Origin of the sequence: Ensifer sp. ENS07, from assembly GCF_014852185.1 — a bacterium.
Taxonomy (GTDB): domain Bacteria; phylum Pseudomonadota; class Alphaproteobacteria; order Rhizobiales; family Rhizobiaceae; genus Ensifer; species Ensifer adhaerens.
Genome location: NZ_JACVBE010000001.1, coordinates 731,883 through 785,035 on the forward strand (window position 1 = coordinate 731,883; position 53,153 = coordinate 785,035).

General features: G+C 62.4%; 59 protein-coding genes, 1 tRNA gene and 2 pseudogenes (2 of these 62 cut by a window edge). 25 read left to right on the forward strand and 37 right to left on the reverse strand.

The window, feature by feature from the left end; translation table 11 throughout:
• Together IB277_RS03540 and ppx are read left to right on the forward strand one after the other, a co-directional pair.
• Positions 1–244: the 3' end of an RNA degradosome polyphosphate kinase gene (locus IB277_RS03540; protein ID WP_034803821.1), read on the forward strand. The gene continues 1,943 nt to the left of window position 1, outside the view; 244 of the gene's 2,187 nt are visible here — the last part of the coding sequence; its start codon lies off the left edge, out of view; the stop codon is at positions 242–244.
• A gap of 11 nt (positions 245–255) precedes the next feature.
• Positions 256–1,779: an exopolyphosphatase gene (gene ppx, locus IB277_RS03545; RefSeq protein ID WP_090294575.1), complete on the forward strand. Its 1,524-nt coding sequence runs from the start codon at positions 256–258 to the stop codon at positions 1,777–1,779.
• Between the two features lie 63 nt (positions 1,780–1,842).
• On the opposite strand, the gene IB277_RS03550 is transcribed toward ppx, so the two are convergent.
• On the reverse strand, positions 1,843–3,201 hold the full coding sequence (locus IB277_RS03550) for an esterase-like activity of phytase family protein (RefSeq protein ID WP_090294574.1): 1,359 nt from the start codon (positions 3,199–3,201) through the stop codon (positions 1,843–1,845).
• Positions 3,202–3,406: 205 nt separating this feature from the next.
• Complete coding sequence (locus IB277_RS03555) at positions 3,407–4,303, reverse strand: AraC family transcriptional regulator (protein WP_090294572.1); 897 nt, start codon at positions 4,301–4,303, stop codon at positions 3,407–3,409.
• Between IB277_RS03555 and IB277_RS03560 the strand changes: the two genes are divergently transcribed.
• Positions 4,302–4,709, forward strand: coding sequence for a DUF2000 family protein (locus tag IB277_RS03560; protein WP_192370712.1), 408 nt, complete (start codon positions 4,302–4,304; stop codon positions 4,707–4,709). The two genes, IB277_RS03555 and IB277_RS03560, sit on opposite strands and share 2 nt — an antisense overlap.
• 46 nt (positions 4,710–4,755) lie before the next feature.
• On the opposite strand, the gene IB277_RS03565 is transcribed toward IB277_RS03560, so the two are convergent.
• From IB277_RS03565 to IB277_RS03580, 4 genes are all read right to left on the reverse strand, one after another.
• Positions 4,756–5,805: an adenylate/guanylate cyclase domain-containing protein gene (locus IB277_RS03565; protein ID WP_034803810.1), complete on the reverse strand. Its 1,050-nt coding sequence runs from the start codon at positions 5,803–5,805 to the stop codon at positions 4,756–4,758.
• A 160-nt stretch (positions 5,806–5,965) separates the two neighbouring features.
• Complete coding sequence (gene rnd / locus IB277_RS03570) at positions 5,966–7,138, reverse strand: ribonuclease D (RefSeq protein WP_060522151.1); 1,173 nt, start codon at positions 7,136–7,138, stop codon at positions 5,966–5,968.
• A gap of 77 nt (positions 7,139–7,215) precedes the next feature.
• Positions 7,216–8,616, reverse strand: coding sequence for a multicopper oxidase family protein (locus tag IB277_RS03575; protein WP_090294571.1), 1,401 nt, complete (start codon positions 8,614–8,616; stop codon positions 7,216–7,218).
• Between the two features lie 93 nt (positions 8,617–8,709).
• Complete coding sequence (locus IB277_RS03580; RefSeq protein ID WP_089043952.1) at positions 8,710–9,951, reverse strand: MFS transporter; 1,242 nt, start codon at positions 9,949–9,951, stop codon at positions 8,710–8,712.
• A gap of 327 nt (positions 9,952–10,278) precedes the next feature.
• Here IB277_RS03580 and aspS point away from each other — a divergent pair, with 327 nt between their 5' ends.
• Entirely contained in the window at positions 10,279–12,066 is a 1,788-nt protein-coding gene (gene aspS / locus IB277_RS03585) for an aspartate--tRNA ligase (RefSeq protein WP_060580900.1), read from the forward strand.
• A gap of 427 nt (positions 12,067–12,493) precedes the next feature.
• On the opposite strand, the gene groL is transcribed toward aspS, so the two are convergent.
• The 5 genes from groL to IB277_RS03610 form a co-directional block, all read right to left on the reverse strand.
• Positions 12,494–14,119, reverse strand: a complete 1,626-nt coding sequence (gene groL, locus IB277_RS03590; RefSeq protein ID WP_090294569.1) for a chaperonin GroEL — start codon at positions 14,117–14,119, stop codon at positions 12,494–12,496.
• Positions 14,120–14,214: 95 nt separating this feature from the next.
• Complete coding sequence (locus IB277_RS03595) at positions 14,215–14,448, reverse strand: hypothetical protein (protein ID WP_034803790.1); 234 nt, start codon at positions 14,446–14,448, stop codon at positions 14,215–14,217.
• A 134-nt stretch (positions 14,449–14,582) separates the two neighbouring features.
• Complete coding sequence (locus IB277_RS03600) at positions 14,583–15,590, reverse strand: lysophospholipid acyltransferase family protein (RefSeq protein ID WP_162731779.1); 1,008 nt, start codon at positions 15,588–15,590, stop codon at positions 14,583–14,585.
• Positions 15,577–16,905: a cytochrome P450 gene (locus IB277_RS03605; protein ID WP_226020675.1), complete on the reverse strand. Its 1,329-nt coding sequence runs from the start codon at positions 16,903–16,905 to the stop codon at positions 15,577–15,579. Before IB277_RS03605 ends, IB277_RS03600 begins: the two co-directional genes overlap by 14 nt.
• Before the next feature lie 583 nt (positions 16,906–17,488).
• Positions 17,489–18,688 carry a hypothetical protein gene (locus tag IB277_RS03610; RefSeq protein ID WP_034803785.1) on the reverse strand — a complete coding sequence of 400 codons (1,200 nt, stop codon included), beginning with the start codon at positions 18,686–18,688 and terminating at the stop codon, positions 17,489–17,491.
• Between the two features lie 446 nt (positions 18,689–19,134).
• Between IB277_RS03610 and parC the strand changes: the two genes are divergently transcribed.
• Positions 19,135–21,411 carry a DNA topoisomerase IV subunit A gene (gene parC / locus IB277_RS03615; RefSeq protein ID WP_034803783.1) on the forward strand — a complete coding sequence of 759 codons (2,277 nt, stop codon included), beginning with the start codon at positions 19,135–19,137 and terminating at the stop codon, positions 21,409–21,411.
• Positions 21,412–21,584: 173 nt separating this feature from the next.
• Positions 21,585–21,878 (forward strand): annotated as a pseudogene (locus tag IB277_RS03620) (transcriptional regulator); the annotation flags it as partial.
• A 126-nt stretch (positions 21,879–22,004) separates the two neighbouring features.
• Here IB277_RS03620 and IB277_RS03625 read toward each other — a convergent pair.
• The 5 genes from IB277_RS03625 to IB277_RS03645 all read right to left on the reverse strand — a co-directional run bounded on the left by IB277_RS03625 (position 22,005) and on the right by IB277_RS03645 (position 25,635).
• Positions 22,005–22,901 (reverse strand): DMT family transporter, encoded by an 897-nt coding sequence (locus IB277_RS03625; RefSeq protein ID WP_060522160.1) that lies wholly within the window; start codon positions 22,899–22,901, stop codon positions 22,005–22,007.
• A gap of 3 nt (positions 22,902–22,904) precedes the next feature.
• A complete protein-coding gene (locus IB277_RS03630; protein ID WP_034803779.1) occupies positions 22,905–23,693 on the reverse strand; it encodes an arginyltransferase in 789 nt (262 codons plus the stop codon).
• A 187-nt stretch (positions 23,694–23,880) separates the two neighbouring features.
• On the reverse strand, positions 23,881–24,345 hold the full coding sequence (locus IB277_RS03635) for an RDD family protein (protein WP_034803777.1): 465 nt from the start codon (positions 24,343–24,345) through the stop codon (positions 23,881–23,883).
• An 88-nt stretch (positions 24,346–24,433) separates the two neighbouring features.
• Positions 24,434–25,450: a porphobilinogen synthase gene (gene hemB, locus IB277_RS03640; RefSeq protein WP_090294563.1), complete on the reverse strand. Its 1,017-nt coding sequence runs from the start codon at positions 25,448–25,450 to the stop codon at positions 24,434–24,436.
• Entirely contained in the window at positions 25,447–25,635 is a 189-nt protein-coding gene (locus IB277_RS03645) for a hypothetical protein (protein WP_060522162.1), read from the reverse strand. Before IB277_RS03645 ends, hemB begins: the two co-directional genes overlap by 4 nt.
• Here IB277_RS03645 and IB277_RS03650 point away from each other — a divergent pair.
• The 7 genes from IB277_RS03650 (at position 25,634) to IB277_RS03680 (ending at position 32,248) form a co-directional block, all read left to right on the forward strand.
• On the forward strand, positions 25,634–26,071 hold the full coding sequence (locus tag IB277_RS03650) for a DUF6163 family protein (RefSeq protein WP_090294561.1): 438 nt from the start codon (positions 25,634–25,636) through the stop codon (positions 26,069–26,071). The two genes, IB277_RS03645 and IB277_RS03650, sit on opposite strands and share 2 nt — an antisense overlap.
• Positions 26,072–26,201: 130 nt before the next feature.
• On the forward strand, positions 26,202–26,714 hold the full coding sequence (ldtR, locus tag IB277_RS03655) for a transcriptional regulator LdtR (RefSeq protein WP_034803764.1): 513 nt from the start codon (positions 26,202–26,204) through the stop codon (positions 26,712–26,714).
• A 493-nt stretch (positions 26,715–27,207) separates the two neighbouring features.
• Positions 27,208–28,536: a murein L,D-transpeptidase gene (locus IB277_RS03660; RefSeq protein ID WP_034803761.1), complete on the forward strand. Its 1,329-nt coding sequence runs from the start codon at positions 27,208–27,210 to the stop codon at positions 28,534–28,536.
• 184 nt (positions 28,537–28,720) lie between these two features.
• Complete coding sequence (gene glyA, locus IB277_RS03665; protein ID WP_034803759.1) at positions 28,721–30,016, forward strand: serine hydroxymethyltransferase; 1,296 nt, start codon at positions 28,721–28,723, stop codon at positions 30,014–30,016.
• A 10-nt stretch (positions 30,017–30,026) separates the two neighbouring features.
• Positions 30,027–30,500 (forward strand): transcriptional regulator NrdR, encoded by a 474-nt coding sequence (gene nrdR / locus IB277_RS03670; RefSeq protein ID WP_034803756.1) that lies wholly within the window; start codon positions 30,027–30,029, stop codon positions 30,498–30,500.
• Between the two features lie 18 nt (positions 30,501–30,518).
• Positions 30,519–31,628 carry a bifunctional diaminohydroxyphosphoribosylaminopyrimidine deaminase/5-amino-6-(5-phosphoribosylamino)uracil reductase RibD gene (gene ribD, locus IB277_RS03675; RefSeq protein ID WP_090294560.1) on the forward strand — a complete coding sequence of 370 codons (1,110 nt, stop codon included), beginning with the start codon at positions 30,519–30,521 and terminating at the stop codon, positions 31,626–31,628.
• Positions 31,628–32,248 carry a riboflavin synthase gene (locus tag IB277_RS03680; RefSeq protein WP_192370713.1) on the forward strand — a complete coding sequence of 207 codons (621 nt, stop codon included), beginning with the start codon at positions 31,628–31,630 and terminating at the stop codon, positions 32,246–32,248. Before ribD ends, IB277_RS03680 begins: the two co-directional genes overlap by 1 nt.
• A gap of 74 nt (positions 32,249–32,322) precedes the next feature.
• Here IB277_RS03680 and IB277_RS03685 read toward each other — a convergent pair whose 3' ends face one another.
• The 5 genes from IB277_RS03685 to IB277_RS03700 all read right to left on the reverse strand — a co-directional run bounded on the left by IB277_RS03685 (position 32,323) and on the right by IB277_RS03700 (position 34,939).
• On the reverse strand, positions 32,323–32,673 hold the full coding sequence (locus IB277_RS03685) for a hypothetical protein (protein ID WP_060522165.1): 351 nt from the start codon (positions 32,671–32,673) through the stop codon (positions 32,323–32,325).
• 282 nt (positions 32,674–32,955) lie between these two features.
• Positions 32,956–33,531, reverse strand: a complete 576-nt coding sequence (locus tag IB277_RS03690; protein ID WP_089043957.1) for a GNAT family N-acetyltransferase — start codon at positions 33,529–33,531, stop codon at positions 32,956–32,958.
• A 24-nt stretch (positions 33,532–33,555) separates the two neighbouring features.
• Entirely contained in the window at positions 33,556–34,056 is a 501-nt protein-coding gene (locus IB277_RS03695) for a cupin domain-containing protein (protein ID WP_090294558.1), read from the reverse strand.
• A 191-nt stretch (positions 34,057–34,247) separates the two neighbouring features.
• On the reverse strand, positions 34,248–34,532 hold the full coding sequence (locus tag IB277_RS37955; protein WP_338082096.1) for an HAD family hydrolase: 285 nt from the start codon (positions 34,530–34,532) through the stop codon (positions 34,248–34,250).
• Positions 34,457–34,939 carry an HAD family phosphatase gene (locus IB277_RS03700; RefSeq protein WP_246807057.1) on the reverse strand — a complete coding sequence of 161 codons (483 nt, stop codon included), beginning with the start codon at positions 34,937–34,939 and terminating at the stop codon, positions 34,457–34,459. The genes IB277_RS37955 and IB277_RS03700 overlap by 76 nt, the downstream gene beginning before the upstream one ends.
• Before the next feature lie 230 nt (positions 34,940–35,169).
• Between IB277_RS03700 and ribH the strand changes: the two genes are divergently transcribed.
• The 4 genes from ribH to IB277_RS03720 all read left to right on the forward strand — a co-directional run bounded on the left by ribH (position 35,170) and on the right by IB277_RS03720 (position 39,676).
• Positions 35,170–35,631, forward strand: a complete 462-nt coding sequence (ribH, locus tag IB277_RS03705) for a 6,7-dimethyl-8-ribityllumazine synthase (RefSeq protein ID WP_034803742.1) — start codon at positions 35,170–35,172, stop codon at positions 35,629–35,631.
• Positions 35,628–36,110, forward strand: coding sequence for a transcription antitermination factor NusB (nusB, locus tag IB277_RS03710; protein WP_034803740.1), 483 nt, complete (start codon positions 35,628–35,630; stop codon positions 36,108–36,110). The genes ribH and nusB overlap by 4 nt, the downstream gene beginning before the upstream one ends.
• Positions 36,111–36,115: 5 nt before the next feature.
• A complete protein-coding gene (locus IB277_RS03715) occupies positions 36,116–37,345 on the forward strand; it encodes an MFS transporter (RefSeq protein WP_060529814.1) in 1,230 nt (409 codons plus the stop codon).
• A gap of 195 nt (positions 37,346–37,540) precedes the next feature.
• Positions 37,541–39,676 (forward strand): sodium-translocating pyrophosphatase, encoded by a 2,136-nt coding sequence (locus IB277_RS03720; RefSeq protein ID WP_090294555.1) that lies wholly within the window; start codon positions 37,541–37,543, stop codon positions 39,674–39,676.
• Positions 39,677–39,746: 70 nt separating this feature from the next.
• On the opposite strand, the gene IB277_RS03725 is transcribed toward IB277_RS03720, so the two are convergent.
• On the reverse strand, positions 39,747–40,253 hold the full coding sequence (locus IB277_RS03725) for an outer membrane protein assembly factor BamE (RefSeq protein ID WP_034804258.1): 507 nt from the start codon (positions 40,251–40,253) through the stop codon (positions 39,747–39,749).
• A gap of 138 nt (positions 40,254–40,391) precedes the next feature.
• Between IB277_RS03725 and IB277_RS03730 the strand changes: the two genes are divergently transcribed.
• The 6 genes from IB277_RS03730 to IB277_RS03755 all read left to right on the forward strand — a co-directional run bounded on the left by IB277_RS03730 (position 40,392) and on the right by IB277_RS03755 (position 44,915).
• On the forward strand, positions 40,392–40,931 hold the full coding sequence (locus IB277_RS03730; protein WP_034803730.1) for a ubiquinol-cytochrome C chaperone family protein: 540 nt from the start codon (positions 40,392–40,394) through the stop codon (positions 40,929–40,931).
• Between the two features lie 88 nt (positions 40,932–41,019).
• On the forward strand, positions 41,020–41,571 hold the full coding sequence (locus tag IB277_RS03735) for a DUF177 domain-containing protein (protein WP_034803727.1): 552 nt from the start codon (positions 41,020–41,022) through the stop codon (positions 41,569–41,571).
• Positions 41,572–41,773: 202 nt separating this feature from the next.
• Positions 41,774–42,832, forward strand: a complete 1,059-nt coding sequence (plsX, locus tag IB277_RS03740) for a phosphate acyltransferase PlsX (RefSeq protein ID WP_192370714.1) — start codon at positions 41,774–41,776, stop codon at positions 42,830–42,832.
• Positions 42,833–42,836: 4 nt separating this feature from the next.
• Positions 42,837–43,808 (forward strand): beta-ketoacyl-ACP synthase III, encoded by a 972-nt coding sequence (locus IB277_RS03745; RefSeq protein ID WP_090294554.1) that lies wholly within the window; start codon positions 42,837–42,839, stop codon positions 43,806–43,808.
• A gap of 92 nt (positions 43,809–43,900) precedes the next feature.
• Positions 43,901–44,239: an integration host factor subunit alpha gene (locus IB277_RS03750; protein WP_034803721.1), complete on the forward strand. Its 339-nt coding sequence runs from the start codon at positions 43,901–43,903 to the stop codon at positions 44,237–44,239.
• A 139-nt stretch (positions 44,240–44,378) separates the two neighbouring features.
• A complete protein-coding gene (locus IB277_RS03755) occupies positions 44,379–44,915 on the forward strand; it encodes a MerR family transcriptional regulator (RefSeq protein WP_060580887.1) in 537 nt (178 codons plus the stop codon).
• A gap of 191 nt (positions 44,916–45,106) precedes the next feature.
• On the opposite strand, the gene IB277_RS03760 is transcribed toward IB277_RS03755, so the two are convergent.
• Positions 45,107–45,271 (reverse strand): hypothetical protein, encoded by a 165-nt coding sequence (locus IB277_RS03760; RefSeq protein WP_089043959.1) that lies wholly within the window; start codon positions 45,269–45,271, stop codon positions 45,107–45,109.
• Between the two features lie 374 nt (positions 45,272–45,645).
• On the opposite strand from IB277_RS03760, the gene IB277_RS03765 reads away from it, so the two are divergent.
• Positions 45,646–45,722: transfer RNA gene (locus IB277_RS03765), tRNA-Pro, on the forward strand.
• Positions 45,723–45,851: 129 nt separating this feature from the next.
• Here the strand turns inward: IB277_RS03765 and IB277_RS03770 are convergent.
• The 4 genes and pseudogenes from IB277_RS03770 to IB277_RS03780 form a co-directional block, all read right to left on the reverse strand.
• Positions 45,852–46,997 carry a site-specific integrase gene (locus tag IB277_RS03770; RefSeq protein ID WP_192370715.1) on the reverse strand — a complete coding sequence of 382 codons (1,146 nt, stop codon included), beginning with the start codon at positions 46,995–46,997 and terminating at the stop codon, positions 45,852–45,854.
• Between the two features lie 20 nt (positions 46,998–47,017).
• Positions 47,018–47,188 (reverse strand): annotated as a pseudogene (locus IB277_RS38850) (helix-turn-helix domain-containing protein); the annotation flags it as partial.
• Positions 47,185–47,595 carry a hypothetical protein gene (locus IB277_RS03775; RefSeq protein ID WP_210339587.1) on the reverse strand — a complete coding sequence of 137 codons (411 nt, stop codon included), beginning with the start codon at positions 47,593–47,595 and terminating at the stop codon, positions 47,185–47,187. The gene IB277_RS03775 and the pseudogene IB277_RS38850, both read right to left, overlap by 4 nt.
• 38 nt (positions 47,596–47,633) lie before the next feature.
• Positions 47,634–48,017 (reverse strand): HNH endonuclease, encoded by a 384-nt coding sequence (locus tag IB277_RS03780; protein ID WP_192370717.1) that lies wholly within the window; start codon positions 48,015–48,017, stop codon positions 47,634–47,636.
• 71 nt (positions 48,018–48,088) lie between these two features.
• On the opposite strand from IB277_RS03780, the gene IB277_RS03785 reads away from it, so the two are divergent.
• Entirely contained in the window at positions 48,089–48,382 is a 294-nt protein-coding gene (locus IB277_RS03785) for a hypothetical protein (RefSeq protein WP_192370718.1), read from the forward strand.
• A 23-nt stretch (positions 48,383–48,405) separates the two neighbouring features.
• On the opposite strand, the gene IB277_RS03790 is transcribed toward IB277_RS03785, so the two are convergent.
• The 10 genes in view from IB277_RS03790 to IB277_RS03835 are tightly spaced (at most 11 nt apart) and all read right to left on the reverse strand, a layout consistent with a single transcriptional unit that may run on beyond the window.
• Positions 48,406–49,083, reverse strand: coding sequence for a hypothetical protein (locus IB277_RS03790; protein ID WP_210339571.1), 678 nt, complete (start codon positions 49,081–49,083; stop codon positions 48,406–48,408).
• Entirely contained in the window at positions 49,083–49,277 is a 195-nt protein-coding gene (locus IB277_RS03795; RefSeq protein WP_192370720.1) for a hypothetical protein, read from the reverse strand. Before IB277_RS03795 ends, IB277_RS03790 begins: the two co-directional genes overlap by 1 nt.
• Positions 49,274–49,648, reverse strand: a complete 375-nt coding sequence (locus IB277_RS03800) for a hypothetical protein (protein WP_192370721.1) — start codon at positions 49,646–49,648, stop codon at positions 49,274–49,276. Before IB277_RS03800 ends, IB277_RS03795 begins: the two co-directional genes overlap by 4 nt.
• On the reverse strand, positions 49,645–49,980 hold the full coding sequence (locus tag IB277_RS03805; protein ID WP_192370722.1) for a hypothetical protein: 336 nt from the start codon (positions 49,978–49,980) through the stop codon (positions 49,645–49,647). Before IB277_RS03805 ends, IB277_RS03800 begins: the two co-directional genes overlap by 4 nt.
• On the reverse strand, positions 49,977–50,420 hold the full coding sequence (locus IB277_RS03810; RefSeq protein WP_192370723.1) for a hypothetical protein: 444 nt from the start codon (positions 50,418–50,420) through the stop codon (positions 49,977–49,979). The genes IB277_RS03805 and IB277_RS03810 overlap by 4 nt, the downstream gene beginning before the upstream one ends.
• Before the next feature lie 4 nt (positions 50,421–50,424).
• Positions 50,425–51,450, reverse strand: a complete 1,026-nt coding sequence (bet, locus tag IB277_RS03815) for a phage recombination protein Bet (RefSeq protein ID WP_192370724.1) — start codon at positions 51,448–51,450, stop codon at positions 50,425–50,427.
• Positions 51,451–51,461: 11 nt separating this feature from the next.
• On the reverse strand, positions 51,462–52,439 hold the full coding sequence (locus tag IB277_RS03820; RefSeq protein ID WP_192370725.1) for a hypothetical protein: 978 nt from the start codon (positions 52,437–52,439) through the stop codon (positions 51,462–51,464).
• 1 nt (position 52,440) lies between these two features.
• Positions 52,441–52,677 (reverse strand): hypothetical protein, encoded by a 237-nt coding sequence (locus IB277_RS03825; protein WP_192370726.1) that lies wholly within the window; start codon positions 52,675–52,677, stop codon positions 52,441–52,443.
• Positions 52,674–52,955, reverse strand: coding sequence for a hypothetical protein (locus IB277_RS03830; protein WP_192370727.1), 282 nt, complete (start codon positions 52,953–52,955; stop codon positions 52,674–52,676). The genes IB277_RS03825 and IB277_RS03830 overlap by 4 nt, the downstream gene beginning before the upstream one ends.
• Positions 52,952–53,153, reverse strand: the 3' portion of a protein-coding gene (locus IB277_RS03835) for a hypothetical protein (protein ID WP_192370728.1). 35 nt of this gene lie beyond the right edge of the window; the window shows 202 of its 237 coding nt (coding positions 36–237); its start codon lies beyond the right edge, outside the window; the stop codon is at positions 52,952–52,954. Before IB277_RS03835 ends, IB277_RS03830 begins: the two co-directional genes overlap by 4 nt.

The following is a 53,153-nucleotide window of genomic DNA, read 5'->3' on the forward strand; positions in this document are numbered from 1 at the left end:
CAACCGGACTGTGCACGAACAGGTTCTGTCGCAGATCATGCTGGGTAATCTCATCGACAACCAGCAGAGCTACGAAATTCTTCCCGATGGCACCTCTCGCCGGATGGAAGTCGGCAAGGATGCCGAGCCTTTCAACGCACAGCACTATTTCATGACCAATCCCAGCCTCTCCGGCCGGGGCGAGGCCCTGAAGTCCAGCGCACCGAAGCTCATAGCCGGCTGGAAGAGCGGCTGGCACAAATAAACTGGAATTGCATGGTCGAATCTGAAGCGCAGGGGCGTCTGCCCGGCATCCGCCCGGTTTCCGTTATCGATATCGGTTCGAACTCCATCCGCCTTGTCGTCTATGAAGGCCTGAGCCGCTCGCCGGCCATGCTGTTCAACGAAAAGGTGATGTGCGGTCTCGGCAAGGGCATCGATGCGACCGGACGCATGGATGAAGACAGCGTCGAGCGCGCGCTGAAAGCGCTGCACCGCTTTCACGCGCTCTCCAAGCAGGCGCGTGCGACCTCGATGTATGTGCTGGCGACGGCCGCCGCACGCGAAGCGAGCAACGGCCCCGCCTTCATCGAGAAGGCGGAGGCGATCCTCGGTCACAAGGTCCGCATCCTTACCGGCGAGGAAGAGGCCTATTATTCCGCGATGGGCATCGTCAGCGGCTATCACGATCCCGACGGTGTCGTCGGCGACCTTGGCGGTGGCTCGCTGGAACTCGTCGAGGTCTCCGGCACGAAGATCGGCAAGGGCATCACCCTCCCGCTCGGCGGTATCCGTTTGTTCGAACACAGCAACGGCTCGCTCACCAAGGCGCGCACCTGGGTGCGCAAGTTCATGAAGAACTCGGCGGTGCTGAAGACCGGCACGGGACGGACGTTCTATGCGGTCGGTGGCACTTGGCGCTCGATCGCCAAGCTGCACATGGAGATCCGCGACTATCCGCTGCACATGATGCAGGGCTACGAGATTTCCTTTGACGAGGCGATGGCGCTTTTGCCGGAAGTGATCGAGCCGAAGAACATCAAGCCGTCTGCCTATTCGACGATTTCGAAGAGCCGCCGCAGCCTTCTGCCCTTCGGCGCGATCGCCATGCAGGAAGCGCTTTCGATCATGAGGCCGGAGCGGATTTCCTTCTCGGCGCTCGGCGTTCGCGAAGGTTATCTTTTCTCGCTCTTGAGGGACGAGGAACGTGCTCAGGATCCGCTGCTGACGGCGGCCAACGAGATCGCCATCCTGCGTGCCCGCTCGCCCGAGCACGCCCGCGAACTGGCTGACTGGACCGGTCGCATGGTGCCGTTCTTCGGGATCGAGGAGACGGAAGAGGAAGGCCGGTATCGCCAGGCGGCCTGCCTGCTTGCGGATATCAGCTGGCGGGCGCACCCCGACTATCGCGGTCTCCAGGCGCTGAACATCATCGCCCACTCGACCTTCTCCGGCATTACCCATGCCGGCCGCGCCTATATTGCGCTTTCCAATTATTACCGCTTCGAGGGGCTCAACGACGACGGCGCCACGAACGCACTTGCCGGCATCACCACGCCGCGCCTGCTGGAACTGGCAAAGCTGCTCGGCGGCCTCTTGCGTGTCGCCTATCTTTTCTCCGCATCGATGCCGGGGATTGCCCGTAACCTGACGTTCCGCAAGTCGTCTCTGCCGGACGTGGACCTCGAAATCGTCGTGCCTGCGGACTATTCGGAATTCCAGGGCGAGCGCCTGGACGGACGCCTGCAGCAGCTTGGAAAGCTCACTGGCAAGCGTCTCGCTTTCCACTTCGAAAGCTGACGCCGAAAAGTCAACCGGTCAAACGGGAAGGGCGCGCGAACAGATGTTCGCGCGCCCTTTTGATTAATCGGCCTTGAGGAAGTCGCCAACTTCGAGCAGCACGAACTCGTTGTCGTCGGCCTTGTCGAGCGCGCGGCCGGCCGAGAACGGTAGGTTGTTGTCGTTGCCGACGATGATGTGGGTCTCATCGACGCGGTCGACGTTCTCGATGGTGACGAAGGGCATATCGTAAAAGCCTTCGCCGCCGCCCTGGCGCTTCCTGTTGTCCGGATCGGCGATCTTCAAGAGGTCGATGTAGCCGATCTTGCGCACGGCCTTGCCGGCATTGTTGTCGTCAAAGGCGATCTTGTAGATGCGCTTGACCTTGGAGCCCGTTGCGAAGCAGTCCGGCTTCGGGTCCTTCGGATCGGCGCAGGCCTTGTCCACCGTGCCGGCGCCATTGTCGCGCTCGATCACCAGTGCGGTCTTGTCGTCGAGCATGTTGAAGTCGCCGATCGCCTCGCCGCCTTCGGCCAGCGGATAGAGCCAGCTGCGGCCGGTCCAGGCTTTGCTCGCAACATCGAGTTCGATGATGCGCAGCGCCGGGCGGCCATCGGCCTGCTCGACCGTTTCGCTGTCGGTCCAGAGCGGGCCTTCGAGCAGGCCGTAAAGCTTGCTGCCGTCCTTGGAAAGCGCCATGCCTTCATAGCCGCCGGAGCGCTTCAGGTTGAAGGCGGGCGTCTTCTTCGAGGGATCGCCCTGCAGCGTCAGCGTCGGATTGTCGGGCGAAAGCACCGGCTTGCCGTCGACCGTGGTCGCGATCACATCGGTCAGCTTGCCGTCGAGATCGAACTTGAGGATGTAGGGGCCGAACTCTTCACCGACCCAGAAGCCGTCCGCAACCGGCTGGATCGATTCGACGTCGAAGTCGGCGCCGGTGAGATAACGCTTGTCCGAGCCTTCCATGACGATCGGAAAGGGGGCCTTCTTGTCCGGGTCGGTCAGGAACAACGTCTTCAGTGCTTCGACCTTGCCGGCGTCCCAGTCCATCTTCACGTGGTGCAGCATCAGCATGGCGTCGCTGGAGTTCATCTTGCTGCCGAAACCGTTGTCGGAGAGGCTCCAGAAGGTGCCGTCTTCCATCGCCTTGATGCCGGAAAAGCCCTGCATCGGCTGGCCGTCGAAGGGCAGCGACAGGCCGGTCAGGCGAACGCCGTCCTTGCCCGGAACGGTGCCGAGCGCTTCGGCACGCTTGCGGTCCGCGGTGGTGAACTTGCCGGAGGTCTTGAGGTATTCCGGTGCGTCCGAGGGGGCGACGATGATCGTGTTGGCCGGCAGGATCGCGTGGCCCTTCAGCGTCGCGGTAAAGGACTTTTCCTCGGCCGAGGCGGCCATCGTCATCAAAAGAGAAAGAGCCGCGGTGGCGAGAAGCGTTTTCGTCATGAGGTTCACCTTGGGTTGGAGCCTTCTGCATGTCTCCTTGGGTCGCCCTAGATCCAAGGAGGCAGACGTGCAGCAAATTCGATGTGCTGCAGCGACCCTTGCGCGTCCCAGGACGCGCGGCGCTGCAGTCCGCAACCCGATAGGCGGCTATGATGACGGTTGGGTGATGCTTGCTTTACAACCCGATGAAGCTTTGGTGACAGGATTAGCCGGCGACGGCGAGGCTTGCCCAGCGGCCGGGCGTCAGGCCGTAGGCGCGCTTGAAATGACGGGTGAAATGCGCCTGGTCGGCAAAGCCGGTTTCGAGCGCAGCACCGGCAAGGCTTTCGCCCCGGGCGATCATCTGCCGTGCCCGCTCCAGCCGGCGCATCAGCAGGTAGCGATGGGGGCTGGTGCCGAGAACCCGGCGGAATTGCCGGGCGAGCGTGAAGCGATCGAGCCCGCTCACCGCCTCAAGTTCCTGCGAGCCGACGGGCCGTTCGAGATTGGCGCGAAGGAATTCGCTCGCCTGTAGAACGGCACGCTTGTCGGCCTTTGCGGGCTTGGCGTCCTTGGTGCCGGCGTGACGGTAGAGCCCCTCGGCGATCCGCACGAGAATGTCGTCGAGCGCCAGTTCGTCGATGCCATTGTCGAGATCCATCACGGCTTCGCCGACCGCCTGCCGCAGCGCCTCGTCGCCCACGACAGGGGCTGAGACGAAGGGCAGGGAGCGGTCGGTTTCATCAAGGGCTGCGAGTAGCCGTTCCGGCTGCAGATACATCATCCGGTAGCGCAGCCCGATCTCCGTTCCCGCGCCGCCATCATGGATCTCGTCCGGGTGGAGGATGATGATGCTTCCAGGATTGCTGAAGCGGCTTTCGCCGCGATACTGAAACGTCTGGACGCCGCCGAGCGTTACGCCGATGGCATAGGTGTCGTGGCGGTGCGGCTCGAAAAATTTTCCATGCAGGCGCGCCTCGATGCGCTCGATGCCATCGACCGCAGGCGCAACCCGAATGCCGTCGCCGGGCGCGCCGCACAATCGTTCAAGATCGATCGCAGCGCCGTCCGATAATGCGTCTTCCGGCACGCCCTGTCGGGCTGAAATGGAGATGGCCGTCATGTTCGATACCAAATTTGCAATCGTCTTGCGCGAGGACTGGGCAACCTGGCAGAAGCTCAACGTCACCGCCTTCCTCGCCACCGGGATCGCCGGACAGAAGCCCGGGATCATCGGCGAAGATTATCGCGATGGCGCCGGCAACGTCTACAACGCCTTGAGCATCCAGCCGATCATCGTCCTTGCCGCAGATGGGAAGACGCTCGGCAACATTCAACGGCGCGCGATCGAAAGAGAGGTCAAAGCTTCGATCTATGTCGACGGCATGTTTGCCACCGGTCACGACCACGCCAACCGTGCGGTTTTCGCCGAGACCAGGCCGGACGACGCGGCAGTCGCCGGCATTGCCATTCATGCGGACAAGAAGCTGGTCGACAAGATCACCAAGGGTGCCAAGCTGCACGGCTGACGGCGATCGCGATCCGGCCGATCGATGCCCTGCGCGCCGGCCGGGATCACTCGGCCGCGGTCGATGCCAGCTGAGGAGCCGCGCTGCCTGCGCGCAACGACAGAACGCCAAGCTTCTGCCCGCGTCCTCTGACGGCGTGCTCGCCGAGATCCTCGACCCGCACATAATGCGGCAGACGCATCTTGCGGGCGAGATCGGTGGAGATCAGTACCTGGTGGCCGAGCGTCTTGCAGAAACCTTCGAGCCGGGCGGTGGTGTTCACCGTATCGCCGAAATAGGTGATCTTGTGCCGGTCGAGCCCGATTTCCGCCGCAACGATGGTGCCGCCATGAAGCGCCGCGCGCAGCCGCGGAACCTCGCCGAACTCCTTTTGCCAACGGCGCGCATCCGCATCGATCATTTCCAGAATGTCGAAGACGCAATGAATGCAGGCCGCATTGTTGGTGGCGCGATCGAAAGGCCAGGTAATGACGGCGGCGTCACCGATATAGTCGTCGATCGAGCCGCGGTAGCGCATGACCGGGTCGGCGATCGTCGCAAACAGCCTGCCGAGATACTCCTGCATCCGCAGGTCGCCGTGTTTCTCGGCATAGGCGGTCGAGCCGGCCAGGTCGATGAAGAGGAAGACGCGTTCTTCCTCGACCGGTCTGCGATAGCGGCCGGTGAGCAGGCTCAAAAAGACGTCGCGCCCGAGGAGTTCGCGAACCCTGAGGATGAAGACGAGCGAACCTGATACGCCGAGCGCGAAGATTAGGACCGTCTTGGACGGCATCATCGCGTCCATCCAATGGTCCTCCATGACGCCGCCCGACTGCATGAGCAGGCCAGCGGCGGCATATCCGATGTCGAGAAGCACGAAGTAGATCACCAGCGACGCGACGAAAAAGACCGGCGTGGAAAAGGCGTGGATCCGTCGATGCAGGCGCCGGAAAATGATGCGTCGCTCGAAGGCGATGATCGGCAGGCACATGAAGAGCGCATAGGTCGCGCCGATCAGGGCGCCCTTGCCGTAGAAAACCCATGCGTAGACCGCGCCGGCGCCTGCGACGACCAGCAGCAAGAGAAGTCCTTCGAAAGTCGAAAAGCGCCAACGCATGCAGAAAGCTCCGGTACCGGAAAGGCGGCATCCGTGTCGGTCGGCGTTGCCCAAGGCGCCGGCTCACGTCACATCGTTTGATACGATGGTGATTCTGTTCCGCCCGGCCCTTCGCTAGAGCTGGATTCAGGCGGAAACTTGTCTCCGCCCAATCCCTTTTTCAAGCTGACGCGGACGTGATCTCGGCGCTGATTTCCACTGCTTCGATCTTCTTGTCGACGAAGCGCAGGGCAACGTCGCCGTTGATCAGCTTCAGTGCCGTTTCGCCGAAGAGTTCGCGCCGCCAGCCCTTGAGCGCGGCGACATCCGCCTTCTCGCCCTCGGCAGCTATTTTGTCGAGATCTTCGCTGTTGGCGATGATCTTCGCGGCGACACCCTGCTTCTCGGCGATCAGCTTCAAAAGCACCTTCAGCATCTCGCCAGCGGCCGCAGCACCTTCCGGCGCATGGCTTTGGCGCGGAAGCTTCGGCAGATCGGTCTTCGGGATCGCCAGCGCCTCGTTGACGGCCTCGACGACCGCCGTTCCAGCGGTGGAGCGTTCCCAGCCCTTGGGGATGGTCCGGAGCCGTGCCAGTGCTTCCGCATCCTTCGGCTGCTGCTGGGCGATCTCGTAAATGGCGTCATCCTTGAGGATGCGGCCGCGCGGCACGTTGCGGGCGCGTGCCTCGCGCTCGCGCCAGGCGGCGACCGTCTTCAGCACGGCGAGCTCGATCGGCTTCTTTACCCGCATCTTCAGCCGCTGCCAGGCGTCGTCAGGGTGCAGGTCGTAGGTGTCGCGGGCTTCGAGAATGGCCATCTCTTCGGTCAGCCAGAGCGAACGGCCTTCGCGTTCGAGTTCTGCCGCCAGGTATTTGTAGATGTCGCGCAGATGCGTGACGTCGGCCAGCGCATAGTCGAGCTGCTTTTCGGTCAGCGGACGGCGGCTCCAGTCGGTAAAGCGCGAGGACTTGTCGATCTGCGTGCCGGTGACGCGGTTGACCAGCTGGTCATAGGAGACGCTGTCGCCAAAGCCACAAACCATCGCTGCGACCTGCGTATCGAAGATCGGATGCGGAATAAGGTTTCCGAGATGGAAGATGATCTCGATGTCCTGACGCGCGGCATGGAACACCTTGATGACCTCAGGGTTTGCCATCAACGCGAAGAAGGGCGCAAGATCGATGCCCTTCGCCATCGGGTCGACGATGACGGCAAGGTCCGGGCTCGCCATCTGGATCAGGCAAAGCTCCGGCCAGAAAGTCGTCTCGCGAAGAAATTCGGTATCGATCGTAATATAATTTGATAGGGCCAGCTGCTGGCAGGCGGCCTCAAGGTCTGCTGTTGTTTCAATCATCAGATTTAAATCACTGTGGCGAAAATGCGGCTTGGAATTTCGTGTAACTCTTCGCGGCATCTGTCACAATCGAAATCTCAGACGACTTTGAAATAACCCGTCATGCCGGTCTTCTGGTGCTCGATGATATGGCAATGCACGACCCAATCGCCCGGATTGTCCGCCACAAGCGCCACTTCCGCCTGTTCATCGGGCAAAAGCAGGATCGTATCGGTCGGCGGCGGCAGGAAAGTCCGCTTGTTGGAATTGAGAATGCGGAAGCTCAGGCCGTGCAGATGGATCGGGTGCGCATGCGGCGTCCGGTTGGCGACCTCCAGCACATAGCTCTTGCCGAGCTTCATCTCCTCGATCGGCGCGATCGGATCGGGCGTGTCGCCCGGCCACGGAACCTTGTTGATCGCCCAGAAGGTGTAGCCAAGCGAACCGCAGATCGAAGGCGTCGCCTTGTGCTCCGCCGTCGCCGTCAGTTCGAGCGGCACGCGGGTGGCGGTGGAGAGGTCGGCTTCCGCGATCGGGTTGGCGGGCAGGGGGCTGACATCCCGAAGATCGCGCTCGAGCGACGCTCCGGCTGACCGGAAGCGCGCGATCGTCCAGGGATGCGATCCACGCAGGTTGCCGAGCGCAACCGTCTGACCCTCGCTGTCGGGCATGCGCACGACAAGATCGACGCGCTGGCCGGGCCCAAAATCGTAGCGATCAAGTGCAAAGGGCTTGTCGACCGGATTGCCGTCGAGCGCGATGACCATCGCCTCAGCGCCCTCAAGGCCGATCGTATAGATGCGGGTGACGTCGGTTGCGGCGATGCGCACGCGCACCAGGCCGCCGGCCGGTGCGTCGTAAGTTGGCTCCTGCTGCCAGTTGGCGGTGCGCACCGTGCCGTAAGTGCCGCCGCGGGCCGCATCCCGCGGCTTGAATGCGTCGATGAACGCGCCGCCGGTGCCGAGCCGCCAATCGCGCAGGTTGAGCACGATCTCGGCATCGAACGTCGGATCGTCCGGGTTCTCGACGACGATCATGCCGGTCAGGCCGGCGCCCATCTGGGTCAGCGTGTTGCAATGTGGATGATACCAGAAGGTGCCGGCATCCGGCGGGGTGAACACATAGTCGAAACGGTCGCCCGGATAGACATAGGGCTGCGTCAGTTCCGGCACGCCATCCATGGCGTTGGCAATGCGCAGTCCGTGCCAATGTACCGTCGTCGGCTCGTCCAGCCGGTTGAAGAGGCGGGCCGCATAGGGCTCGCCCTTGCGCATGCGCAGGACGGGCGGCATGCCGGTACTTGGAGCCTCACCCAAGCCGTAGGTCATGACCTTGGGCGTAAGCCCATCCTTGGCGATCTGGGCTTCGGCAAGCTGTGCCATCAGGATCTGCGGATCGGGTGCGGTGCCGGCGCGCGCCGCCATGCCGGCGCCGAGCGCGAAGGCGCCTCCGAGAGCAGCGGAGCCTTGGAGGAAGGTGCGACGGCTGATGACGGGCATTTCGGCAATCTCGGCTGCTGTTTGAGGTGCCCCGGTTCTAAACCTGATTATTGCGTTCAGCAATTATCCGGATCGCGCGCATCTTGCCGCAGGTCAGCGATCCTTGCGCTTGTGGTTGTTGCCGGCGGCGAGCTTGTTGAAAAAGGACGAGGTGCGCAGGAGATTGCGGAACGGCAAGGCGCGCTCCCCGGCGGGCACCGGCCCGCGCGCCGTCATGCGCTGCAGGGTGTAGAGCATGAACAGGAAGAGGATCGCTGCCGTGTAGATGAACAGCGCCTGCGGCCCGAAGATCTCGAGCAGGAAGGAGGCAAACAGCGGCCCGATGATCGCGCCGAGCGACCAGAAGAACAGCATGCCGGCGGAGACGAGCGCATGCTGCCCCTCGGCCGCGTGGTCGTTCGCATGGGCCGAACAGAGCGAATAGAGCGGCATGGCAAAGGCGCCGAACAGGAAGATGCCGGCAAAGTTCAGCCATTCGTCGTTGCCGGCGCCGAAGGCGAGAAACAAGCCTGCGAGCAGCGACCCGAAGGTGGCGATCAGGATGATCAGGCGGCGGTCGAACCGATCGGAATAGTGGCCGAGCGGATACTGCAGCACGACGCCGCCGATGATGCCGGCGCTCATGAAGGTGGCGATTGCCGTCACCGACAGGCCGATGCCCTGCGCATAGATCGGCCCGAGCGAGCGGAAGGCGGCGTTGGTCAGACCGACGACGATGCAGCCGACGGTCGCAAGCGGCGAGATGTTCCAGAGCGCTTTGACGTCGAAGCGGATCGCCTCCGGGGCCACAGGGCTCGAGCGGTCGGCAAAGGAGATCGGCACCAGCGACAGCGTCAGCGCCATGGAGATGATGGCAAAAAGCTCGAAGCCGCCAAGCCCGATGCCAGGAATGACATATTGTGCGGCCGTGACCGAGCCGAGGTCGACGAGGCGATAGACCGAAAGCGTGCGGGCCCGGTTTTTATTGGTGACGCTGGCATTGAGCCAGCTCTCGACTGTCGCAAACAGGCAGGCGAAACAGATGCCGGCAAGAAGCCGCATCAGGAACCACATCAGCGGATTGATGACGAGCACCATCGAGATGGCTGCGGCCGAAGCGATCGCCGCCATCGCCGAGAAGGTGCGGATGTGACCTATCGAGCGCAGGATGCGGGTGACGTAGACGCAGCCAAGCGCGAAGCCGATATTGTAGCCGGCGCCGATAACGCCGATCAGCGATGTCGAGAAACCTTCTTCGAGTGCACGCAGCGAGATGAAAGTGCCCTGCAGGCCGTTGCCGCCGATGAGGATGCCTGCGGTGACGAGGAGGGGGATAAGCGGGCGAATCTGGGACATGGGGCAGGCGACATCCGGGCAGGCGGCCACGACTCGGGTGGGATCACTATCGGGCCTTGCTCATGTGTAGCCCCGCATTCTGCCGCCGGACAGTCCCGAATTGTGACGATTGCCGTTCTTTTCGCGGCATTTCGGCCGCCTTCTGTCACAAGCGGTCTTGGACTGGCTCTTGCCTTCGTTTACAACGCACCTCCATCGGGGGCGGCAGCGGGCGCTGCAGCTTGACAAAGGCTGCGCATCATGCGCTTTTCCGCCCGATTTTGACCATGTTGCCGCGCGCTGTGTCCCACGAGCTTGCGCGGCTCTTTGCAATTCCGGGATAAGACGATGCACCGTTACCGCAGCCACACCTGTGCCGCCCTCCGCAAGTCGGACGTCGGTTCCACCGTTCGCCTTTCGGGCTGGGTCCACCGCGTCCGCGACCATGGCGGCCTGCTCTTCATCGACCTGCGCGACCACTACGGCATCACCCAGGTCGTTGCCGATCCCGACAGCCCCGCCTTCAAGGCGGCCGAGACCGTTCGCGGCGAATGGGTCGTGCGCATTGACGGCCTCGTCAAGGCGCGCATGGATGACACCGTCAACAAGGGCATGCCAACCGGCGAAATCGAACTCTATGCGCAGGAGATCGAGGTTCTCTCGGCCGCCAAGGAACTGCCGTTGCCGGTCTTTGGCGAGCCGGACTATCCGGAAGACGTGCGCCTCAAGTACCGCTTCCTCGACCTGCGTCGCGACACGCTGCACAAGAACATCGTCAAGCGCACCCAGATCATCTCGTCGATGCGCCGCCACATGGGCGACGTCGGTTTCACCGAATACACGACCCCGATCCTGACGGCCTCGTCGCCGGAAGGCGCGCGCGACTTCCTCGTGCCTTCGCGCATTCATCCCGGCAGCTTCTATGCCCTGCCGCAGGCGCCGCAGCAGTACAAGCAGTTGCTGATGGTCGCCGGCTTCGACCGCTACTTCCAGATCGCCCCGTGCTTCCGCGACGAAGACCCGCGCGCCGACCGCCTGCCGGGCGAGTTCTACCAGCTCGACCTGGAAATGAGCTTCGTCGAGCAGGAAGACGTCTGGTCGACGATGGAACCGGTGATCCGCGACATCTTCGTGGAGTTTGCCGACGGCAAGCCGGTGACGGAAAAGTTCCCGCGCATTCCTTACGACACGGCGATCCGCAAATACGGCTCCGACAAGCCGGACCTGCGCAACCCGATCGAGATGCAGGCGGTTACCGAACACTTCGCCGGTTCCGGCTTCAAGGTCTTCGCGAACATGATCGCGTCTAACCCGAAGGTCGAAGTCTGGGCGATCCCGGCCAAGACCGGTGGCTCGCGCGCCTTCTGCGACCGCATGAACGCCTGGGCGCAGAGCCAGGGTCAGCCCGGCCTCGGCTACATCTTCTGGCGCAAGGAGGGCGAAAAGCTCGAAGGCGCCGGCCCGCTCGCCAAGAACATCGGCGAAGAGCGCACGGATGCGATCCGCACCCAGCTCGGCCTCGACGACGGCGACGCCTGCTTCTTCGTCGCCGGTGACCCCGCCAAGTTCTACAAGTTTGCTGGCGAAGCCCGCACCCGCGCCGGCGAGGAACTGAACCTCGTCGACCGCGACCGCTACGAATTCTGCTGGATCGTCGACTTCCCGTTCTACGAATGGCTGGAAGACGAAAAGAAGATCGACTTCGCCCACAACCCCTTCTCGATGCCGCAGGGTGGTCTGGAAGCGCTGAACGGCGAAGATCCGCTGTCGATCAAGGCCTACCAGTACGACATGGTCTGCAACGGCTTCGAAATCGCCTCCGGCTCGATCCGTAACCAGCTTCCGGAAGTCATGGTCAAGGCGTTCGAGCTGACCGGCAAGTCGCAGCAGGAGGTCGAAGATCAGTTCGGCGGCCTCTACCGCGCCTTCCAGTACGGTGCACCGCCGCATGGCGGCATGGCATTCGGCATCGACCGTATCGTCATGCTGCTCGTCGGCGCCAAGAACCTGCGCGAGATTTCGATCTTCCCGATGAACCAGCAGGCCGTCGACCTCCTGATGGGCGCACCGTCGGAAGCGACGCCGGCCCAGCTGCGCGAACTGGCGATCCGCCCGATTCCGCAGAAGAAGGACTGAGGTCGAACGGACCTGACCCCAAAAGGAAAGCCCGGCGATCGTCTCGCCGGGCTTTTTCTTTGTCTGCGCCAGATGTCTGTTCAGTGCCTGCCGTAGATGGCGTCGCGAACCTCGCGGGTGAACGGACCCCACATGCCCTCGAAGGTCGTGTTCGTCATGGCTACGACGGTGATCTTCTGCCCTGCGCAGTGAGACGCTGGCCTTGCTGGAGGCGCGCTTCCGGCAGGGCATAGCGGACGGAGAACTACGTGCGGATACCGATGCCGGCGGCCTCGCGCGCTTCGTCGGCGCCATTCTCCAGGGCATGACCGTGCAGACGCAGGACGGTGCCGGCGATGCGGACCTCCTGCCGATCGCTGAACTTGCGATCGCCGAGGTCGGGCGCACCGGCAGCCGTCCGGTTAGGCGACCGACCGCCTGGCGCGGGTCAGAAATCCATGCCGGGGCCGGGCGGTGGCGTGGGTGGGTTCTTCTTCGGTTTTTCGGCGACCATCGCTTCGGTGGTTACAAGCAGGCCGGCGACCGACGCCGCATCCTGCAGCGCCGCCCGCACGACTTTCGCCGGATCGATGACGCCCATGCGGTAGAGATCGCCATATTCACCGGTCTGCGCGTTCCAACCCTGGGCGAAGTCGCTCATCTCCCGAAGTTTGCCGACGATGACCGAGCCTTCGGCGCCGGCGTTTTCGGCGATCTGGCGCACCGGCGCCTCCAGCGCCCGCCGGACGATCTCGACGCCGACGCGTTGGTCGTCATTTTCGGGCTTGAGCCCATCGAGCGCGTGGACGACGCGGAGCAGCGCGACGCCGCCGCCAGGTAGAATGCCTTCCTCCACCGCGGCCCGCGTCGCATGCAGCGCATCGTCGACCCGGTCCTTCTTTTCCTTCACTTCCACTTCCGTCGAGCCGCCCACCCGGATCACCGCGACGCCGCCGGCAAGCTTGGCCAGCCGTTCCTGCAGCTTCTCGCGATCGTAGTCGGAGGTCGTTTCCTCGATCTGCGCCTTGATCTGGCCGACACGCCCGTCGATGTCCGCCTTGGTGCCGGCGCCATCGACGATGGTGGTGTCTTCCTTCTCGACCATCACCCGCTTGGCCCGCCCGAGATTGGCGAGCGTCACGGTTTCAAGCTTGATGCCGAGATCTTCGGAGATGACGGTCCCGCCCGTCAGGATGGCGATGTCCTCGAGCATCGCCTTGCGCCGGTCGCCGAAGCCCGGCGCCTTGACGGCGGCGATCTTCAGCCCGCCGCGCAGCTTGTTGACGACCAGCGTCGCCAGCGCTTCGCCTTCCACATCTTCGGCGATGATCAACAGCGGCCGGCTTGCCTGGATCACTGCTTCGAGAATCGGGATCATCGCCTGCAGGTTGGAAAGCTTCTTTTCGTGAATGAGAATGTAGGGGTCTTCGAATTCAACCCGCATCTTCTCCTGGTCGGTGACGAAATAGGGGGAGAGATAGCCGCGGTCGAATTGCATGCCTTCGACGATCTCCAGCTCTATTTCGGCCGTCTTCGCCTCCTCGACCGTAATCACGCCTTCGTTGCCGACACGCTCCATTGCCTTTGCCAGATAGCTTCCGATTTCGGCGTCGCCGTTGGCCGAGATCGTGCCGACCTGCGCGATCTCCTCATTGTTGGAAATCTTGCGCGCATGGGTCTTCAGTTTTGCGACGATCGCATCGACGGCGAGATCGATGCCGCGTTTCAGATCCATCGGGTTCATGCCGGACGCGATTGCCTTCACACCCTCCTTGACGATGGCCTGTGCGAGCACGGTGGCCGTCGTTGTGCCGTCGCCGGCCACGTCGCTGGTGCGCGACGCGACCTCCCGCAGCATCTGCGCGCCCATGTTCTCGAACTTGTCGTCGAGCTCGATTTCCTTGGCGACCGACACGCCGTCCTTGGTGATGCGCGGCGCGCCGAAGGCGCGTTCGATGACGACGTTGCGTCCCTTCGGGCCGAGCGTGACCTTGACCGCATCGGCGAGAATGTCGACGCCGCGCAACATCCGATCGCGGGCATCGCTACTGAACCTGACTTCCTTGGCAGCCATTGTGGACCTCCCTCAACACGAACATATGGCCTCACGCACCCAGCCGCCCGGAAGGCGGCTTGCAATCGGACGTACCCGGCAACCGGCTTTCGCGACTACAGTCCCAAATTCCGCTCTTCTTCGTTGTCCGGGGTCAAGATATCGATCAGCGCCGCAACGCGGCCGGCCGGCAGATGGCGGCCTTCCCCGATCAGCGCTTCATCGTTGTTGACCCAGGCGATCGCCTCCGCAAGCTCGCCGGCCGTCGCGCCGGTCGCAAGCAGTTCGGCCATCAGCGTCTCGTCAACCGGGCCAAGGATGGCTGTAATGTCCGCCTGCTTCAGTCCCATGGGTTTCTCCTTCCGTTTTATCGGTCAGGAACATGGATTTCGGTCCTTGGTGGAATAAATAGGCCAGACCCGGCCGGCATCAAGCGCCGATCGCAAAGCCGCGACGTGCAGGCGTTAAAAAGGCGTGAGTAAGCTCACTGCGGCCGTAGCGCGTTATCGAGGAAATACCATTGGTCGAGATGGGCGCGGACGACCGGCTCGATCGTGTCGTTCAGCAACTGCATGTCATCCAGCAGCCGGGCATTGGGGCGCTCCTCCGCCGGCAAACGTATCGGCGGCAAGGCCGTGCATTCGAAGCGGAAGTCGTCGGTGCGAAGGCCGTACCAGGGGCAGATCGTAGCGCCCGTCATGCGCGCCAGCCGTATGGCGATGGCGATGTTGCCTTCCTGATGCGGCCGGCGGCCGAAGAACGGCCCGCGGATCATGCCGCCGAACCCCTCGTCGCAGAAGATGCTGACAACGCCGCCGCCTTTCAGAACCTTCAGTGCCGGCCGGATCCCGTCCATTCCCGGAGGCAGAAACTGCAAGCCAGCCTTGCTGCGCACCCGATCGGCGATCCACGCCTTGGCCCGGCCCTTGGGCGGCACATAGAAGGCATGCGGCTGGAGGCCGAGCTTGCGGAATGCGATCGTGCCCACTTCCCAGTTGCCGAGATGCAGGCCGACGAGAATGACTGGGCCACGGTTTGCCGCCTCACGGATGGGTGCAAGGCCCTCGGTCTTCAGCCGCTCCGGCCGCTGCTGCAATCGGTTGACGACGGAGAACTCCGTCATCAACCGTCCCTGAGCGCGACAGTTTTCGAGAAACAGTGCCTCGCGTTGCGGGGCGTCAAGGTCCGGCCGCAACTGTTCGATGGTTTCACGGGCGCGGCGGGTTGCCACCTTGTGGAAGCGCGGAACCATGAAGAGACCGAGCGCCGCCCCAAGCCTGGAGCAGGCGTCCATCGGCAGCAGCTTCATGCCGAAATGGGCGGCGATGTTGGCGACGTTCCAGATGTTGTCGGTGATCCAATAGCGCCGGAAGGCCCGCGCCCTGTCGCCACCCGCCAGTGCATCGGCGAGCCGCGGGGCGCTTTCCTCGGCGAAGATCCAGGCCCTGCGCTTGCCGATCGGCTGCGCCGCGTGCGGATCATCCGGCGCCATGCGACGGGGCCTCTCGCTTGTGCAAGGTGACCGGCAGGCCATTCTTCGGCCTGAGGGTCAGGCGGCAGATCGGTTCGACCGCGTGGCGCTGGCTCACACGAACCCGGTAGCGCTGCGCGATGATCGCCAGGCACAGGATCGCTTCGGTCAGCCCGAAATGCAGGCCGGGGCAGACGCGCGGTCCGCTGGCAAAGGGGATGAAGCTGTAGGGCGTCGGGCGCCGGCCTTCGGTAAACCGTTCCGGATGGAAGTGGTGTGGATCCTGGAAGAGGCTTTCAGTCCGGTGAAGGAGCCACGGCACGATCAGCACGAGCGAGCCCGGCTCTGCGGCAACGTCGCCGATCATATCCGCCTCGCGGGTCTGCCGCGCCAGGATCGGAACCGGTGGATAGAGGCGAAGCGTCTCCTCGATAACTGCCCGGCACCATTCGAGCTGAGGCACGTCGTCGATCGTCGGTGTCCGGTCGCCGCAGACCCTGGCGATTTCGTCGTGAACGGCCTTCTCGACCCAGCCTGCCTTCGAAAGCAGATACCAGGTCCAGGTCAGCGTCGCCGCCGTCGTCTCGTGCCCGGCCATGAAGATGGTCGCGGCCTCGTTACGCAAGGCGACGAGGTCGAGTTTCAGTTCCGGGTTTCGTTGCTGGCGCCGGATCAGCAGCTCGACCATCGAATTGTGGTCGCCGCGTCCGGCAAGGTGATCCTCAACCACCTTGTCGATGGTTGCGTGGATGCGCTTGACCGAACGACGCAGGCTCGGCGTGCGCAGCACCGGCAGGCCGTCGTCAAAGCCGAGGAAGTAACCGATGTTGATGGAATCGACCAGCGACTGGTAGCTGGTGAAGCCCTCGGTCACCGCCGCCGCGCTACCGTCGCCGAGCTGGTTACCGAAGACGCTGCGCGCGATGATTTCGGCGGTCAGCCCCGCCATTTCGTGCAACGCGTTGACCTCGGCGCCATCGGGCATGCGGTTCCAGCGCTCGACCAGTTCGCTGGTCGTATTTTCCATGACGGGCCCGAAAGAGGGGACCCGCTTGGCGTGGACGATGTCCGCCACTAGCGGCCGGCGTTGCTTCCAGGTGTCCCCGTCCGAAATAAACAGCCCGTCGCCCAGCAGGAATTCGAGTGCCCGGCGCATCTGCGGGCTCTTGCGCTCGAAGTTTTCATGACGCTTGACGACGACCTGCCGGATCAGGTCGGGCGAGTTGACGACGATGATCTGCCGCCCAAGGATCCGGGTCTGCGAGATCGTTTCGGTATAGTCGCTCGCCCGCCAGATCGACAGGAAATCCGTTCGCGCCTGGAGCAGCAGCCGCAACGGCTTACCGGGCGGGCCCGTATAGTAGTCAGCTCGGACGGGGGCGAATTTCCCCTCCAACAATTCTTCAGTGAAATTTACAGACTGCTGGAGCCAGGCGAGCATTTACGTCCGATCTGCCGTAACGTGGAGACGATATTCGGGCATGTATTTGTATATTTGCACAAAGTCCGAGACGTCCCCTTCGAGGCCTAGATGCTCTCAAGTTCGTTGGAAGTCGGATTCTGAATTGCCTGAGGGTGGCATGCACGATTTCGATGAAAAACGCTATCGCCTTACGGTGAAAATTTCTTGGTGCAAGCAATAGCTCACCGGGAAGAAAAGAGCCCCGCAGCCGATGCGTGCTCCACAAGGGCGTGCAACGTGATCCGACTATGCGGTTCGCAAGTAAGGGCGATGCTTGTTCTTTCACGGGAGGGCGGCGGCGCAGCTTTCGGCCGGCGAGGTCCGCCGAGTGAATGCCGTGGGCCACATGGGAAGCCGGTGCGGCGCCATCAAGCCTTGCGTGCCTGTCTCGGCGCGCAAGGCTGTCGTCATGTCGGTTTCTCCCGGGCTCGGCTGAGGCCGGGAGAGACCTGAACGATTAGTCGTTCGCCGTTACCTTGACGCCGAGCACCGACGGGATGGTGTTCGGCGCGCCCATGGCGGCACCCATGATCATCGGGAACGGAACCGGCTTTTCCGGTGCCGCGCTGATCGTCAGGCTCTTCGGGCCATCGAGATAGGCATTGACGGCAGCCGACACCTGGTTCTGCAGTTCCGGCACGTTGAGCTGCGCCATCATGATCGGCACCAGGCCCTTCAGCGACTGTGCCATCTGCTCACCGGTCACGCCCTGCTGCGAGCCGGCATAGTCGAGCGCCTTCTTGGTGATCGAGGCGTCGTCGAAGCGGATTTCGGCGCTGTTGAAGGTCAGCTGTTGCATGAGGCCCATCATGGCGAGACCCATGGCCTGGTTGGCCTCTTCCTTGTTCGGATTGGCTTCGGCAGCCTTCATCGCTTCCTGCATCGATTTGACGAAGGCAAGCGTGTAGCCGGAGATGTCGAGAGCGAAGTTCAACCGGCCGACATTCTTGAAGTCGAGCGCATATTCTTCGAGCGCGACATTGCCGCTTTCGACTTCCCAGCTGCCCTTCATCGTCAGGGCGCCGTCGATAGTGGTGAGGCCGAGCTTTTCGATCGCCTCCTTGGTCTTGGCGTCCTCGACCGACGACAGGTCGGCCTTGATGCCGGAAGCGGTCGCGTCGAAGTCGAAGCCGGCGTCATTTTCCTGGCGCGCGAGGTTGGCTTCGGTGCTTTCGAGCGAGAAGACTTCCTTGCCCTTGGAGCTGACGGCGATCGGGCCGGTGCTGGCGCTTTCATAGAGAATGATGTCGTTGATCGTTCCGCCGGTCGCATTGGCCGGGATCGTCAGGCCGGAGAGCAGGATATCCTTGACGGAAATGGCGCCTTCGTCCTGGCTGACATTGACGTCGGGGAACGAAACGGTTTCGGCGTAATAGCCGCCGCCTTCGGTCTCCTCGACGCCCTCAAAGGTCAGGTCCCCGATATTCAGGTCCACAGCGTCGCCCGGCTGGCTCGCGACCTTCAGCTTCACGCCGGTCACCGTCACCTTGTCGCCGTCGACTTCGGCCTTGTCATAGGTGATCGAGGTGCCGTTCGCGTTCGTCGCTGCGTCGAGCTTCTTCATCAAATCGGCGCCATCGAGCGCGAAGGCCGGGCCGGTCAGCGTGAGAAGCGCGGCGCTCGCCATCATCAGGCGGATCTTGCGCGTGTGCATCATTTCGAGTTCCTTCGTGAAAATCTTTGATTGTGTAGCTGTTTAAGAAGATAAGGCGTCGCTGATCTGGTTCCCTTGGCGAGGGCGTCAACTGTAGGCACATGGCAGCATTCGTCTTTGTCGGCGGCGCGCGGCCGCCAGTTCCGTCTGCCAATGCGCGTCCTGCGATCCCCCTTGCAAATCGTCCAAATCAACTCCAGCCGAAGCTATTACGAAACAGGGCGAAATTATATTCGCTTGGGCGAACCGCACATGTTCCTGCTCGGGCATGCTTTCCGGGACGTTACCTGGCGGCAGCCTCCGACGCATAGCGGCGCGACCGTTGCACGAACATTGCGCCGGGGCAAGCGGATCGGTGCGAGAGCCGGTTATTTGGGGCGAGGGGGTTCTCCACAAGCGCAAGCCCTGAAAACCTTGCCGTTCCGGGTTTGTTGCGCTAGCAAGAACCTATGGGACAAAGCCTCAATCCCCCGTCAGGCGGGGACGATCACATTCAGCCGGTTGACCTCAAGGCGGCGCTGGAAGAGCGTTACCTCGCCTATGCCTTGTCGACCATCATGCACCGCGCGCTTCCGGACGTTCGCGACGGGTTGAAGCCCGTGCATCGTCGTATCGTGCATGCGATGAGCGAGATGGGGCTGAGGCCCAACTCTTCGTTCAAGAAATGCGCGCGTATCGTCGGCGACGTGATGGGTAAGTTCCATCCGCACGGCGACGCGTCGATCTATGACGCGCTGGTGCGCCTGTCGCAGGAATTCGCGATCCGCTATCCGCTGGTCGACGGCCAGGGCAACTTCGGCAACATCGACGGCGATAACGCCGCGGCGATGCGCTACACCGAAGCGAAGATGACGGACGTCTGCTCTCTGCTCCTGGAAGGCATCGACCAGGACGCGGTGGATTTCCGCCCGACCTACAACGAGGAAGACCAGGAGCCGACCGTGCTCCCCGGCGCTTTCCCGAACCTGCTCGCAAACGGCGCGACCGGCATCGCCGTCGGCATGGCCACCTCGATCCCGCCGCACAACGCGCATGAACTCTGCGACGCGGCGCTGCATCTCATCCGCCATCCCGACGCGACCGTCGAGGATCTGCTTTACGATCCCGCCAACCCGCAAAAGGGCGGCATCGAAGGGCCCGACTTCCCGACCGGCGGCGTGATCGTCGAGGGCCGGGAAAGCATGGCCGAATCCTACCGCACCGGCCGTGGCGGTTTCCGTGTTCGTGCCCGCTGGGCGCAGGAAGACCTTGGGCGCGGCGGCTACCAGATCGTCGTCACCGAAATCCCCTATCAGGTGCAGAAGTCCCGCCTGATCGAAAAGATTGCCGAGCTCCTGGTCGCCCGCAAACTGCCGCTGCTCGAAGACATCCGCGACGAATCGGCCGAAGACATCCGCATCGTCCTCGTGCCGAAGACCCGTTCGGTCGATGCCGGCATTCTGATGGAATCGCTGTTCAAGCTGACCGAGCTCGAAAGCCGCATCCCACTCAACATGAACGTGCTGTCGCTCGGACGCGTGCCGCGCGTCATGGCGCTGAACGAAGTGCTGTCGGAATGGCTGGCGCATCGCCGCGAAGTGCTGCAGCGCCGATCGCGCCACCGGCTGGCCGCGATCGACCGCCGGCTCGAAATCCTCGGCGGCTACCTCGTCGCCTATCTGAACATCGACGAAGTCATTCGCATCATCCGCGAAGAGGATGAGCCGAAGACGGTGATGATGGAGCGGTTCTCGCTCACCGATCTCCAGGCCGAGTCGATCCTCAACATGCGCCTGCGCTCCTTGCGCAAGCTCGAGGAATTCGAGATCCGCACCGAGTTCGATGCGCTCTCGAAGGAGAAGGCCGAGATCGAGGCGCTGCTCGCCTCCGACGAAAAGCAATGGCAGACCGTCGCCTGGGAAATCGGCGAAGTCAAAAAGAAGTTTGCCAAGGCGACCGAGATCGGCAAGCGCCGCAGCACCTTTGCCGATGCGCCGGAAGCCGACGTAGAGGCGATCCAGCAGGCGATGATCGAGAAGGAACCGATCACCGTCGTCATCTCTGAGAAGGGCTGGATCCGCGCGCTGAAGGGCCACATCTCCGACACGTCTTCGCTCCAGTTCAAGGAGGGTGACGCGCTGAAGGTGGCGTTCCCGGCGCAGACGACCGACAAGATCCTCGTCTTCACGACAGGCGGCAAGGTCTATACGCTCGGCGGCGACAAGCTGCCCGGCGGTCGCGGCCATGGCGAGCCGCTGCGCATCATCGTCGACATGGAGACCGACCAGGACGTCCTGACGGCCTTCGTTCACGACCCGGCGCGCAAGCTCATCGTCGCCTCGGTTGCCGGCAACGGCTTCGTCGTCACCGAAAGCGATATCGTCGCCAATACCCGCAAGGGCAAGCAGGTGATGAACGTCTCGGCCAGCGACGAAGCGAAGCTGGTCGTTCCGGTCAAGGGCGATCACGTGGCCGTCGTCGGCGAAAACCGCAAGCTGGTCGTCTTCCCGCTCGTCCAGATCCCCGAGATGGCACGCGGCAAGGGCGTGCGGCTGCAGCGTTACAAGGATGGCGGCATCTCCGACATTCGCTGCTTCACGATCGCTGACGGTCTCGTCTGGGAAGACAGCGCCGGCCGGGTCTTTACCAAGACCAAGGACGAACTGATCGAATGGCAGGGCGACCGCGCTTCTGCCGGCCGCGTCGTTCCGAAGGGCTTCCCGCGCAGCGGCAAGTTCAGCGGCTGACCGGGATAAGGAGAGCCATGCGGTCGAGAGGCCGCGTGGCTCCTGTTTCGTTTTGGCGCAGTTTGGCGCAATCTCTTAAATCATTGGAAATCCAAATGAAACGCAGGCGCAACTGGCGCTTGTAAGCCGGAAGGCTATAATGGATCACTGCGCGTCCAACAGGGATGACAGCGATGCCGAATGCCACAGCCCTTGATGACGTCCTGCTGGCCCTTGCCCACCCGGTCCGCCGCCGGATGTTCGAGATCCTTTTTGCCGGCGAGGCGCGCGTCGCCGATATTGCCGTAGCCGTCGCGGTAGCCCGCGAAGAGCTGGAGACGCACATCGCGCTCCTGGAGGCTGCAGGCCTCGTCACCCGCCTCAAACGGCGCGACGGCGACGCCTTGATCGGCAATCCGGCGCCGTTGAGCGTCGCGGCCACCTGGATCAACACCAACCGCGAACTGTGGGTCATGCGCGTAGAGATGCCCGGCGTCCGCCCGGCTTCGCTGGGACAGCCGCAGGAGCCGCTGCCGGTGCGCGATCGGGGCGTCGACCACAAGCAGCGTCGTCCGCGGCCCAGCGGTCAGCGCGACGACAAGTCTTGAACACCGTTACTCGGCGCAGGCAACGGCCGCTCTCAGCGACCGGCTGCGCAACTGCCAAAGCGAATGGCCGATCAGCGCGAAGACGAGAATCGAGCCACCGATCAGCGTCTGCGTTGTCGGCGTTTCAGCGAAGACCATCCAGACCCAGATCGGCGCGAGAATAGTCTCTAGCAGATAGAACATGCCCACTTCCGGGGCTGAGAGATAACGCGGCCCGGTCGCAAGGCAGAAGAAGGCGAGCGGGATCATCACCAGGCCGTTGAAGAGGATGTAGCCGGGGGCGGCGATCGTGAAGCCGCCGGCCGGCAGCATCAGGAGAGCGACGGCCGCCGGGAAGATCGCCGTCACCAGCGGCACCAGCGCCATGTCGCGCTTGCTCGCACGGCTGATCGTAATCGCGCTTGCCAGCAGAAAGGCGGAGGATGCCGCCATGGCGTCGCCGAAGAGGTGACCGCTTTCCAGTCCGTCCTGGACGATCAGCCCGACGCCGAGCACCATGACCAGCATGGTCACGAGCGTCGCGTTCGATGGTCTCTCCTTCAGAAAGATCCAGGAGAGGATGGCGGCAAACATCGAGGTGAAGGCGAGGATGAAGACCACATTCGCCGTCGAGGTGTTGAAGACGGCGAGCAGGAACGTGCAGGAATTGATTCCGTAGAAGACGCCGACCAAAAGGCCGGTCTTGCCCGGCAGCAGCGAAATCTTCCGGCCGAGCACCCGGTTAAGCACGAACCAGGCGCCGAGCGCGATCACGAAAGTCGACAGGCTGCGCACGGCGAGCAGCGACCAGACGTCGCCGCCGGCGGATCGGATGAGCGGAATGTCGAAGGAGAGGGCAAGGCCGCCGAGGCCGGTGATGGCAAGGCCGCGCCGGTGCATCGCGGCATCGGAAGATGAACTCAATTTCTAACCCGTTTTCGTAGGAGCGGCTTCCAGGGTGGTGTCTCCGCCTTCATAGCGCTCCCAGCCACGGGCCATGAGGTGCTCTTGCGGCAAAAACTTTGTTTTATACCCCATCTTGCGCGAGCCTTTCACCCAGTAGCCGAGATAGACGTGGGGAAGGCCGCGCTCCCGGGCGCGGCGAATGTGATCGAGAATCATGAAGGTGCCGAGCGACCGCTCTTCCTGCGTCGGGTCGAAGAAGGAGTAGACCATCGACAGTCCGTCGCCCATGCGGTCGGTGAGCGCCGCAGCGATCAGCGGCCCGCGTGCCTTCTCGCTGACGCCGTCGCCTTCGACCCTCAGGCGATACTCGATAATCTTGGTGTGCACATGGGTGTCCTCGACCATCATCGCATAGTCGAGCACCGACATGTCCGACATGCCGCCCTTCTGGTGACGTCGGTCGAGGTATCGACGGAAGAGGTTGTACTGCTCGCTCGACGGCTCGGCCGGATATTCCGCCGAGATCACGTCGTGATTGGCGGCAAGCACCCGGCGCATGGAACGGGTGGGCTTGAACTCGTTGGCGAGGATGCGCACCGAAATACAGGCGCGGCAGGTCTCGCAAGCCGGGCGATAGGCGATGTTCTGCGAGCGTCGGAAGCCGCCTTGCGTCAGGAGATCATTGAGCTCGGGCGCGCGCTCGCCCACCATGTGGGTGAAAACCTTCCGCTCCATCTCGTTCGGCAGATAAGGGCAGGCTGCCGGCGCAGTCAGATAAAATTGCGGAGACGGTGCGGTCTGTGTGTTCATCGAGTGCGGAGGTCACTCTTCGCGCTGTGGTTCATGACAGTAGCATGGCGCAAGAATGGAAAACGTCAACTCACTCGTTTGCCGCTTCCGCCTGCGCCGGCCGATATTTTAGTGGTGACCACAATAGGTGGCGGCGGTGAGGCGGAAAACACCGCCTTACGCTTTCAGCTCTATGCCTGCGCCGGTTTCAATACATGTCGCGGCGCACCGTGACGGTACCGATCAGCAGGTCGTGCAGCAGGCGGCTGCGGTCGGTGAAAAGGCCGATCAGCAGGATCAGCGGCGTCAGCAGCGCGTTGGCGATCCAGAAGATGACGAGGTGGACGATCGCCGTCAGGAAGTCCATCGGGCGTCCATCAGTTCGAGCGATCGCCAGGCCCATCAAGCGCATACCGGGAGAGGCCTGTTCGCGGCCACCGACCGTCAGTCCGAAATAGAGCATGGCGACGATCGCAAAGAGCGCCGGATAAAGCATGAAGCCGAGGCCGAGCGTCAGGATGCCGAGGAAGAAGACGACGACCGCCGCGGGGATCCAGAGGAGCGCGATGATCGCGTAATCGAGCAGAAAGGCAAAGACGCGTCGCGACAGCACGCCCTGATAGGCGCGCCAGTCATTGCTCGGCAGCCTCAGTTCTTCGTTGTGCATGGTCATCGGTCAAAAGCCTCGTTTGGTTGCAGCAAGGATATGGGATGGCATTCCCTGCAAAACAAGGATCGGAGCCGGGATCAAGCGGTACGTTTCAGCGGCCTTTGGCGAGAATGCGGGCCACTTCGACCGCGAAGTAGCTGAGGATGCCGTCGCAGCCGGCGCGCTTGAAGGCGAGCAGCGTTTCGAGCATCACCTTCTCGCCATCGATCCAGCCGTTGGCAGCCGCCGCCTTCACCTGCGAATACTCGCCGGACACCTGATAGGCAAAGACCGGCAGGCCAAAGGCTTCCTTCATCCGCCAGCAGATGTCGAGATAGGGAAGGCCTGGCTTCACCATCAGCATGTCGGCGCCTTCCTCGACGTCGAGGGCTGCGTCGCGGATCGCTTCGGTGCCGTTGGCCGGGTCGATGTAATAGGTCTTCTTGTCGCCTTTCAGAAGGCCGCCGGTGCCGATCGCCTCGCGATAGGGACCGTAGAAGCCGGAGGCGAACTTCGTCGCATAGGACATGATGCCGACATTCTGGTGGCCGTGAGCGTCGAGCGCCTGGCGGATGGCGCCGATGCGTCCGTCCATCATGTCGGAGGGGGCGATGATATCGGAGCCGGCGTCCGCCTGGGCGACGGCCGCCCTTGCGATCGTCTCGACCGTCTCGTCGTTGACGATCTCGCCATTGCGCAGGATGCCGTCATGGCCGTGGCTCGTGAAGGGGTCGAGCGCGACGTCGGTGATGATGCCGATCTCAGGCACGGCTTTCTTGAAGGCGCGCGTCGCCTGGTTGATCAGGTTGTCGGCGGCAAGACTGTTGGAGCCGGTATCGTCGCGCAGCGACAGGTCGATGTTGGGGAAGGTGGCGATCGCCGGGATGCCGAGATCGGCCGCTTCCTTCACCGCTTCGACCGCCTTGTCGATGCTCATGCGGTTGACGCCCGGCATCGCGTCGATCGGCTGGATGATGTTCTCGCCCGGCACGATGAAGATCGGCCAGATCAGGTCGTCGACGGTCAGGCGGTTTTCCTGCACCAGCCGGCGCGTCCAGTCGGCCTTGCGGTTGCGGCGCATGCGGCGGTGGCCGGTGACCCTGTCCACAAGATTTGTCCTGTCGTTCATCGCGCCGCGCCTTTCCCGTGAAAATCGTCGATAGCCAAGCGCTTTATCATGGGCTGGCCGCCATTGGGAACCGCGCGGCCGGCGAACGGGCTGCGGCATTTCTTCTCTTTAAGAGGAGCCATGGGGGAGGGGACGGCGCGATGCCGCTGGCGGATGGCAAAGACCCGCCCTATCTTGCCGGCCATGCTTCATGATTCTGCCCATGTGCCGAAACCGTCGCTGACCGAGATCCTCTTCGGTCTCTTTCTGCGTCTGGTCTCCGCCTCATGCATCTGGTTCGCGCTGAACTACTGGGCCATGCTGATCGGCTTTTCCCATGGCGGCGCCGGACGCTTCGATCTCCTGACGCCGGAGTGGCGGGCGGCCGCAACCGCACTTGCCGTCATCTATCCGGTCGCCGCCCTCGGCCTGTGGCTGCTGGTCTCCTGGGGGCCGGTCGTCTGGGTGGTTGCGGCAGCCATCGAGATCGTGATGTGCGAGTTCTATCCGGCCAGTTTCGGCGGCCGTCCGCTGCTGGTCGTGCTGCATGCGGCGGTTGCCGTTACCTTCGTTCTTTTCCGCGCGGCGATCTTCTACCAGCGCTGGCGGCTCGCCAGGCAGGTAAGGGTTGATTCACCCTGAGACAGGGTCGCCAAATGGCAAGCTCTTGTTAAGGCTGCGGTTTAAGTAGAATTTTAGACGTATTCGATAGGGTCTCACTCAAGGCGGGAAGACAAACAGACACCGCCAAACAAAACAGTGAGGCAGTCAAATGAACACCAAGATGAAGCCGCAGGCAGTTCAGCCCCGAGACCCCCAGGAAGAAACCATCCGCGGTCTCTATATGGAATCCCTTCACCTCGTCGAGCGTCTGCACCGCCGCCTGCTCGACGTCATCAAGGACGAGTTCGACCGCGAAGGTCGCAGCGACGTCAACGCCGTTCAGGCCCTGTTGCTCTTCAACATCGGCAACTCGGAACTGACCGCCGGCGAACTTCGCTCCCGCGGCTACTACCTCGGCTCGAACGTCTCCTACAACGTCAAGAAGCTCGTCGATCTCGGCCTGATCAACCACCAGCGCTCCCGCGTCGACCGCCGCTCGGTCCGCATCAGCCTGACGGAAGACGGCCAGGAAATCGCCGAAACCGTTGCCAAACTCTACGAGCGCCACGTCGGCTCGATCCAGAAGGTCGGCGGCATCGGCTCGGACGAGTTCACCCAGATGAACAAGCTCTTGCAGCGCCTCGATCGCTTCTGGAACGACTCGATCATGTATCGCCTGTAATCAGGCCAAAACCTCCAGTTCAAGGGTCGGGCGCAATCCCTGCGTGTCCGACCTTTGCCATTTGCGGCACCCCGTTCTGTTGCCGAAAAGCTGCACCGCTGCGGCACGCTTTCCTCGCGTTCGCGTGATTTTTCAAACCAAAAACATTAGTAAATCAGAATGTTGCCGTTTCCGGTTCGGCCGCAACCCAGTCGCGTCCAGCGAAAAGCAAAAGGCATGCCATGTCGCCGTTCGCTCGCGCCGAGACACGAATTGGCCATATTGCTATGACAGCGACGACGGCATGCGGTAGGTGCGCCCACGTGTTTTCTTGCATGTGGATTCGTTTCGCGTTTCGCCTGCCGGATGAGGGTCCTCACTCGCGGCATCGTGAAGACATGTGAGGGCAGGGTGGCTCGTTGGTTGACCTTTGTTAACCACGATCGTGTTAGGGCTCCGGCAACGTGCGTGTCAGCGCATAGGGCGCGTGCCGACGCATTGGGATGGTAGGATTATGTCGAAAAAGAATGGAATTGATGCATTCTCGCGCCGCGCCTTCTTGCGCTCGGCAGCGACCTTCGGCGCCGTGGCAGTCGCCGGCGCGGCAAGCGCACAGGACGCCCTGAACGAGATCATCAATTCGCCTCGCCGTGGCTCCTGGGACGACCAGTTTGACGCGAAAGGGGCATCGCGCACCGCGACGACGGTCGTTTCGAACACGCCGGTTTTCGGCCCGGAAACGATCGCCCATGTGCAGCAGGCGATCTTCGACTATCAGAACATCGTGTCCCAGGGCGGCTGGCCGTCGGTCCAGACCAGCGTCAAGCTTGAACTCGGCGTCACCGATCCGTCCGTGCAGCAGCTCCGCCAGCGCCTGATGGTTTCCGGCGACCTGCCGCGTTCGGCCGGCATCTCCTCGTCCTTCGACAGCTACGTCGAAGGCGCGGTCAAGCGCTTCCAGGCCCGCCACGGCCTGCCGGCGGACGGCGTCATCGGCGAATACACGCTGAAGGCGATCAACGTCGACGCCAACACCCGCCTCGGCCAGCTCCAGACCAACCTCGTGCGCCTGCAGTCGATGTCCGGCGACCTCGGCCGCCGCTACGTGATGGTCAACATCCCTGCGGCCTACATCGAAGCGGTCGAGAACGGCCGCGTGGCGCTGCGCCACACGGCGATCGTCGGCAAGATCGACCGCCAGTCGCCGATCCTGAACTCGAAGATTTACGAGGTCATCCTCAACCCCTACTGGACCGCGCCGCGCTCGATCATCCAGAAGGATATCATGCCGCTGATGCGTAAGGATCCGACCTATCTGGCGCGCAACTCGATCCGCCTGTTTGATGGCAGCGGCGGCGAAGTGTCGCCGGAGACGGTCGACTGGAACGCCGAAAAAGCGCCGAACCTGATGTTCCGCCAAGACCCGGGCAAGATCAACGCGATGTCGTCGACGAAGATCAACTTCCACAACGAGCATCAGGTCTACATGCACGACACGCCGCAGCAGGGCCTGTTCAACAAGCTGATGCGCTTCGAATCGTCGGGCTGCGTGCGCGTACAGAACGTGCGCGACCTTTCGACCTGGCTTCTGAAGGAAACGCCCGGCTGGTCGCGCCAGCAGATCGAGGCGACCATCAAGACCGGCGTCAACACGCCGATCACGCTCGCCGAGGAAGTCCCTGTTTTCTTCACCTACATCACCGCCTGGTCTGCCAAGGACGGCGTCGTGCAGTTCCGCGACGATATCTATCAGCGCGACGGTGCCACCGAACTGGCGCTGCAGACCCCCTATGGCGTCGAGCAGTCGCCCGGCTCGGTCGACCAGGACGCCTTGCCGCAATAAGCGAATTTGCGACACGGAATTCTTCGAGCCGCGCTTCCCTTGGGAGCGCGGCTTTTTCATGGGTTGAGCGCCGCGATATTTCGGCGCGGCAGATGGGGGAAATGACGCAAACCGCACAGCGGATATTGCTCTCGCCGTGCGAGGAAGCTAAAGAACTGCCACCCTTGAGAGGAGCCTCGCGCCGATGACTGCACAGACGAATGACGCCTTCTTCACCCGCTCTCTGGCCGACAGCGATCCGGACATCTTCGGTGCGATCGAAAAGGAGCTGGGTCGCCAGCGCCACGAGATCGAGCTGATCGCCTCCGAGAACATCGTTTCCCGCGCCGTGCTCGAAGCCCAGGGCTCGATCATGACCAACAAATATGCCGAGGGCTACCCGGGCAAGCGCTACTACGGCGGCTGCCAGTTCGTCGACATCGCCGAGGAGTTGGCGATCGAGCGCGCCAAGAAGCTCTTCGGCGTCAACTTCGCCAACGTTCAGCCGAACTCCGGTTCGCAGATGAACCAGGCCGTGTTCCTGGCGCTCCTGCAGCCGGGTGACACCTTCATGGGCCTCGACCTCAACTCGGGCGGTCACCTGACGCACGGTTCGCCGGTCAACATGTCCGGCAAGTGGTTCAACGTCGTCTCCTACGGCGTGCGTGAAGACGATCACCTGCTCGACATGGACAACGTCGCCGAGCAGGCGCGCAAGCACAAGCCGAAGCTGATCATCGCCGGCGGCACCGCTTACTCGCGCATCTGGGACTGGAAGCGCTTCCGCGAGATCGCAGACGAAGTCGGCGCCTGGCTGATGGTCGACATGGCGCACATCGCCGGTCTCGTTGCCGGTGGCCAGCATCCGTCGCCGTTCCCGCATTGCCACGTTGCAACGACGACGACGCACAAGTCGCTCCGCGGCCCGCGCGGCGGCATGATTCTGACCAACGACGAAGATATCGCCAAGAAGATCAACTCGGCCGTCTTCCCGGGTCTCCAGGGCGGTCCGCTGATGCACGTCATCGCCGCCAAGGCCGTGGCACTCGGCGAAGCGCTGCAGCCGTCGTTCAAGGACTATGCGGCTCAGGTCGTCAAGAACGCCCGCACGCTCGCCGAAACGCTGAAGGCCAACGGCCTCGACATCGTATCGGGCGGCACGGACAACCACCTGATGCTCGTCGACCTGCGCAAGAAGAACGCAACCGGCAAGCGCGCGGAAGCCGCCCTTGGCCGTGCCTTCATCACCTGCAACAAGAACGGCATTCCGTTCGATCCTGAAAAGCCCTTCGTCACCTCGGGTGTCCGTCTCGGCACGCCCGCCGGCACGACCCGTGGCTTCAAGGAAGCCGAGTTCAAGGAAATCGGCGAGCGGATCGTCGAGGTTCTTGACGGCCTGAAGGTCGCCAACTCCGACGAGGGCAATGCCGCCGTCGAAGCCGGTGTTCGCGACAAGGTCATCAAGCTGACCGACCGCTTCCCGATGTACGGCTACATGTGATCGGTCGCCCATGCGCTGCCCCTATTGCGGTTCTGAAGACAGTCAGGTGAAGGATTCCCGTCCGGCAGAGGACGGGAATGCCATTCGCCGCCGCCGGATTTGTCCGGATTGCGGAGGTCGTTTCACGACCTTCGAACGGGTGCAGTTGCGTGAACTGATGATCATCAAGAAAACCGGTCGGAAGGTTCCTTTCGACCGGGACAAGCTTCTCCGGTCCTTCGAGATTGCGCTGCGCAAGCGCCCGGTCGATCGCGACCGCATCGAGCGGGCTGTTTCCGGCATCGTCCGTCGCCTCGAAAGCTCCGGCGAGACCGAGATCCCTTCGGAAGAAATCGGCCTGCAGGTGCTCGAAGCGCTGAAGAGCCTCGATGACGTGGCCTTCGTGCGCTACGCTTCGGTCTATCGCGATTTCTCCCATGCGGAGGATTTTGAGAAGGTCATCACCGAGATCAGCGCCAAGATCGCGCGCGATCCCGGCGAGTAGATTACGCTGGATAGAGCCATGACAGCGCCCAACCGTGAAGACGAGAGGTTCATGGCCGCGGCGCTGAGGCTGGCTCGCCACCATCTCGGACAGACATCCACCAATCCCTCCGTCGCCTGCCTGATCGTCAAGGACGGCGTTATCGTCGGCCGGGCCGTAACCGCGCGGAGCGGCCGCCCGCATGCCGAAACCCAGGCACTGACGGAGGCCGGTGCGAAGGCGAGGGGTGCTACGGCCTATGTGACGCTGGAGCCTTGCTCCCATCACGGCAAGACGCCGCCTTGCGCCGATGCACTTGTCGCCTCCGGCATATCCCGCGTGGTGATTTCGATCCTCGATCCGGACGTGCGGGTTGCCGGGCGTGGCGTCGTGCGCCTGCGCGATGCTGGCATCACCGTCGATATCGGTGTGCTCCCCGAGGAAGGGCATCACGCGCTTGAAGCCTACCTCATGCGCCAGGTCAGCAAGAGACCTTATGTGACTCTCAAGCTTGCGGTTTCGGCCGATGGCATGATCGGCCGCAAGGGCGAGGGGCAAGTGCGCATCACCGGTCCGATTTCGCGCGGGCAGGTACAGATGCTGCGCGCGGAGACCGACGCGATCCTGGTCGGGATCGGCACGGCTGCGGCTGACGATCCGGAACTGACCGTACGCTTGCCGGGGCTCGAACATCGCTCGCCGTTGCGCATCGTTCTCGACCGCCGGCTCGACCTGCCGCTTTCCTCCAAACTGGTGTTAACGGCGCGGGAGGTCCCCGTCATCGTGGTCTCCAGCGACGGATCCGGCGATGCGGATGCGGACGTTGATGACGGCCGAGCAGCACGCAAGGCGGCCCTCGAGGCCGCCGGTGTCGAGGTGCTCGAAGCCGGCTCGATCGCCGACCTTCTTGCGGCACTCGCTTCCCGCGGTATCTCCTCGCTGATGGTCGAAGGCGGTGCTGTGGCTGCACGCGCCTTTCTCGATGCTGATCTGGTCGACCGTATCCAGCTCTACACCGGACCGGGGACCATTGGCGAAAACGGCATTGCATCCCCATTTGACCGTAAGTCCGTGCCGGCAGGCTTCCGGCGCGTCGCCCAGGCACGGTATGGCGGCGATCTGTTCGAGGAATACGAAAGAGAAAACTGATGTTCACAGGCATTGTTACCGATATCGGCACCGTCGACGCCGTCACCCCGCTGAAAGAAGGTATCAAGCTGCGTGTCGCCACGAGCTACGACCCGAAGACCATCGACATGGGTGCCTCGATCGCCCATTCCGGCGTCTGCCTGACGGTGACGGCTTTGCCTGAAGCCGGCAGCAACGAGCGCTGGTTCGAGGTCGAGGCCTGGGAAGAGGCGCTCCGCCTGACGACGATCGCCGGCTGGACCAAGGGAACGCGCATCAATCTCGAGCGCTCGCTGAAGATCGGCGACGAGCTCGGCGGCCACCTGGTTTCCGGCCATGTCGACGACAAGGCGGAAATTCTGTCGGTGGAAGCGGAAGGCGACGCTGTGCGCTTTCGTCTGCGGGCGCCTGAGCATCTGGCGAAATTCGTCGCGCCGAAGGGATCGGTCGCGCTCGACGGCACGTCGCTGACGGTCAACAAGGTCGCCGGCGCCGAGTTCGACGTGCTCCTGATCCGCCATTCGCTGGAGGTCACGACCTGGGGTGAGCGCAAGGCCGGCGATTTCGTGAACTTCGAGGTGGACACCATGGCGCGTTATGCGGCGCGCCTCGCCGAATTACCGGCACCAAAGCCGGAGTAAGCCGACTTCCTCTTTTGCCGAATGCAAACCGCCCCCAATTGGGGGGCGGTTCTGGTTTCGGGAGGTGTTGACACTCAACGCACGTAGAGGGTCAGGCTGCCATCGGCTGCCTGTTCGGCGCCGGCAATGTTGTTCATCTCGACATTCTGCGCCTTGAGCTTGGCTGCAAGCGGCTTGTTGCCTTCGACGGCCGCGTGCAGGGACGAAATCTGTTGCGGCGTCGCTTCGTTGATCCACATGCGCGTCTGGCTCGATTCCTTCAGCGTATCCACGTCGACGACGTTGAAATGATCGCCCTTGAAATCGCGAACGGTGTGGTCGATTTCGGCCGGCCAGTTCATGGCTGCGCTCGCAGCATAGGAGACGCCGCCGAAGGAAAAGGCGGAGAGAGCAGCGATGACGGAAAGCTTGGCTATGCGGTTCATGGTCATGCTCCTTTGTTTGCCGGCAACAAGGCGCAAACCGACCCGTTACGGGAACGCGGAACCTTGCGGGTTTCCGGGCCGGTGAGGACCGCCCTTTGCGGCGGCCAGCAGGGTTCGTTTGCGGGCGTTGTCACCCGCAAGCAAAGGCGCTGGACTGTTTCGACTGATTGGTCGGCGTTTGCTCCCTTCTTGGGGAGGGCGCGTCGTGCCAACGACTAGGAAACTGGGCCGGAATGTGGCCCTTTCCATGGCGCTGGCATCAGGAAAACAATTAAAAATTGTTCATGTTTCGGCGTGCGCGCGAGCCCTTGGGTCGCCTGTCGCAGCTGCTGCCTTCTGCTGGCGCTCGAACATGATCACGTGGTTGCCGTGATAGGTCGTTCGCCAGAATTCCTTGAAGCCGTGCTTCTCCGCGACCCGGATCGAGGCGCGGTTTCCGACGTCGATGATGCAGGTCTTGCGTAGCTTCGGAAACTGGTGGTCGGCCCACTTGAGCGCCGCACTGACGGCTTCCGTCGCCAGCCCCTTGCCGTGCGCTTTCGGTGACAATGCCCATCCGGTTTCCATCGTCCCTTCGAGCGAAGGCGTGATGGCGCGGTGCACGTCGTGGAAGCCGGCCTCGCCGAGAAAACCCCCGGTCTCCCGGTCCTGGATGGCAAAGAAGCCAAAGCCGAAATAGTGCCACATGCCGACCTGGCGCAGGAATCGCGTCCAGGACTGTTCGCGCGTAAACGGCACCCCGCCGACATAGCGGATCACCTCGGCATCGCCGAACAGCGCGGAATAGGCGGGGAAATCGTCACGGCGGTAGGGGCGCAGGATGAGGCGGTCGGTCTCGATAATGGGAACGCTATGCATATTCGATCCTAAGCTGTGATGAAATCAGGCGCCGGGCTCGCCGTCCCAGTAGTCGACATCGCTTTCCGGACGGCCGGTGAAAAGGAAGCGTCTTTGGCCATCAGAACCACGCGTCCTGGCAAGGAATTTGCCGGAGTCCGGATACTCGCAGATTTCCGTGGCCGCCTTGGTCGAGATGGAAAGGTACTTGAGCGGCACCGAGCCGGTGTTGATCAGGTGGTGGGCCGTTTCCGGTCCACCCGCAGGGGCGCCCAGAATGTCGCCGGGGCCGACCGGATATCGCTCGCTGCCGAAGCGATACGTGCCTTCGCCTTCGATGATGATGAAAAGTTCTTCTTCGACGTGATGATTGTGGAACGGGCAGCCGGACTTGCCCGGCGGTACTTCACCGTAGCCGATGCCCAGATCCTTGAGGCCGAGTAGCGCGCCGAAGGCGGCGTCGCGGGATTCGAAAAAGGTGCCTTGCGTCCAGTAGTCGAGTTCTAGGTTTTTGGGATTAACGATCGGCTTTTTCGTATCGGTCACATGTTCCTCCCTTGCGTACCGTTGTCGCGGCAACGCTAATACGTTCTATCCGTGTCGCGCGTTCGTCCCGTCGTCAACCTGCGATCGCTAAAATTAGCGACGATGGTTACAGGAATACATCCTAGTGTTGCAATCCATTGGCGAAAGCATATGGGCGCTATCGCGCGTTGGTTTAACGCCGAGCTGCGCGGTCACGTTCGTCTGCCGATCAGCGCCGTGGCGACCTCGTGAAGACACCTGGCGATCCCAACGCAAAGGGTTTTCATTTCTTCGGTCGGTGGCAGGAGATCGGGCACCATGACCGTCATCATGCCGGCAGACGAAGCCGAACGCACGCCGTTGTGGCTGTCTTCGAGAGCGAGGCAATACTGCGGCGCGATACCGAGCCGACTTGCAGCCGTCAGGAAGGGGCCGGGTGCGGCTTGCCATGATCGTAGTCGCCAAAGGCAACGACCGTCGGGAAGCGGTCGCGCAATCCGTGCCGGTCGAGATTGCGCTGGACGTCGTGATGTTGTGACGAGGTGGCAATCGCAAACGGCAGGCCCATGCCGTCAAGCAGGTCGAGGAGATCGACGACGCCAGGCTTCAGCCGCAGCTCGGTCGTTGCCATTGTCGCAAATTGCGCCGAGGCACGCTCCCAGAACTGAGCGAGGTCGAAGGCATCGCCGAAACGACCGCGCAGCGACACGCGTGTCGCCTCGGCCGAAAGCCCGATCGTATCGAGATAAAGGGAGACAGGCATGTTGTGACCGAGCGCTGCCGCCGTCTGGATCATCGCGTCGCGGTAGAGCGCTTCGGTGTCGAAGAGCAATCCGTCCATGTCGAAGACGACGCCAAGAGGTTTCATGGGCAGGACGATGTTGGTCGAACCGATTTCGGGCATACGAAAAATCCAGCTTGATATCGACGGCTTCGAACTTGGAACCAGCAACGCGGCCGCGCAAGACCCACGGCACTGGCTTTTTGCAGCGGCAACGGCCGCATGTTGCGGCCCTGTAAACGCGGCAAAAGGCCGTCTGCGGCGGAATTTGCTTGCCATTCGGCGCCGGGCGTGGTTTTACCGCCGCCTCAGCCGGTCGCATCCGGCGCGGAACTCTCAAAGACAGGTGATCCATGGCAGAGACCACGGCAGCCCACATCCTGATTGTGGAAGCGCGTTTCTATGACGATATGGCCGATGCATTGCTCGACGGCGCCAAGCATGCGCTGGACGCAGCCGGGGCCACCTATGATATCGTGACGGTTCCGGGTGCGCTCGAAATCCCGCCGGCGATTGCCATGGCACTCGACGGCGCCGACGAGGGCGGCACCGAATATGATGGTTTCGTGGCCCTTGGCATGGTCATTCGCGGCGAAACCTACCATTTTGACATCGTCGCGAACGAGTCTTCGCGCGCGATCATGGACCTCGCCGTCAGCGAGAGCCTTGCGATCGGCAATGGTATCCTGACGGTGGAGAACGACGATCAGGCCTGGGCGCGCGCCCGCCGGTCGGAAGGCGACAAGGGTGGCTTTGCTGCGCGTGCGGCACTGACCATGATTGAACTTAAGAAGAAATTGGGCACGGAAAAGTGACGAAAACCCCCTCGGATCAACCGCTGAAGCAGGTCAACCAGCGCGGTGCAGCACGCCTCGCTGCGGTGCAGGCGCTCTATCAGATGGACATCGGCGGCACCGGTGTCCTCGAAGTGGTTGCTGAATACGAAGCGCATCGCCTCGGACAGGATGTCGACGGCGACACCTACCTGAAGGCTGACGCCTCCTGGTTCCGGTCGATTGTCGCCGGTGTCGTGCGCGACCAGCGCAAGCTTGATCCGCTGATCGGCTCGGCCCTCCAGGACGACTGGGCTCTGTCGCGCCTCGATTCCACCGTGCGTGCCATCTTGCGCGCGGGCACATTCGAGATGCTCGAGCGCAAGGACGTGCCGGTTCCGGTGATCGTCACGGAGTATGTCGAGATCGCCAAGGCTTTCTTCTCGGATGATGAGCCCAAGCTGGTCAATGCCGTTCTCGACCGCATTGCCAAGCAGGTCCGCGGCGAACCGAGGAAGTAAAGTCGATGGTTGCGGCTGCTGCTGAGGACATGGGGAACACCCTTCGCGAAACACGCCGCAACGTTTACCTCCTGACAGCCGCACAGGCCGTTCTTGGCGTCGTCGGCCCCATCTGCTTTTCGGTCGGCGGTGTCGCCGGCTACCAGATGCTGGCGGAGGACAAGTCGCTGGCCACCGCGCCGCTCACCGCCTTTAACGTCGGCATGGCGCTCGGCGTCGTGCTGGTTGCGGTGTTGTCGCGCCTGATCGGCCGCCGCTTCGCCTTCATGAGCGGGACCGCAATCGCGGCCGCCGGGGCAGCACTCGCCGCCGTCGCGCTCTTCCGCGAGAATTTCTGGCTTTTCGCCTTCGCCCTTGCGATGCTCGGCTCGTCGAACGGCTTTACGCAGAAGTTGCGGTTCGCCGCCGCCGACGCCTCGCCGTCGTTCTACAAGCCCAAGGCAATCTCGCTGATCCTTGGTGGCGGCATCGTTTCGGCCGTTCTCGGTCCGCAGATCGTCATTTTTGCTGGCGACCTGTTCGCGCCGGTTTCCTTTGCCGGGGCTTTCGTCGTCCTGATGCCGATTTGCCTGGTTGCAGCCCTGTTTTTCGCGCCGCTGCGGCTGCCCGAGCCGGGCGCAATGGTGAGTGCCCACCACGATCAGTCTGTCCGTCCCCTCGGCGAGATTGTCCGCAGCCAACGCTTCGCCACCGGCATGATCTGCGGCATTTCCAGCTACGCGCTGATGACCTTCATGATGACCGGGGCGCCGGTCGCCATGGTGATCGGCTGCGGCTTCTCGACCGAACTCGCCACGCTCGGCATCCAGTGGCACGTGCTGGCGATGTTCGCGCCAAGCTTCGTCACCGGCATGCTAATCAGCCGCTTTGGCGCCGAGCGCATTGTCGGCTGCGGCCTCCTTCTGCTGATGGCCTGCGCGGCGGTTGCGCATATGGGTATCGAGCTCTGGAACTTCTGGGGCGCGCTCGTATTGCTCGGCCTTGGCTGGAATTTCGGCTTCATCGGCTCGACGGCGATCGTTGCCAGCAGCTATCGCCCACAGGAGGCCGACAAGGTTCAGGCCTTCCACGACATCATCCTGTTCACCACGGTGGCACTGTCGTCGTTTGCCTCGGGCAAGGTGCTAACCGCCTATGGCTGGGACATGCTGAACGCGGTCGTGTGGCCGGTAACGATCGTCTGCCTTATCCTCCTGCTGCTTCTGAAGCGGGCGCCGCGCAAGGCCGCCGCCTAACGCTCCATTCCCCTGAAATCTAAAGCGAACGAGGCGCCGCCAGTGGCGTTTCTCGGGGCTTGACGATCTCCTGTTGCAACCGCACTCTGGCCGCGCCGTGAGGGGTGCTGCTTGAGGAGGTGGTGCGTGATTCGCGGTTTTGAGGGGCCTGCGGCCGGGAGTGAGTCCGCGGGTTGTAACGGAGGGTAATGCGAAATGACCATTTTATTGGGCGTTATCGCATGCGGGTTGCTCGCGGTGGCTTATGCCATCTGGGCAACACAGTCGGTGCTTGCCGCCGACCAGGGGAACGCCCGCATGCAAGAAATCGCAGGCTACATTCGTGAAGGGGCGCAGGCCTATCTCACGCGTCAATACAAGACCATTGCCATTGTCGGCGTCGTCGTATTCATCGCCGCTTGGGTTCTTCTTTCTCCCGCCGCCGCTTTCGGCTTTCTGATTGGTGCGATCCTTTCGGGTGCCGCGGGTTTCATCGGCATGCATGTTTCGGTCCGGGCAAACGTCCGCACTGCCCAGGCGGCGTCCGTGAGCCTCGCCTCCGGTCTCGATATCGCATTCAAATCCGGCGCGATCACCGGCCTTCTTGTGGCCGGCCTCGCACTCCTTGGCGTCTCGGTCTACTACGTCGTCCTCACGGCCGGCCTGGGTCATGAGCCCGCCTCGCGCGAAGTCATCGACGCACTGGTGTCGCTCGGCTTCGGCGCATCGCTGATTTCGATCTTCGCCCGTCTCGGCGGTGGCATCTTTACCAAGGGTGCCGACGTCGGCGGCGACCTCGTCGGCAAGGTCGAAGCCGGCATTCCCGAGGATGATCCGCGCAACCCGGCAACCATCGCCGACAACGTCGGCGACAATGTCGGCGACTGCGCCGGCATGGCAGCCGACCTGTTCGAGACCTATGCGGTCTCGGTCGTGGCGACCATGGTTCTGGCGGCGATCTTCTTTGCCGGCACGCCTGTGCTTGCGACCGTCATGGTCTATCCGCTCGCCATCTGCGCGGCTTGCATCATCACCTCGATCGTCGGCACCTTCTTCGTGAAGCTCGGGTCCAACAACTCGATCATGGGTGCGCTCTACAGGGGCTTGATCGTGACCGGTGTCCTGTCGATCCTCGGTCTCGGCGCCGCCACGTCCTTCACCATCGGCTGGGGCACGATCGGCACCGTCGCCGGCAAGGAGATCACCGGCTGGAATCTGTTCCTCTGCGGTATTCTCGGCCTGATCGTAACGGCCCTGATCGTGGTGATCACGGAATACTATACCGGCACCAACAAGCGGCCGGTCAACTCGATCGCCCAGGCGTCGGTGACCGGTCACGGCACCAACGTGATCCAGGGCCTGGCCGTCTCGCTGGAATCGACGGCTTTGCCGGCGATAGTCATCGTCGGCGGCATCATAGCGACCTACCAGCTTGCCGGCCTCTTCGGCACTGGCATCGCCGTCACCGCCATGCTTGGCCTTGCCGGCATGATCGTGGCGCTCGACGCCTTCGGTCCGGTCACCGACAATGCCGGCGGCATCGCGGAAATGTCGCATCTGCCGCCGGAAGTGCGTAAATCCACCGACGCGCTCGACGCCGTCGGCAACACCACCAAGGCCGTCACCAAGGGCTACGCGATCGGCTCGGCCGGTCTCGGTGCGCTGGTGCTCTTTGCCGCCTACTCGAACGACCTCAGCTACTTTGTCGCCAACGGCGACAAGTATCCGTACTTCGCCGATGTCGGGCAGATCTCCTTCGATCTCTCCAACCCTTACGTGGTCGCGGGGCTGATCTTCGGCGGTCTCATTCCCTACCTCTTCGGCGGTATCGCGATGACTGCGGTCGGCCGTGCGGCCGGGTCGATCGTCGAGGAGGTTCGCCGCCAGTTCCGCGAGAAGCCCGGCATCATGCAGGGGACCGAACGGCCGGACTATGGCCGCGCCGTCGACCTTCTGACAAAAGCGGCGATCCGCGAAATGGTCATTCCTTCGCTGCTCCCGGTGTTGGCGCCGATTGTCGTCTATTTCGGCGTGCTGCTGCTCTCGGGCTCGAAGGCTTCGGCTTTCGCGGCTCTCGGTGCCTCTCTGCTCGGTGTCATCGTCAACGGCCTCTTCGTGGCGATCTCGATGACCTCGGGCGGCGGTGCCTGGGACAACGCCAAGAAGAGCTTCGAGGACGGGTTTGTCGACAAGAATGGCGAACGCCATCTGAAGGGCTCCGAGGCCCACAAGGCGTCGGTAACCGGCGACACCGTCGGCGACCCCTATAAGGACACGGCCGGGCCGGCTGTGAACCCGGCGATCAAGATCACCAACATCGTGGCGCTCTTGCTTCTGGCCGTCCTCGCCTGATCGCATCGATGCGCAAACAAAAGGCCCGCGGAACATCGTTCCGCGGGCCTTTTGTTTGGAATGGGGAGGCTTAGTTGCCGAAGTCCTTGAACAGGCTGCGCGCCGCGGCCTGACCGGCGCCGGGGCCCGTCAGCAGCTGGCCGAGGAAGCTCGTTTCCTTGCCACCTGTCGGCGTCGTGCGTGTCAGCATGTCGAAGACCTTGCCGTCCTTCAGCGTATAGTGAGCCAGCTGGCTGACGGTGCCTTCCTTGTCGAAATAGACGGCCAGGATCGATTGGTCGATCAGCTTGGGCTTCATGAAGGCGACAGGGCGCTTGCGCGTCTGCGAGATGTAGTAGAACACTTCGTTGTCGAAGGTCGCGGTCGTCGACGGCGTGCCGAGCGAGAGCAGCACCTGCTCGCGGCTGGAACCGACCGGAACGAGGTTTAGCGTTTCCTGATCAACCACATAGCCCTGATGGAGAACTTCACCGACATTGGCGGACTGGCAGGCGGAAAGGGTAAAACCGGCGATGGTGGCTACGACCGCCACGCGGCCGAGGGTCTTAAAGTTTTTTCTCAAATACCGCTTCGTCAACGACAGCTCCCCTTGGAGAAACGATGGCAGATCCGCCATTGCAATTCGTGCCTGCTTCGGTAAACCAGCTTCGGCTGTCATGCAACAACGTCATGGGCGCTTGCGCGCATTTCGAGAAAGCCAAGCCCGAGCTTTGTGATGATTTTTGGACTGTTTAAAAGAAAAAGTGGCAACACCGCGATTGTCGAGCGGCAATATGCATTGCTGACGGCGGCGGCACGCCAGCCCTACCTTTACACCGACCTCGATGTTCCGGACACGGTCATGGGCCGGTTCGAGATGCTATCGGCGACGCTGATCCTCTATTTCCGCCGCACACGTGCTTCGGCAAGGCCTGGCCAGGAAATCGCCCAGGAGATCATCGATGCCTTCTTCGAGGATGTGGATCACTCGATCCGCGAGCTCGGTGTCGGCGATGCCGGCGTGCCGAAGAAGATGAAGAAGTTGGCCGGCATGTATTACGGTCGACTCGAATCCTATGCGGCGGCGCTGGAAGCAAGGGACGTCGAGGCCCTGGCGGCAGCGCTCAGGCGCAACTTCCACCCTGATGGCGGCGACGCGGCGCCTTCGATGGTTGCGCTCGCTGGCTATCTGCTGGCGGTTGAGGCCCAGCTCGTCGACGTCGCGGAAGACGCCGTCGAAATCGGCCAGTTGCACATTCCGCCGGCTGGGGCGTAATAGAAAACAAGAGCGTCGCCACCGGCAGCCGGTTGGCGGCTGCGTTCGCGATGGGTGCCAGGTAGCCCGCGCGAGGAAGGATCCAATCATGAAAGACGAAAGTCAGGCGGCCTTTTCTTATCCGGTGAAAGTAGGGCACATTTCGGCGAACGCGGTCAGCGTGCATCTCTCCGCCAACGAGCGCGAGCGCAAGGCGCTTGCCGCGCTTTGGAACATCAACGAGGTTCTGTCGCTCGAAGCCGACCTGCAGATCGCGCGCTGGAAGAAGGATGGCGTGAAGATCAAGGGCGACGTCAGGGCCCGCGTCGTGCAGAGCTGTGTTGTCACTCTTGAGCCGGTCGAAGCCGATATCGACGAACCGGTCGAAGCGATCTTCGTGCCCGAGGGCTCGCGGCTTGCCCGCCAGGCGAGCAATGACGGCGGCGAGATGATTCTCGACCCTGACGGCCCCGATATTCCCGATACCTTTATCGGCGACACCATCGACGCCGGCGTCGTCGTCAGCGAGCAGGTTGCACTCGCGATCGAGCCTTATCCCCGTAAGCCCGGCGTGACGTTCGGCGAGCGCATCGAGAGCACATCTGCCGATGACAAGAAGCCGAACCCCTTTGCGGTCCTGAAGGACTGGAAAAAGGACTGAGGTCGCGAAAGCGTCATCTACAATTCGGTTGTCACGCAAAGGAAAAGCAGTATTTTGGCCCCAAACCGGCCAGAAGAGCCGCTAAAGCGATCTGCCGCGTGCTTGGCTCAAGCGTCAGAAGCAATATGTTTCGTCAATGCGTTTCCGTTGAGTACGCCGCGGCGGCACGTGTTGTGTGGCAGAAATGAAGGATAAGACACGCGTGGTCAGAATTTCACTTGACGTGATGGGGGGCGACTATGGTCCTGAAGTCGTCATCCCCGGCGCCGCAAGGGCGCTTGAACGTCATCCGGACATCAAGTTCGTTTTGTTCGGCATCGAAGCGCAGTGCGCGGGCCTCCTTGAAAAACATCCGAAGCTGAAGGCCAACAGCACCTTTTACGACTGCGAGATTGCAGTCGCCATGGACGAGAAGCCGACCCAGGCGCTTCGCCGCGGCCGCGGCAAGTCGAGCATGTGGAAAGCGATCGACGCGATCAATGCCGGCGAGGCAGATGTCGTCGTTTCCGCCGGCAATACCGGCGCGCTGATGGCCATGTCGGTCTTCTGTCTGCGCACCATGCAGGGAATTCAACGGCCGGCGATCGCCGCCATCTGGCCGACGCTGAAAGGCGAGAGCATCGTGCTTGATGTCGGCGCGACGATCGGCGCGGACGCGCAGCAATTGATGGATTTCGCGCTGATGGGCGGCGCCATGGCACGGGCGCTGTTCGAGATCGAGCGGCCGATGGTCGGGCTGCTGAATGTCGGCGTCGAGGAAATCAAGGGACAGGAAGAGGTCAAGGAAGCCGGCCGCCTGATCCGTGAGGCCAACATCGACGGCTTCGACTATTACGGCTTCGTCGAGGGCGACGACATCGGTCGCGGGACCGTCGACGTCGTCGTCACGGAAGGTTTTTCCGGCAACATCGCACTCAAGGCCGCCGAAGGCACCGCGCGCCAGATCGCCGAATATCTGCGCGCGGCGATGTCGCGCACGCTTCTTGCCAAGATCGGCTACATCCTGGCCAAGGGCGCATTCGACCGCCTGCGGGAGAAGATGGACCCGAGGAAGGTCAATGGCGGCGTGTTCCTCGGCCTCAATGGCGTCGTGATCAAGAGCCATGGTGGTGCAGATGCCGAGGGTTTTGCAGCCGCGATCGATGTCGGCTACGACATGGTGAAGAATGGCCTGAAGTCGAAGATCGAGCTCGATCTGGCGAAGTACCATGGCGGCGAACCGCCCAAGGCCCTTTCCGCCGGCATGAATGATGAGGTTTGAATAGATGATCCGTTCCGTCGTTCGCGGTTTCGGCGCAGCTTTGCCGAAGCGCGTGGTCACCAATCAGGAGCTGGAATCCAAGGTCGATACGTCCGATGAGTGGATCGTGCAGCGCACCGGCATCCGGCAGCGCTACATCGCCGGCGAGGGCGAAACCACAGCTTCGCTCGGCGAAGGTGCCGCGCGTGCTGCGCTCGCCAATGCTGGGCTTACCCCTGATGATATCGACCTGATCATCCTGGCGACCTCCACTCCCGACAACACGTTTCCGGCAACAGCTGTCAACATCCAGGACCGCCTCGGTATGCGCCATGGCGCGGCCTTCGACATGCAGGCGGTCTGCTCGGGCTTCGTCTACGCGGTTACCACGGCGGATGCCTATATCCGCGGTGGGCTTGCCAAGCGCGTGCTGGTGATCGGCGCGGAGACCTTCTCGCGTATCCTCGACTGGAACGACCGCACGACCTGCGTGCTCTTCGGTGACGGCGCCGGCGCCATCATCCTGGAAGCCCAGGAAGGCGAGGGCACCATTGCCGACCGGGGCGTGCTGACGGCGAAGCTTCGCTCCGACGGCGCACATCGCGACAAGCTCTATGTGGATGGCGGCCCTTCGACCACTGGGACGGTCGGCCATCTGAAGATGGAAGGCCGCGAAGTCTTCAAGCACGCGGTCGGCATGATCACCGATGTGATCGAGGCTGCCTTCGAGGCGACCGGGACGACGGCCGAAGATCTGGATTGGCTGGTGCCGCACCAGGCCAACCGGCGCATCATCGACGGCTCCGCCAAGAAGCTCGGCATCCCTCTCGATAAGGTTGTGGTCACGGTCGATCTCCATGGCAACACCTCCGCAGCCTCCATTCCGCTGGCGTTGAATGCGGCGGCGGGCGACGGCCGGATCAAGAAGGGCGACCTCGTCCTGCTCGAGGCCATGGGCGGCGGCTTCACCTGGGGCTCCGTGCTTCTCCGCTGGTAAAGAAATTGCTTAAGCAACAGACGCTTGACCGCAAAAGGCAAGGGCAATAGTCTTCGGACGCTGATCGGCGTACCAGACGTTGGTGGGGGAAGATGAGCGGAAAAACAGTAACACGGGCGGACTTGGCTGAGTCGGTTTTTCGCAAGGTGGGTCTGTCGAGGACAGAGTCTGCCGAATTGGTGGAAACCGTCATTGACGAAATATGCAACGCAATCGTGCGTGGCGAGAGTGTGAAGCTGTCCTCTTTCGCGACCTTCCAGGTCCGCGACAAGAACGAACGCATCGGGCGAAACCCGAAAACCGGCGAGGAAGTGCCGATTTCGCCCCGGCGCGTGATGACCTTCAAGGCGTCGAATGTCTTGAAGCAGCGCGTCCTGAAGGCGCATCTGGGCCGCAGGGCCAAGCAGAAACCGGTATCTCCCGTTTCGTGAACGCCTGACGACAGCCACAAATGTGGTTGAAAACCCATCCATAAGCCGTTGAAATGGAGCCGATTCGTGCCATCATTGGCGCGGTATCGGCTCACTACGGCTTTCGAGCCTGAGTCGCACGGCATGGATTGGGAACGATATGGAAAAGAGCCCGGACGCTTTTCGCACCATCAGCGAGGTCGCTGACGATCTCGATCTGCCGCAGCATGTCCTGCGTTTCTGGGAAACCCGCTTCCAGCAAATCAAGCCGATGAAGCGCGGCGGGGGCCGGCGGTACTACCGGCCGGAGGATGTCGACCTTCTGAAGGGTATCCGGCATCTGCTCTATGATCACGGCTATACGATCAAGGGCGTGCAGAAGCTCCTGAAGACCAACGGCAACAAGTTCGTCGCGGCGATTGCAAGCGGCGATCTCGCGACCGTCGAGGCGCTGGCAGCCTCCAGCAACGAGGAGCCGGCACCGCCGAAGGCTGGTCTTTCCGAGGAGGATCAGATCGTCGGCCGCGCCAAGGCGCCGGCGAGCCGCCGTTTCTTCTCCTTCGGCGGCAACAGCGACGACGTGCCGGAGATCTCGCTCGGAAAATCCTCGTCCGTTGGCAAGGAAGATCGCGCCCTGCTTCAGGAGGCGCTCTACGACCTCCTGGAATGCAAGCGGCTTCTCGACCAGGTGCGCTGAGAAAGCCATTTCAGGCGATTATCAAGACCGGTTCCGCACGGCCGAACGTCTGCCGAATGCGGTTGCCTCCACAGACACCTTTTACACGATTGCCAAGATGGTGCCGTCGGCGGGGTGCCCGCCGACGGGGGGCATATGCGCGTCCGTCCGCAGGGCGCCCGCGCGACTATTCCAGCAAGGATTGAAAGGCGTCAGTAGGAGATCCGGAAGCCGCCGGGGCTCGCCGCGGAGACGTCGGGCTCCGGGTAGGGGCCGGTCCACTGCGCATAGGTCGTGTTGGTCGAACCGGAGGTCGCACAGCCGGAGAGCGTGAGAAGCGCAAGCGCGGTGAGGGCCATAAGGGACTTAAGAGGCATGGTTTTCTCCTAGAAGGGGAGACGCTCCAGGCCTCAAGGGCCAGTATCAAACTGTCCCTCAAATCATCCATGATGGCAAGCTCACGTTGCGTTAGGCAGCAAGTTTCGAGCGACGGGATCTCGTTTTGGTGAAGGTTCGGTAGACGGACGAGCGGTCGGTGATTTCCTCGTCAAGCAGCATCGGAACTTGCAGACACCCAGTGGCGCTCCACGGTCGCATCACAGGCGCGACGCCATGCTGTGAGTTTCCGGAAAGTCCCGTTGGACTTTCGGTTCCCAAACATACTTTTCCACGCCGTTTGTTCCTTTTTCGATCCAGGCCGCATTTTCCCGCTTGCGCTCTAAGCGTTGGTTATATAGGGGTTTCCTCGGTTCGGAGCGTAGCGCAGCCCGGTAGCGCACTTGACTGGGGGTCAAGGGGTCGTGGGTTCGAATCCCGCCGCTCCGACCATTTTCTCCTTTGTTTTCAACGATGTTGGCTCGCTACCGCCACTCGTCGTGTAGAGAAAACCGGAACATATCGCGCTCAAAACGCGGGTTCGGGAACGGATAGTCCCGAAAAAGTCCCGAAGCGCCCAGGTCATTTGTTCTTCCTTTGTTTGCGTCGCTGCTTCGAAAGCGATTCAAGGGCCCCTGCGACTTCCTCGTCGAGCACGTGTGCGTAGCGTGTCGTCGTCTTGATATCGCGGTGGCTGAGTGCCTTTTGGACCGTCTTCAGGTTCCCGGTCTCGCGCAAAAGCTTGGTCGCCAGATCATGTCGGAAGTCATGGAAGCGGAAGTCTTCGACGCCGGCCTTGCCGCGGATCCGCTTCCACTGGGTTTTTAGCCCGCTGTAGGTGATTGGATACCGGTCGCCTTTCTTCCTTCCTTCCCCATCTCCCTTGTATGAAGCCTCGCCGGTGCGCGTGCGCGCCGCCTGATACGTGAAGACGAATTCAGGATGGTGGCCGCGCAGCGGGAGCAGGATCTCCCGCACCTCGGACGTGATCGCGGTTCTCACCGGTCGGTCGTTCTTTCCGGGCTTCGTAATCCATCCAGTCTGCCAGTCCACCTCGGACCATCTTAGGATGCACTCTTGCAGGCGCAGGCCTGTGGCGCGCACGAAATCGAAGATCGGCTGATAGTCACTCCTGGTTGCGAGATAGAGCGACGCGCTTTCCGTCTGCTTCAATTCGCGGACGCGCTCGACCGGCTCCTTGAGCCAATGGTCGCGCCAGTTCGGTTCGAGCGGGAAGTCGTAGCGCCAGGTGCGTTTCGCCCGGGTGAAAATCTTCTTGATCACGAGCGTGGTCGACCGGTTCACGGTCGCGGCCGACACGAGCCGCATAGGCTCGCCGTCCTTCGTCTCAGCCTTGCCCCATGCGGTCTGGGCTCGTCGCCACTGGACGAGCTTGGCGATATCGTCGTCGCCGATCGCTGACATGAGCTTCGCCGCGCCGAAGTAGTCGACGAGGCGGTTGATGTCGGTCCAGGTGGTTTCGCTGTTGGCGTGGTGCTGGCCGATCTCGGTCCAGTATCTTGCGGTCGCAATGCCGAGGGTGAGGGGGCCGGCGCCGTTGGCGTGCTTGGCGGCCTTCGCAGCCGCCTTGGCCTTATCCTTCTCTACCTTCTCGCGGGCTTCTGCTTCGCGTCGGTTCGCTGTTTCCGTAGAGCCATAATATCGTACCCCTGCGACCTGGAAGTCGAAGTGGTAGTACGGGGTGTTCTTTGGCTTGTAGACGGACACTCGCGTGTTCTCCGGCTTTTTATGAATTCGTTGATGTCGTCCATGGTGAAGCCGAGACGCGGTTTCGACCTGCCGGCGCCGAGCGGCACATAGGCTATATCGCCAGCCTTCACGAATTCACGCAAGGTCCGGGTGGAGACGTTGAGGAGCTCGGCAGCTTGCTCGCTGTCGAGGAGCATGGGTGCGCTCATGGCCGGTCCTCCTTTGGCGCCGCGAGAAGCCCCTGAGACGTGACGCGCTCGATGACGGTCTCGCCAGTCGACAGCATGATCTGACCGAGGAAGGCGGCCTCGAATGATAGGATGCCGGTTTCCACTGCGGTCAGCTGCCCTTTGATCCAGTCGCGCAAGATGGACCAGACAGCGATTTGCCCTTGCTCGAGCGCACGTTTCTCGTGCTCCTTCTGCGTTCGGCGCATCCGGTTGGTCCATGGGTTCACGCGTAGCCAGACTGCGGCATACCCTTTTGCGCTGGCCTCTACCTGCACCGTCCGCCCGCGGTATTCGAACTGGATTATGACCTTGCCCTCGGCAAAGTCCTCCATAGGCGCGAATTTCGAGCAGCCGAAAGCCTGGATGGTCTTGCGGATATCGTCCATTGCCGATCGGCCTGACGTCGAATTCGAGTAAGGCAGGCTCATCGGATGACTTCTCCGGTTCTGCGGTCAACGACCGTGCCGTCCATGCAGCGCTTGAAACGCGGGTGGGACAGACTTGATTTCGGTTTGGCGATCCCCAGGTGCTTCTTGCGGGTGCGAGCGATCTTGGATTTGACCTTCATCTCGACCGCCGTCTTCCGGCGGTGAGGTTCCCGTTTGGCCGGGAATAGGTTGGTCTCGCGGTGTTCGCCGCCGAGGATCAGGGCAATCTTATGGTCGAGGTCCCACTCGTCGCGCACCGGGTCGATCTTCTCGCCGGTCAGGTGGCAGATGCCGGCCTCACGGTCGAAGACGCGCTGGCGCACCCGGTCGGGAACCTTCTGGTCGTCGTGCTTGGCAATCCATTCGGGGAGGCTGCGCATCAGAATGCCTCCCCGTACGGAACTTTACCGACGGCATACAGTTCGTCTTCCAGTTGGAAAGGAGCCGAAACATGAAAGCCGCCAAGGTCAACCAGACCGAAACCAACAAGACGATGCCGGAGCCCATTGCAAAGCCACGCCCGCCGGAGATGGATCTTGAGCCGATTCCGTTGCCAGACCGATCTGGAGCGGATGCCAGCGAACGGCAGGCCGACGCGGGACTCGTGCCGCCGGTTCCAAGCAGCGACGAGGCCAACATTGAACCGGATGAAGCCCTGCCGGACGACACCGAGGAGGAGATCCTCGAAGACGACCCGGGGCGAGAAAAGACCCGCTTTGACGAAGAGGTTCCCAAGAGCAGCTGATAGGCGTTGCTGTCTGTTCGACATCAGTGCACCACCTTCCGGGTAGCCTTGGCATAGGCTTCGAAGGCTTCACGGTCGCCGTTGCAGCAGGTGTAGTAGGCATTCGTCGGGCCGATCTTGTGATGGCTATCCATGCGGAAGTGCGCAGGTCCGATCGCCATGCCGGGAAAGCGGAAGGCGACCATGATTTCCGCCCTGTGCCAGAAGCGCGAGCCCCAGGATCGCGTCAGGTAGGCGTGGTTACCTCGGAACTGGTCTTCGTCGTCGCAGAATTCGACATCGGGGAACCGCGTGCGGACGATCGCTTTGAAATCGTCGATGGCGGCCGCTTCCTCCTCCTGGCGTCGGGCTTCCTTCTTCATGCGCCGCCACTTGCAGCGGGCGCAGCAGTAGACAGTGCCGTGCATCGAGCCGATGACGCCAGAGACCGGCAGGTGGTGCTCGGATTCCATGTCCTCATCGATGGTGATCGCGCAGCCGCTGCATTCAAAGCGCCAGCCGTGATCAACGGCAACCTTTGCCGGTACGCCTTTCCCGGCGAACACGTCGGCCCACGGCGCGCGACGGCACTGCACATAGGATAGCTCGCCGTCGCCATACTCGTTCGCTCCCGTTTTCGCGGCGACGATCGAATGTTTGGCGAAGAAGATATCGCCGGTGTATTCGTCCTTCTCAAGGACGGCATAAGCTTTCAGCGCCATCACAGCCCCGCTTTCAGCAGCCGGGTCATCTCCTGCTGCAGTTCGTCTTGAAGGTGTTTCGTCTTCCGGTGCTGGCCTTGGGCGGCCTTGATCGCCTCGCGGCGCTTCTTGAGCTCCGGGTGTGCCCGGTCGAAGGTCCGGTCGATGGTTCTTAGGAACCACCAGGTGCGGAGGGAGCGGAGGAGGGCTTTCATGCTGGCACCGCCTGACCGCACAACTCCGCACTGGCGAATGCCAAGAGCGCAGGCTGATAGGCAAGCTCTCTCAACCTTGCGCAGGTCTTCGGATCGTTGCGAACGACCGGACCGGTATCGCCATCGATGTGGCCCGGCTCCGGCGCGACTGTCATCGGCTCGACGAGCGAGCGCAAGATGGGGAAGCGGATCAGAATCCCGCTCTCGACGGTGGTGTAATAGGCACCGCCCTTCATGACGTCGGCTTCAGTATAATCGCCGGCCCAGACAAGCGGGTAGGCATAGTTGGCGTTATTCGGCCGCCAGAACGTCACGTACGGGCGCCAGTTCCATTCGGTGCGCAGGTCGCAGATAAGGAACGGGCCGGTCATGCTGCCAGCTCCTTCGCGCTGTCGACGAAGTGCTCGCGGTACGTCCGGTCAAAGACCGCCTGAAACTGAGCAACGACATCGTCGGCGCGGTCAGCATCGACAAAGGTCGCGGCGAAGCTCGCATGCATCTGCATCGTGTAGGCGGCAATGCCGATGAGCATGTGATCGACGTTCGCGCCCGGACGCTGGATTTCCGAGTTCACGAACTTGACCAAACTCTCATGAACTGTGGAGACCGACAGGCGCGCGATCAGGGCGGTGATCGGATCATCGCACGTCAGCGCGTCCATTTCTGACAGGCTGCCGGGCAATAGGCGTGCTTCGTGGCTCATGATGCTCTCCGGTGCTGCTCTGGGCGTTCTGGCATCACGTCTTCCGGCGTGACGCCGAATTCTTCGGCGATAAATCTGACGGCGTTTTTCAGGAAGCCTTCGAAGGTCGGCTCGTCCATGCTTTCGAACGAGATCGAGGACGGCACCTTCACGATGAAGCCGCTGATGATCACGTCGTCGGTGTAGCCGGTGCGCAGCTTCACCATCTGATGAAGCGCCTTCGGATGAGGTGCGCACTCGGTCGCCTTCACGACTTCCCGCAGGAACTTGAAATAGAAGCGGAGACGGCTGGGCACGCGACCGGTGCGAAGGTCAGCCTGGATCCGCTGGCCAATCGGGAATTCTCGGATCATCTCGCGATCCATTTCCATCTCACCGATAAGGCGGTCGCCGTCTCGGATGAGATAGAAAGGCGGGTGCTCGGGTGCCTTCTTGATCATGAGGTCACCCGGCCGCGACGGTCGACAACTGTGAAAGGCGACGATCGCGGATAGCGAAGGCCGTATCGATCATGTCGGCGTGGCCGTTCGTTTCGAGCACGGCCGGCGCGTCGAAGTCGTTCCAGATCTCTTCGACCTGGGTTTCGTCCTTGGCGCCCGCCAAGCCGGTTTCGATCTGCTCAAGGAAGTCACCGAGGACGAATTGAGCCTCGGTCGTTTCGCCGACTGGCTCGGACTCGATCGGTGCAGCGGCCATCGTAGGCGGCGCTGGCGGGGCGGGAGGCTTGGGCGGCGGCTGCGGGGAAACGCGCTCACTCGCCTCGTGATCAATCACGCGACCTTCCATCTCTTCGGCCGCATACATGCTGCCGACTTCCTCGGGGAATGCCTTGCGTAGGGCAGCAGCTTCAACGCACTTGTCGAACTGCCCGCGCGGGCGACGTGCCCACATGTCATTGGGAACGTCAGTCTTCCCCATGCTGGCGTAGGTTTCCTCCCAGAAGATTTTCGTATGGAAGGCGGCCTTATGGCCTTTCACCCAGCGGTAGACGACGACGCTGGCCCATTCAGGGAACCGGACCGTCTTGCTGATTTCCTCCCATTTCCCGTCGTTCTTCACCCGGCCCTTAAATGTGCGCTCGATCATGTCGCCGAAGGCTACCTCGTCGATGCCGGCATATTCGCCAGTGCGCGCCGCCGTGGTGCGTATTTCCGCAATGCCTGGCCAGACAGTCTCGACCATCTTGCCAAGTGCGCTCGACCACATCGGCACGATGTGAACCGGCTTCTTGAAGATGTCGAGGTTTCGGGACCGGCAATAGGACAGGGCCATCATGATAGCTTCTGTCGTCTTCGCGGTCGGGAATATCTGGTCGACGAGGACGCGCCACTGCGGAGCGTTGATCTCGAATTCCCTAGCCACAGACGGGGCTAGGGGAAGGCGCGACGGGGCGAGGGCGAGAACATTGTTCGCCGCCGACTTCTGGTCGACCTCAGGCGATTGCGGGCGGGTCTGGGTGCGGGCGTTCATGGCTCAAGTCCTCAAGCTGCGCGCTGTTCTTCGATGCGCTCAACACCGTCAAGCTCGTGACCTGCGCGAACGGCACGGTTGGCAAGAGCTTCGACGAGTGCTTTCATTTCGGGATGGTTTCCCAAGGCCTTCAGCGCCTTGTCGTAGTCGACGATGCGAGCCGAGACGAAGGTCCGGAGCGAGACACTCGCGCCGGTGCGGCCAGCCTTGGCGTTCTTCGGCTGTGCCGCCTGCTCCTGCCTCGCGGCTTCCTGCTGCAAGCGCTCTGCCTCGGCCTGCGCGGCGGTGTCGCTCACATCGGCCTGGGCGGCGAGTGCTTCAGCCTCGCGGCGCTTCCGTTCGGCTTCGTCGCGCTCGCGCTGCTGGCGCTCGTATTCAAGGCGCTGCTGCTCCTGCAGGAACGGCGTGACGTGCGCCTTCAGCTTCTTGGCGAGCGTGTCCGGATCTTCCTTGAGAGAGCGCCACTTGTTGTCGACCGAGCGGCCAGCGTCGAGGTGCGGTTGCTTCTCGACCTTGTGCAGGCTCTCGGCCTTCGTTTTGATGGCGGTCAGCCGCTTCGACCAGATCGCCGCCTTGTCGGCTTGGTCCTGGGTCTTGATCGGCGTCTTCATGAACGCCTCGGCTTGCTCTTTTTCGGACAGAAATTCGAGCTTCAGTGCTTCGAACGGATCAGCCGGAAGATTGTGGCCGGCGGCGGGCGCCGGCGGCTCGTCATCCCAGCCGGCGCCCTCGATCGCCTTTTGATAGGCTTCGTAGCTGACCGGGTGCGTGCGGCAGAAGTTCCAAGCGTCGCCAGCGTCGACCATGCGCTCGCCGCGCATCGCCAGCCAGGCGCCGGCTTCGTCGAGCCAGATAGCCACCGGCTCCCACTGGCCGCCCTTGAATCGCGTGCGGTAGTAGCCCTGTTCAGGCTGCCCTTCGTGCATCGGGCCGACGTTGCCCGCCAGCGCGTTCTGCCACCAAGTCCAAATGCTGTCCTGCTGCGTCATGCTAAACGCTCCTCTTAAAAACGATGTCGCGGTGAATGCTCTCAGTCCTGACGAACCCGGCCGCGAGAATGATCGCGATGGCGAAGACGAGGAGGAGTGAGAGGCCGAAGCCGGTTGCGGCTCTGTTGAACTTCTTGAGCCCACCCAAATCGGCATCTCGGGCCGGGAGAGCGCAGTTGTCGGGGCATTCGCAGTAACCGGATGCCGGGTCGCAATGGTAGGAGACGGTGCGGTTCATCGCTCATCCCTCCAATCGTCGGGGTCGTCTGCGTAATCGCTGTGGTCGTGGGTTTCAGCGATGCGAGCGCACCAGTCGTCGTCTTCCTTGTCCGTCCACGCCAAGTCGGGCGCGTCATCGCTGAAAACCTTGACGATCTCGACCTCACCGCCCTCGGGCGGATAGCAGCTTTCGGCCGGGCCATAGGAAACGCCCGGGTCGTAAGGCGAGATCGAGTATTCGACCGTTACCTCTTGGCCGTTTTCGCGCTCGAAGCTCTTGTAATAGGTGCGGGTCACAGCGTCGCTCCAACGCTGGGCGCAAACTCGCGGCTGGCGAGGCTGGCGCGGTTGTCGTATTCCGGCTGATCGACGTACGAACCTTCGCCGAAGCCAGAGGCGCGAAGGATCGCGCAGGCATCGAGGATAGCTCGGTTGTAGGCCTCGTCCTCGGACGTGTGCGAGGCGCCGCCAAGGGCTTCGACCTCTCGGTACAGT

Bases quoted from the DNA above. Each gene is read 5' to 3' on its own strand.
- ppx (WP_090294575.1), top strand. From the start codon at position 256: ATGGTCGAATCTGAAGCGCAGGGGCGTCTGCCCGGCATCCGCCCGGTT.
- IB277_RS03550 (WP_090294574.1), bottom strand. From the start codon at position 3,201: ATGACGAAAACGCTTCTCGCCACCGCGGCTCTTTCTCTTTTGATGACG.
- IB277_RS03560 (WP_192370712.1), top strand. From the start codon at position 4,302: ATGTTCGATACCAAATTTGCAATCGTCTTGCGCGAGGACTGGGCAACC.
- IB277_RS03555 (WP_090294572.1), bottom strand. From the start codon at position 4,303: ATGACGGCCATCTCCATTTCAGCCCGACAGGGCGTGCCGGAAGACGCA.
- IB277_RS03565 (WP_034803810.1), bottom strand. From the start codon at position 5,805: ATGCGTTGGCGCTTTTCGACTTTCGAAGGACTTCTCTTGCTGCTGGTC.
- rnd (WP_060522151.1), bottom strand. From the start codon at position 7,138: ATGATTGAAACAACAGCAGACCTTGAGGCCGCCTGCCAGCAGCTGGCC.
- IB277_RS03575 (WP_090294571.1), bottom strand. From the start codon at position 8,616: ATGCCCGTCATCAGCCGTCGCACCTTCCTCCAAGGCTCCGCTGCTCTC.
- IB277_RS03580 (WP_089043952.1), bottom strand. From the start codon at position 9,951: ATGTCCCAGATTCGCCCGCTTATCCCCCTCCTCGTCACCGCAGGCATC.
- aspS (WP_060580900.1), top strand. From the start codon at position 10,279: ATGCACCGTTACCGCAGCCACACCTGTGCCGCCCTCCGCAAGTCGGAC.
- groL (WP_090294569.1), bottom strand. From the start codon at position 14,119: ATGGCTGCCAAGGAAGTCAGGTTCAGTAGCGATGCCCGCGATCGGATG.
- IB277_RS03595 (WP_034803790.1), bottom strand. From the start codon at position 14,448: ATGGGACTGAAGCAGGCGGACATTACAGCCATCCTTGGCCCGGTTGAC.
- IB277_RS03600 (WP_162731779.1), bottom strand. From the start codon at position 15,590: ATGGCGCCGGATGATCCGCACGCGGCGCAGCCGATCGGCAAGCGCAGG.
- IB277_RS03610 (WP_034803785.1), bottom strand. From the start codon at position 18,688: ATGATGCACACGCGCAAGATCCGCCTGATGATGGCGAGCGCCGCGCTT.
- parC (WP_034803783.1), top strand. From the start codon at position 19,135: ATGGGACAAAGCCTCAATCCCCCGTCAGGCGGGGACGATCACATTCAG.
- IB277_RS03630 (WP_034803779.1), bottom strand. From the start codon at position 23,693: ATGAACACACAGACCGCACCGTCTCCGCAATTTTATCTGACTGCGCCG.
- IB277_RS03635 (WP_034803777.1), bottom strand. From the start codon at position 24,345: ATGACCATGCACAACGAAGAACTGAGGCTGCCGAGCAATGACTGGCGC.
- hemB (WP_090294563.1), bottom strand. From the start codon at position 25,450: ATGAACGACAGGACAAATCTTGTGGACAGGGTCACCGGCCACCGCCGC.
- IB277_RS03650 (WP_090294561.1), top strand. From the start codon at position 25,634: ATGCTTCATGATTCTGCCCATGTGCCGAAACCGTCGCTGACCGAGATC.
- IB277_RS03645 (WP_060522162.1), bottom strand. From the start codon at position 25,635: ATGGCCGGCAAGATAGGGCGGGTCTTTGCCATCCGCCAGCGGCATCGC.
- ldtR (WP_034803764.1), top strand. From the start codon at position 26,202: ATGAACACCAAGATGAAGCCGCAGGCAGTTCAGCCCCGAGACCCCCAG.
- IB277_RS03660 (WP_034803761.1), top strand. From the start codon at position 27,208: ATGTCGAAAAAGAATGGAATTGATGCATTCTCGCGCCGCGCCTTCTTG.
- glyA (WP_034803759.1), top strand. From the start codon at position 28,721: ATGACTGCACAGACGAATGACGCCTTCTTCACCCGCTCTCTGGCCGAC.
- nrdR (WP_034803756.1), top strand. From the start codon at position 30,027: ATGCGCTGCCCCTATTGCGGTTCTGAAGACAGTCAGGTGAAGGATTCC.
- ribD (WP_090294560.1), top strand. From the start codon at position 30,519: ATGACAGCGCCCAACCGTGAAGACGAGAGGTTCATGGCCGCGGCGCTG.
- IB277_RS03680 (WP_192370713.1), top strand. From the start codon at position 31,628: ATGTTCACAGGCATTGTTACCGATATCGGCACCGTCGACGCCGTCACC.
- IB277_RS03685 (WP_060522165.1), bottom strand. From the start codon at position 32,673: ATGAACCGCATAGCCAAGCTTTCCGTCATCGCTGCTCTCTCCGCCTTT.
- IB277_RS03690 (WP_089043957.1), bottom strand. From the start codon at position 33,531: ATGCATAGCGTTCCCATTATCGAGACCGACCGCCTCATCCTGCGCCCC.
- IB277_RS03700 (WP_246807057.1), bottom strand. From the start codon at position 34,939: ATGCCCGAAATCGGTTCGACCAACATCGTCCTGCCCATGAAACCTCTT.
- ribH (WP_034803742.1), top strand. From the start codon at position 35,170: ATGGCAGAGACCACGGCAGCCCACATCCTGATTGTGGAAGCGCGTTTC.
- IB277_RS03715 (WP_060529814.1), top strand. From the start codon at position 36,116: ATGGTTGCGGCTGCTGCTGAGGACATGGGGAACACCCTTCGCGAAACA.
- IB277_RS03720 (WP_090294555.1), top strand. From the start codon at position 37,541: ATGACCATTTTATTGGGCGTTATCGCATGCGGGTTGCTCGCGGTGGCT.
- IB277_RS03730 (WP_034803730.1), top strand. From the start codon at position 40,392: ATGATTTTTGGACTGTTTAAAAGAAAAAGTGGCAACACCGCGATTGTC.
- IB277_RS03735 (WP_034803727.1), top strand. From the start codon at position 41,020: ATGAAAGACGAAAGTCAGGCGGCCTTTTCTTATCCGGTGAAAGTAGGG.
- IB277_RS03745 (WP_090294554.1), top strand. From the start codon at position 42,837: ATGATCCGTTCCGTCGTTCGCGGTTTCGGCGCAGCTTTGCCGAAGCGC.
- IB277_RS03750 (WP_034803721.1), top strand. From the start codon at position 43,901: ATGAGCGGAAAAACAGTAACACGGGCGGACTTGGCTGAGTCGGTTTTT.
- IB277_RS03755 (WP_060580887.1), top strand. From the start codon at position 44,379: ATGGAAAAGAGCCCGGACGCTTTTCGCACCATCAGCGAGGTCGCTGAC.
- IB277_RS03760 (WP_089043959.1), bottom strand. From the start codon at position 45,271: ATGCCTCTTAAGTCCCTTATGGCCCTCACCGCGCTTGCGCTTCTCACG.
- IB277_RS03775 (WP_210339587.1), bottom strand. From the start codon at position 47,595: ATGGACGATATCCGCAAGACCATCCAGGCTTTCGGCTGCTCGAAATTC.
- IB277_RS03780 (WP_192370717.1), bottom strand. From the start codon at position 48,017: ATGCGCAGCCTCCCCGAATGGATTGCCAAGCACGACGACCAGAAGGTT.
- IB277_RS03785 (WP_192370718.1), top strand. From the start codon at position 48,089: ATGAAAGCCGCCAAGGTCAACCAGACCGAAACCAACAAGACGATGCCG.
- IB277_RS03790 (WP_210339571.1), bottom strand. From the start codon at position 49,083: ATGGCGCTGAAAGCTTATGCCGTCCTTGAGAAGGACGAATACACCGGC.
- IB277_RS03795 (WP_192370720.1), bottom strand. From the start codon at position 49,277: ATGAAAGCCCTCCTCCGCTCCCTCCGCACCTGGTGGTTCCTAAGAACC.
- IB277_RS03800 (WP_192370721.1), bottom strand. From the start codon at position 49,648: ATGACCGGCCCGTTCCTTATCTGCGACCTGCGCACCGAATGGAACTGG.
- IB277_RS03805 (WP_192370722.1), bottom strand. From the start codon at position 49,980: ATGAGCCACGAAGCACGCCTATTGCCCGGCAGCCTGTCAGAAATGGAC.
- IB277_RS03810 (WP_192370723.1), bottom strand. From the start codon at position 50,420: ATGATCAAGAAGGCACCCGAGCACCCGCCTTTCTATCTCATCCGAGAC.
- bet (WP_192370724.1), bottom strand. From the start codon at position 51,450: ATGAACGCCCGCACCCAGACCCGCCCGCAATCGCCTGAGGTCGACCAG.
- IB277_RS03820 (WP_192370725.1), bottom strand. From the start codon at position 52,439: ATGACGCAGCAGGACAGCATTTGGACTTGGTGGCAGAACGCGCTGGCG.
- IB277_RS03825 (WP_192370726.1), bottom strand. From the start codon at position 52,677: ATGAACCGCACCGTCTCCTACCATTGCGACCCGGCATCCGGTTACTGC.